Origin of the sequence: Shewanella sp. SM29 (genome assembly GCF_025654245.1) — a bacterium.
Taxonomy (GTDB): Bacteria; Pseudomonadota; Gammaproteobacteria; order Enterobacterales; family Shewanellaceae; genus Shewanella; species Shewanella oncorhynchi.
In genome coordinates this window covers 1-57,671 of record NZ_JAKKRN010000021.1, presented here as the reverse complement: position 1 = coordinate 57,671, position 57,671 = coordinate 1, and the positions used below count along the sequence as shown (strand labels likewise).

51 protein-coding genes and 3 pseudogenes are annotated in these 57,671 nt (G+C 45.0%); 25 read left to right on the top strand and 29 right to left on the bottom strand.

Annotated features, from left to right (window positions below):
* Positions 1-179: 179 nt before the first annotated feature.
* From rlmC to ohrR, 3 genes are all read right to left on the bottom strand, one after another.
* On the bottom strand, positions 180-1,352 hold the full coding sequence (rlmC, locus tag L5L77_RS14905; RefSeq protein WP_263143381.1) for a 23S rRNA (uracil(747)-C(5))-methyltransferase RlmC: 1,173 nt from the start codon (positions 1,350-1,352) through the stop codon (positions 180-182).
* A 109-nt stretch (positions 1,353-1,461) separates the two neighbouring features.
* The gene (locus tag L5L77_RS14900) at positions 1,462-2,637 is read right to left on the bottom strand and encodes a glycerol-3-phosphate dehydrogenase/oxidase (RefSeq protein WP_263143379.1); all 1,176 of its coding nucleotides are present in this window, start codon (positions 2,635-2,637) and stop codon (positions 1,462-1,464) included.
* Between the two features lie 136 nt (positions 2,638-2,773).
* Positions 2,774-3,271 carry a hydroperoxide resistance transcriptional regulator OhrR gene (ohrR, locus tag L5L77_RS14895; RefSeq protein ID WP_263143377.1) on the bottom strand — a complete coding sequence of 166 codons (498 nt, stop codon included), beginning with the start codon at positions 3,269-3,271 and terminating at the stop codon, positions 2,774-2,776.
* 139 nt (positions 3,272-3,410) lie between these two features.
* Between ohrR and L5L77_RS14890 the strand changes: the two genes are divergently transcribed.
* From L5L77_RS14890 to L5L77_RS14880, 3 genes are all read left to right on the top strand, one after another.
* Complete coding sequence (locus L5L77_RS14890; protein ID WP_263143375.1) at positions 3,411-3,836, top strand: organic hydroperoxide resistance protein; 426 nt, start codon at positions 3,411-3,413, stop codon at positions 3,834-3,836.
* Between the two features lie 275 nt (positions 3,837-4,111).
* Positions 4,112-5,545 carry a cytochrome C biosynthesis protein gene (locus L5L77_RS14885; RefSeq protein ID WP_263223021.1) on the top strand — a complete coding sequence of 478 codons (1,434 nt, stop codon included), beginning with the start codon at positions 4,112-4,114 and terminating at the stop codon, positions 5,543-5,545.
* Positions 5,546-5,631: 86 nt separating this feature from the next.
* Complete coding sequence (locus tag L5L77_RS14880) at positions 5,632-5,817, top strand: cytoplasmic protein (protein ID WP_106651481.1); 186 nt, start codon at positions 5,632-5,634, stop codon at positions 5,815-5,817.
* Between the two features lie 83 nt (positions 5,818-5,900).
* Here the strand turns inward: L5L77_RS14880 and L5L77_RS14875 are convergent, their stop codons facing one another.
* The 3 genes from L5L77_RS14875 to L5L77_RS14865 are packed head-to-tail and all read right to left on the bottom strand — an operon-like array spanning position 5,901 to position 7,207.
* Positions 5,901-6,191, bottom strand: a complete 291-nt coding sequence (locus L5L77_RS14875; protein ID WP_131524699.1) for a hypothetical protein — start codon at positions 6,189-6,191, stop codon at positions 5,901-5,903.
* A gap of 30 nt (positions 6,192-6,221) precedes the next feature.
* Complete coding sequence (locus tag L5L77_RS14870; RefSeq protein WP_263193024.1) at positions 6,222-6,791, bottom strand: class I SAM-dependent methyltransferase; 570 nt, start codon at positions 6,789-6,791, stop codon at positions 6,222-6,224.
* A gap of 5 nt (positions 6,792-6,796) precedes the next feature.
* Positions 6,797-7,207: a hypothetical protein gene (locus L5L77_RS14865; protein WP_105250071.1), complete on the bottom strand. Its 411-nt coding sequence runs from the start codon at positions 7,205-7,207 to the stop codon at positions 6,797-6,799.
* Between the two features lie 498 nt (positions 7,208-7,705).
* Between L5L77_RS14865 and fccA the strand changes: the two genes are divergently transcribed.
* The 4 genes from fccA (at position 7,706) to L5L77_RS14845 (ending at position 11,891) form a co-directional block, all read left to right on the top strand.
* Positions 7,706-9,499, top strand: coding sequence for a fumarate reductase flavoprotein subunit FccA (gene fccA, locus L5L77_RS14860; protein WP_263193023.1), 1,794 nt, complete (start codon positions 7,706-7,708; stop codon positions 9,497-9,499).
* 258 nt (positions 9,500-9,757) lie between these two features.
* Positions 9,758-10,747, top strand: coding sequence for a 2-hydroxyacid dehydrogenase (locus tag L5L77_RS14855; RefSeq protein WP_263143368.1), 990 nt, complete (start codon positions 9,758-9,760; stop codon positions 10,745-10,747).
* Between the two features lie 68 nt (positions 10,748-10,815).
* A complete protein-coding gene (locus L5L77_RS14850; protein ID WP_263193022.1) occupies positions 10,816-11,553 on the top strand; it encodes a dienelactone hydrolase family protein in 738 nt (245 codons plus the stop codon).
* Between the two features lie 50 nt (positions 11,554-11,603).
* Positions 11,604-11,891 (top strand): hypothetical protein, encoded by a 288-nt coding sequence (locus tag L5L77_RS14845; protein ID WP_173246570.1) that lies wholly within the window; start codon positions 11,604-11,606, stop codon positions 11,889-11,891.
* Between the two features lie 137 nt (positions 11,892-12,028).
* Here L5L77_RS14845 and L5L77_RS14840 read toward each other — a convergent pair whose 3' ends face one another.
* The 3 genes from L5L77_RS14840 to L5L77_RS14830 form a co-directional block, all read right to left on the bottom strand.
* Positions 12,029-12,490, bottom strand: a complete 462-nt coding sequence (locus tag L5L77_RS14840; protein ID WP_263223020.1) for a hypothetical protein — start codon at positions 12,488-12,490, stop codon at positions 12,029-12,031.
* A 91-nt stretch (positions 12,491-12,581) separates the two neighbouring features.
* Positions 12,582-13,025 carry a hypothetical protein gene (locus tag L5L77_RS14835; protein WP_131525118.1) on the bottom strand — a complete coding sequence of 148 codons (444 nt, stop codon included), beginning with the start codon at positions 13,023-13,025 and terminating at the stop codon, positions 12,582-12,584.
* 16 nt (positions 13,026-13,041) lie between these two features.
* Positions 13,042-13,587 (bottom strand): mechanosensitive ion channel family protein, encoded by a 546-nt coding sequence (locus L5L77_RS14830; protein WP_106651494.1) that lies wholly within the window; start codon positions 13,585-13,587, stop codon positions 13,042-13,044.
* Between the two features lie 106 nt (positions 13,588-13,693).
* Here L5L77_RS14830 and L5L77_RS14825 point away from each other — a divergent pair, with 106 nt between their 5' ends.
* From L5L77_RS14825 to ahpF, 4 genes are all read left to right on the top strand, one after another.
* Positions 13,694-14,437 carry a spermidine synthase gene (locus tag L5L77_RS14825; protein ID WP_113939824.1) on the top strand — a complete coding sequence of 248 codons (744 nt, stop codon included), beginning with the start codon at positions 13,694-13,696 and terminating at the stop codon, positions 14,435-14,437.
* A gap of 89 nt (positions 14,438-14,526) precedes the next feature.
* The gene (locus L5L77_RS14820; RefSeq protein WP_263172488.1) at positions 14,527-16,062 is read left to right on the top strand and encodes a leucyl aminopeptidase; all 1,536 of its coding nucleotides are present in this window, start codon (positions 14,527-14,529) and stop codon (positions 16,060-16,062) included.
* A gap of 342 nt (positions 16,063-16,404) precedes the next feature.
* Positions 16,405-16,974 (top strand): alkyl hydroperoxide reductase subunit C, encoded by a 570-nt coding sequence (gene ahpC / locus L5L77_RS14815; protein WP_105250080.1) that lies wholly within the window; start codon positions 16,405-16,407, stop codon positions 16,972-16,974.
* A 163-nt stretch (positions 16,975-17,137) separates the two neighbouring features.
* The gene (ahpF, locus tag L5L77_RS14810; RefSeq protein ID WP_173497329.1) at positions 17,138-18,709 is read left to right on the top strand and encodes an alkyl hydroperoxide reductase subunit F; all 1,572 of its coding nucleotides are present in this window, start codon (positions 17,138-17,140) and stop codon (positions 18,707-18,709) included.
* A 66-nt stretch (positions 18,710-18,775) separates the two neighbouring features.
* On the opposite strand, the gene L5L77_RS14805 is transcribed toward ahpF, so the two are convergent.
* The 6 genes from L5L77_RS14805 to brnQ all read right to left on the bottom strand — a co-directional run bounded on the left by L5L77_RS14805 (position 18,776) and on the right by brnQ (position 24,718).
* Positions 18,776-19,216: a GNAT family N-acetyltransferase gene (locus L5L77_RS14805; RefSeq protein WP_173497328.1), complete on the bottom strand. Its 441-nt coding sequence runs from the start codon at positions 19,214-19,216 to the stop codon at positions 18,776-18,778.
* Between the two features lie 34 nt (positions 19,217-19,250).
* A complete protein-coding gene (locus L5L77_RS14800) occupies positions 19,251-19,580 on the bottom strand; it encodes a hypothetical protein (protein WP_105250083.1) in 330 nt (109 codons plus the stop codon).
* 17 nt (positions 19,581-19,597) lie between these two features.
* A complete protein-coding gene (recJ, locus tag L5L77_RS14795) occupies positions 19,598-21,322 on the bottom strand; it encodes a single-stranded-DNA-specific exonuclease RecJ (protein WP_263193013.1) in 1,725 nt (574 codons plus the stop codon).
* A 94-nt stretch (positions 21,323-21,416) separates the two neighbouring features.
* Positions 21,417-22,142, bottom strand: a complete 726-nt coding sequence (dsbC, locus tag L5L77_RS14790) for a bifunctional protein-disulfide isomerase/oxidoreductase DsbC (RefSeq protein ID WP_105250085.1) — start codon at positions 22,140-22,142, stop codon at positions 21,417-21,419.
* A 140-nt stretch (positions 22,143-22,282) separates the two neighbouring features.
* Positions 22,283-23,185: a site-specific tyrosine recombinase XerD gene (gene xerD / locus L5L77_RS14785; RefSeq protein ID WP_173497326.1), complete on the bottom strand. Its 903-nt coding sequence runs from the start codon at positions 23,183-23,185 to the stop codon at positions 22,283-22,285.
* A gap of 120 nt (positions 23,186-23,305) precedes the next feature.
* Entirely contained in the window at positions 23,306-24,718 is a 1,413-nt protein-coding gene (gene brnQ, locus L5L77_RS14780; RefSeq protein WP_263193012.1) for a branched-chain amino acid transport system II carrier protein, read from the bottom strand.
* Between the two features lie 528 nt (positions 24,719-25,246).
* Between brnQ and L5L77_RS14775 the strand changes: the two genes are divergently transcribed.
* The 6 genes from L5L77_RS14775 to L5L77_RS14750 all read left to right on the top strand — a co-directional run bounded on the left by L5L77_RS14775 (position 25,247) and on the right by L5L77_RS14750 (position 35,588).
* Complete coding sequence (locus L5L77_RS14775; protein WP_263185910.1) at positions 25,247-25,963, top strand: tRNA1(Val) (adenine(37)-N6)-methyltransferase; 717 nt, start codon at positions 25,247-25,249, stop codon at positions 25,961-25,963.
* A gap of 236 nt (positions 25,964-26,199) precedes the next feature.
* Complete coding sequence (gene srmB, locus L5L77_RS14770; RefSeq protein ID WP_105250089.1) at positions 26,200-27,459, top strand: ATP-dependent RNA helicase SrmB; 1,260 nt, start codon at positions 26,200-26,202, stop codon at positions 27,457-27,459.
* Between the two features lie 362 nt (positions 27,460-27,821).
* Positions 27,822-29,033, top strand: coding sequence for an efflux RND transporter periplasmic adaptor subunit (locus tag L5L77_RS14765; protein WP_263181973.1), 1,212 nt, complete (start codon positions 27,822-27,824; stop codon positions 29,031-29,033).
* Positions 29,033-32,224 (top strand): efflux RND transporter permease subunit, encoded by a 3,192-nt coding sequence (locus tag L5L77_RS14760; RefSeq protein ID WP_263185908.1) that lies wholly within the window; start codon positions 29,033-29,035, stop codon positions 32,222-32,224. Before L5L77_RS14765 ends, L5L77_RS14760 begins: the two co-directional genes overlap by 1 nt.
* Before the next feature lie 228 nt (positions 32,225-32,452).
* A complete protein-coding gene (locus L5L77_RS14755) occupies positions 32,453-33,160 on the top strand; it encodes a TatD family nuclease-associated radical SAM protein (RefSeq protein ID WP_263167470.1) in 708 nt (235 codons plus the stop codon).
* A 190-nt stretch (positions 33,161-33,350) separates the two neighbouring features.
* Positions 33,351-35,588 (top strand): PAS domain-containing protein, encoded by a 2,238-nt coding sequence (locus L5L77_RS14750; protein ID WP_173246598.1) that lies wholly within the window; start codon positions 33,351-33,353, stop codon positions 35,586-35,588.
* Here L5L77_RS14750 and L5L77_RS14745 read toward each other — a convergent pair.
* The 3 genes from L5L77_RS14745 to L5L77_RS14735 form a co-directional block, all read right to left on the bottom strand.
* Positions 35,569-36,972 carry a hypothetical protein gene (locus L5L77_RS14745; protein ID WP_028761621.1) on the bottom strand — a complete coding sequence of 468 codons (1,404 nt, stop codon included), beginning with the start codon at positions 36,970-36,972 and terminating at the stop codon, positions 35,569-35,571. The genes L5L77_RS14750 and L5L77_RS14745 overlap by 20 nt on opposite strands.
* Before the next feature lie 95 nt (positions 36,973-37,067).
* A complete protein-coding gene (locus L5L77_RS14740; protein ID WP_113939813.1) occupies positions 37,068-37,622 on the bottom strand; it encodes a hypothetical protein in 555 nt (184 codons plus the stop codon).
* Positions 37,615-38,364, bottom strand: coding sequence for a transcriptional regulator (locus L5L77_RS14735; RefSeq protein WP_105250092.1), 750 nt, complete (start codon positions 38,362-38,364; stop codon positions 37,615-37,617). The genes L5L77_RS14740 and L5L77_RS14735 overlap by 8 nt, the downstream gene beginning before the upstream one ends.
* Before the next feature lie 429 nt (positions 38,365-38,793).
* Between L5L77_RS14735 and L5L77_RS14730 the strand changes: the two genes are divergently transcribed.
* Positions 38,794-39,615 (top strand): cytochrome c3 family protein, encoded by an 822-nt coding sequence (locus L5L77_RS14730; RefSeq protein ID WP_263185905.1) that lies wholly within the window; start codon positions 38,794-38,796, stop codon positions 39,613-39,615.
* A gap of 10 nt (positions 39,616-39,625) precedes the next feature.
* Positions 39,626-40,144, top strand: coding sequence for a hypothetical protein (locus tag L5L77_RS14725; protein ID WP_173497322.1), 519 nt, complete (start codon positions 39,626-39,628; stop codon positions 40,142-40,144).
* 193 nt (positions 40,145-40,337) lie between these two features.
* Here L5L77_RS14725 and nhaD read toward each other — a convergent pair whose 3' ends face one another.
* The 6 genes from nhaD to tkt all read right to left on the bottom strand — a co-directional run bounded on the left by nhaD (position 40,338) and on the right by tkt (position 48,711).
* Positions 40,338-41,807: a sodium:proton antiporter NhaD gene (gene nhaD / locus L5L77_RS14720; protein WP_173246601.1), complete on the bottom strand. Its 1,470-nt coding sequence runs from the start codon at positions 41,805-41,807 to the stop codon at positions 40,338-40,340.
* A gap of 232 nt (positions 41,808-42,039) precedes the next feature.
* Positions 42,040-42,777 (bottom strand): YdiY family protein, encoded by a 738-nt coding sequence (locus L5L77_RS14715; protein WP_028761626.1) that lies wholly within the window; start codon positions 42,775-42,777, stop codon positions 42,040-42,042.
* 204 nt (positions 42,778-42,981) lie between these two features.
* A complete protein-coding gene (gene fba / locus L5L77_RS14710) occupies positions 42,982-44,049 on the bottom strand; it encodes a class II fructose-bisphosphate aldolase (protein WP_028761627.1) in 1,068 nt (355 codons plus the stop codon).
* A gap of 223 nt (positions 44,050-44,272) precedes the next feature.
* Complete coding sequence (locus tag L5L77_RS14705; protein ID WP_263185904.1) at positions 44,273-45,448, bottom strand: phosphoglycerate kinase; 1,176 nt, start codon at positions 45,446-45,448, stop codon at positions 44,273-44,275.
* A 135-nt stretch (positions 45,449-45,583) separates the two neighbouring features.
* Complete coding sequence (gene epd / locus L5L77_RS14700; protein WP_105250098.1) at positions 45,584-46,600, bottom strand: erythrose-4-phosphate dehydrogenase; 1,017 nt, start codon at positions 46,598-46,600, stop codon at positions 45,584-45,586.
* Positions 46,601-46,716: 116 nt separating this feature from the next.
* Complete coding sequence (gene tkt, locus L5L77_RS14695; RefSeq protein WP_028761630.1) at positions 46,717-48,711, bottom strand: transketolase; 1,995 nt, start codon at positions 48,709-48,711, stop codon at positions 46,717-46,719.
* 445 nt (positions 48,712-49,156) lie between these two features.
* On the opposite strand from tkt, the gene metK reads away from it, so the two are divergent.
* From metK to L5L77_RS14680, 3 genes and pseudogenes are all read left to right on the top strand, one after another.
* Positions 49,157-50,308 (top strand): methionine adenosyltransferase, encoded by a 1,152-nt coding sequence (metK, locus tag L5L77_RS14690; RefSeq protein ID WP_028761631.1) that lies wholly within the window; start codon positions 49,157-49,159, stop codon positions 50,306-50,308.
* Positions 50,309-50,448: 140 nt separating this feature from the next.
* Entirely contained in the window at positions 50,449-50,934 is a 486-nt protein-coding gene (locus L5L77_RS14685) for a hypothetical protein (RefSeq protein WP_263223018.1), read from the top strand.
* 77 nt (positions 50,935-51,011) lie between these two features.
* Positions 51,012-51,340: pseudogene (locus L5L77_RS14680) on the top strand (IS5/IS1182 family transposase); the annotation flags it as partial.
* A 106-nt stretch (positions 51,341-51,446) separates the two neighbouring features.
* Here the strand turns inward: L5L77_RS14680 and L5L77_RS14675 are convergent.
* On the bottom strand, positions 51,447-53,861 hold the full coding sequence (locus tag L5L77_RS14675) for a TonB-dependent receptor domain-containing protein (protein ID WP_212599759.1): 2,415 nt from the start codon (positions 53,859-53,861) through the stop codon (positions 51,447-51,449).
* 158 nt (positions 53,862-54,019) lie between these two features.
* Between L5L77_RS14675 and L5L77_RS22720 the strand changes: the two are divergent.
* Positions 54,020-54,433 (top strand): annotated as a pseudogene (locus tag L5L77_RS22720) (GNAT family N-acetyltransferase).
* A 38-nt stretch (positions 54,434-54,471) separates the two neighbouring features.
* On the opposite strand, the gene L5L77_RS14665 reads toward L5L77_RS22720, so the two are convergent.
* Together L5L77_RS14665 and L5L77_RS14660 are read right to left on the bottom strand one after the other, a co-directional pair.
* Entirely contained in the window at positions 54,472-54,822 is a 351-nt protein-coding gene (locus L5L77_RS14665; RefSeq protein WP_263185901.1) for a hypothetical protein, read from the bottom strand.
* An 80-nt stretch (positions 54,823-54,902) separates the two neighbouring features.
* Complete coding sequence (locus L5L77_RS14660; RefSeq protein ID WP_263185900.1) at positions 54,903-55,445, bottom strand: GNAT family N-acetyltransferase; 543 nt, start codon at positions 55,443-55,445, stop codon at positions 54,903-54,905.
* 168 nt (positions 55,446-55,613) lie between these two features.
* Between L5L77_RS14660 and L5L77_RS14655 the strand changes: the two genes are divergently transcribed.
* Positions 55,614-56,630, top strand: coding sequence for a GGDEF domain-containing protein (locus tag L5L77_RS14655; protein ID WP_263223016.1), 1,017 nt, complete (start codon positions 55,614-55,616; stop codon positions 56,628-56,630).
* Positions 56,631-56,666: 36 nt separating this feature from the next.
* On the opposite strand, the gene L5L77_RS14650 is transcribed toward L5L77_RS14655, so the two are convergent.
* Positions 56,667-56,897, bottom strand: coding sequence for a hypothetical protein (locus tag L5L77_RS14650; protein ID WP_028759411.1), 231 nt, complete (start codon positions 56,895-56,897; stop codon positions 56,667-56,669).
* 71 nt (positions 56,898-56,968) lie between these two features.
* On the opposite strand from L5L77_RS14650, the gene L5L77_RS14645 reads away from it, so the two are divergent.
* Complete coding sequence (locus tag L5L77_RS14645) at positions 56,969-57,385, top strand: META domain-containing protein (protein ID WP_113939802.1); 417 nt, start codon at positions 56,969-56,971, stop codon at positions 57,383-57,385.
* A 50-nt stretch (positions 57,386-57,435) separates the two neighbouring features.
* Here L5L77_RS14645 and L5L77_RS14640 read toward each other — a convergent pair.
* Positions 57,436-57,671: pseudogene (locus L5L77_RS14640) on the bottom strand (IS4 family transposase); the annotation flags it as partial.

The window sequence follows — 57,671 nt, the reverse complement described above, 5'->3', positions numbered from 1 at the left end:
ATAAAGTGCTGAAGATTATGCCACTAAAAAGACACTTTGATGAAGTTTCACGCGAGCAGCGCAGATAAAAGTATTGCAAAGACTCCACATGGTAGAGTCCTTAAGATAGTTTGAGCGGATTTCAAGAATCGTAAAACGAATAAGTACAAATGCTTAGTGATAAATTGATGAGCTAAAAATTAATCCTTCACCAACATGACTAGTACTTCGAAGTGATCCGTGTGGGGGAATAAATCAAATAGCTGCACTTTGGTTAAGTGATAGCCTTGAATATGTTCGAGATCTTTCGCTAAGGTTTGCGGATTACAGCTTGAATAGAGAATGGCCTTAGGGGCAAACTCGCTTAAAGACTGGCATAGCGCCTCGCCAATACCGCGCCTCGGCGGATTAACTATGATCAAATCCGGCTTATCGGCAGCGCTTTTACCCTTAGCAAAGTCGGTGGAATCGAGCGCCATAAATTGCACGTTTTCGAGCCCCATCATTTGCGCTGACATTTGCGCGCAGGCAATCGCTTCAGCTTCAATTTCAATCCCTGTGAGGGTAATGTCTTTGGATGCACAGTGCAGTCCGAAACCGCCTACACCACAGAAAAGATCCCATAACGAATGAGGTGAAAACTCGGCAACCCATTCACGGGCCGTTTGATATAACTGCGCCGCAACGTGTGGATTGGTTTGGAAAAAGCTCTTAGGCCGAATGAACAAAGGCACATGATTAAAACGTTCTTCAAGCCTAGTATTCTCAGTTAAGAAAATCTCTTCATCACCCTCAAGTATTGCCATATGAACCGGTTGGATATTGACTGACACCACTTTAATTTGCGGATATTCAGCTAATAATGCAGGTAATTCACGTTCGATACGTTCGATACTATTGGTGGACCGCAGTACAAACCGCAGTAGATATTCACCACGCACTTGACTGCGGGTCAGCAGAATAAATTTAAGTTCACCCTTGGCTCTATCTACCCGATAAGGAGGAAGTCCAGCCTGCTGCACAAAGCGTGTTAAGCGATGTAATAAATCTTGCATATCAGATGGATATAAAAGGCAGTCGCAAAGATCTACCGCCTCGCCACTTGGGCTCACAATCCCCAACACAGGCGCATGGGCGGCGCCTAAGGCCACCATTTTAGCTTTATTACGAAAGCCGCTGTCCTCGCCAATTACCGGCGGCTGAAAAATATCGGGCAAATTAGCTGGGATAAAAGGCGCGAGTAGTTGCTGTAAAATTTGAGTCTTAACCGCCACTTGCTGCACCATAGGCTGTTGTATATGCCGGCAAGAAAGGCACTGACCTTGGTTAAAATAACCACATTGCTTGGCGGTATTTACAATAGCAGCATTCACGGCAGATCCTAGATATCAGTAAAAAAGCGCCACACTGTAGCGGTTTTACAGGTAAAAATCACCTTGAAGCATATTCAAATCAGCATCAAGTGCATAATTCACGGCGCACTCAAGATAGGGTGAGTTTATCAACATCAGCAATAGACTGCCGCTTACCTATGGCCTTTTCAATCCATTCAAGCACTTCGGCTGAGGTACTGCGAAACGTCGTTAACTTACCGCCATATAAACTGAGTATTCGCGGATGGGAAATCGATGTTTGCATTAAGGTATCTCGCGGTCGCTCAAAGGCTTGGCTATTTTGCTTAGGCAAGACCCGAATACCACAGAAAGTTTTGGTTATTAGCGCCTTGAGCTCATCAATATCCGGCGTTAGTGGGAAATAATGTTTGTAGATCCCCAGCAGATAATTAATTTCAGATTCGGTCGCCTCAGGCGGCTTATCTAAAGAGGTTAATTCAGTTTCTGTGGTGCCGACTAAGGTTTGACCATACCAAGGCATCACAAATATTACCCGTTTATCGAAGCATGACTCTAAGTACAAGATGCCATCGGGCGCAGGAATATCCAGTAACACATGGGCGCCTTGCACCCAATCGAGTTCAACACCCGCAAGTGGGGGCAACACTTTACTCAACACCTCATTCACCCAAGGACCAGCGGCATTGATAACTAGACGCGCCTCGGCACTATGGGCCTCGCCCCTGTGGCTAAAACTCAGCTCACAGGTCTCGCGCTTGTGTTCCAACTCAAGAAATTCAGCCTCGGCATAGACTTCAGCACCCAGTGCCTGTGCGCTACGCGCCACCGCTTGAGTTAATAGTTTATCGTCGGTCTGCGCATCCCAATACTGAAATACGGCTTTTAATCCAGAGAGTTTTAATCCCTTGAAACGATGCCAATGCACAGCGGGTACTGACACAAATTGGCCTAAAGGATCAAATTCACTCAGCAGTGCATACATACTCAGTCCTGCGCGAATGGTCCAAGGACTGCGCTGACTGTTGTCGTACACGGGAATATAAAATGGCACAGCTTTAACAAGTGATGGCGCAAGATTGAGTAAATGTCGCCTTTCAAGCAATGATTTGCGGACTAAATTAATTTGTCCGGTTTCTAAATAGCGTAAACCACCGTGGATAAGCTTGCTGGAATTCGCTGAGGTTTGGCCGCCAATTTCGCCCTTTTCAATCAGCAAGGTGGAATAGCCCGCTGCTGCTGCATATTGGGCAATGCCGACACCGCTGATCCCACCGCCAATAATGGCTACATCGAAACAGGCCATAACTTACTCTCGCTACCTTCAATAGACGACTGACCCGCTGAGCCTCAAGCATACAACCCATTACACTCAGTCGAACCGCTAATAAGCGTTAATATGTCAATAAGTTAATCTTAGATCAAATCTCGACGATAAGAGTTTAATCAATACTGGCATGTAATTGCTTAAGTGCTTGATCGCACATAGTCTTTAAGGCTTTTAGTTCGCTCGCCTCGCCGCCGACTTTACAGCGCATCAAATGGGGAATTTCACTTGCCTGTGTTTTGAGGGAAAGTCCTGCAGGCGTTAAGGCCAGCACTCTCACGCGTTCATCCTGTTCACTACGACCGCGAGTCACTAATCCTTTAGATTCTAGTCGCTTCAGCAATGGCGTTAACGTGCCTGAATCGAGGAAAAGTTTATCGCCTAAGGTTTTGACACTAATCCCCTGCTCTTCCCATAGCACTAGCATGACTAAGTACTGCGGATAAGTTAGATCTAATTTGTCCAACAAAGGCCGATAGGCACGCACCATAGCATTTGCAGCACTATAAAGTGAGAAGCACACTTGATTCTCAAGACATAAGGCATTCTCTGTGCTGGTATTTTCGGCCATATCGACAGTATTAACACGGGTGTTGGGTTGAGTTGTTGCCATAGGAAGATCCAACAAATTAAATATATTGCGCACAATATACTTGCATTCACACCAAAGATCGAATTATAGTTTATCACAATTGAATTGCGCGCAATTTAAATCAATTTACTTAATCCTTAATCTTAAAAGGTCTAATACTATGAAAACACTTTATGAAACACGTGCCACAGCAAAAGCGGGGCGTCAAGGTCAAGTCAGCACTGATGATGGTTTACTGGATGTCGCTTTAGCCTATCCAAAAGCCATGGGCGGTAGCGGTCTTGCCACGAATCCTGAACAACTGTTTGCCGCAGGTTATGCCGCCTGTTTCTCAAACGCCATTCTGCACGTCGCAAAAATCGGCAAAGTGGATATTACCGAAGCGCCAGTCAGTGCAGTTGTTGGGATTGGTGCCAATGACGTCGGTGGTTTTGCATTAGCGGTTGCCTTAGAAGTCAGCTTAGATTTACCGCAAGAAGCCGCAGAAGCCCTAGTGCGTCACGCACATCAAGTTTGTCCGTACTCGAACGCCACGCGCAATAATATCGACGTGAAACTTAGCGTAAATGGCGTAACGTTAGGCTAACCATAACCCATCATCGACACCTGTTGATAACGTCAGAAATAGAGCACCCTCGGGTGCTTTATTCTTTATTAGCCAATAACAGCTCAAGCTGAGAATGAGTGTGCATCACACCATTTCACAGGGAGATAAACTGGTTTCAGTTCCCAAAAAATTATTATTCGCGAGTTAACTAACACTTCTTAATATCTAATTTAATCAAAATGATTGATTTAAGTAGAGTAAGAGATAATCGAACCGTTTGACGATACTTAAACCCACTCTCTGTGGGAGGCGCTATGACAAAATATCTATCGAAATTATCTCTCTTTTGCTCGCTATTATTCCTCTTTGCCTTTTCTATCCCGAGCTGGGCCGAGACAACACCCTCAAGCTCAGCGGATCGAACGTGGCATTATGTGAATGCTCAGGGTGAACTCAAAATTAAGCTGTATTTCTTTTGGTCAAAAACCTGTCCGCACTGTGCAGAGGCCCATCCCTTCATTGATTCATTACCGCAAAAATACCCTTGGATAGAACTCGAATCCCATAGGGTGTCAGATCCCGGCGTACAGGATATTTGGCAAAATATCGCCTCCAAAACCAGTACTGAAGCACGCTCAGTACCCTATATGGCAAGTTGTGAAAAGGCCATTGTGGGATATTCAAGTGAAGCGGTAACGGGTGAATTTTTAGTCAATCGACTGAAGAATTGTTATTTATCCCTTGGCGGTAAACTGAGCGACGCTGACCTCCCCACCAAAGGAGCCACCAGCACAACCACAAGCGCTCAAACAGATGCACCGCTCTTTGGCACTTGTGGCACAGATACTGGCGAAGGCACCTGTGATGCCACCAGCTTAAGCGAGCCCGTTGCAGAGCCAGAAGTTCAACCCGTTGAATTACCTTTAGTGGGAGTAGTGACACCTGAGACTATGTCTCTGCCGTTACTCACCTTAGTGCTCGCAGGTGTCGATGCTTTTAACCCTTGTGCCTTCTTTGTATTGCTATTTTTACTATCGATAATGGTTAATGCCAAGAGTCGCAGCCGCATGTTACTCGTCGGCGGGATTTTCGTATTCTTCTCCGGCTTTATCTATTTCCTGTTTATGACGGCATGGCTAAACATCTTCCAACTGCTGGGGGCAGGCAGTGATGGCGGTATGATCATTTTAGCGGCGGGTTGTTTAGCTTTGATCGCTGGAGTTATCAATATCAAAGATTACTTCTTTACTAAGGGAGAAGTAACACTATCAATGTCGGCAGAAAATCGTACGAGTCTAATAAAACGCATGGGGAAACTATCCAATTCCAGTAACTTAGGCGCGTTACTCATAGGTTCTACCGTATTAGCTATCCTCGCCAATGCCTATGAGTTACTTTGCACCGCAGGCTTCCCAATGATCTACACCAGTGTGCTATCTATGCACAATCTGCCTGACATTGAACGCTATATGTATTTGGTTTTATACAATATTGTATATGTGATCCCGCTGGCTATTATTGTTATCGTTTTCAGTGCGACCTTAGGCAAACGTAAGTTGACCGAAAAAGAAGGCCAAACCCTGAAACTTATGTCAGGCGTGATGATGTTGGGTATGGGTATCGCACTGGTTATTGACCCAACAGCACTGCAAAATGTGAGCCTGGCACTCGGATTGATTTTAGGCTCGCTAGGCGTTACAGCAATAATTGTTATCGGCCGCAAACTGCTCACGGCCAAGGCAAAATAATTGCAAATTGGCAAATTCATGTGTAACGACTAAAGTTAACCGTGGGTTTGCCGATAAAGGGATCCAGCTTACAATTGAGGTTAGTTATGTCAATTTCACTGAATACACAAGCTATCGCACCGAATCTAGAAAATGGTGCAATTGGCGTTAAGGTTGCTCAGTTAGCCAAAGAGCAGCAAAAAGCCGAAGGTCAAATCGCGGTAGATTTAATTGCAGCTGCGGCGCCAAAACCCGTAGGCAATGCAGGCCACAACATCAACACCACGGCCTAATTGTTAGCAATACAAAATCAAAAAAAGCGCTCTGATTATCAGGGCGCTTTTTTTTGTTATTTTCTCTAAAACGTCAGGCTAATTTAAGAAAAAGCGTTACCATTCACGTGCATAATAGTGAATGTCCACACCACAAATGCCAGTGGGATATGCACTAAGGCATAGAAACACTGATCGAGTCGCCCCATTCCTTTTGCAAACAAAATCAAATATAAGTGTAATCCAATCACCAAGGGAAATAGCGCTAACAGCGGATAGAGTGCGACAGGATTTGCATCGGAAAATAAGCTGTGACTGAATAAAGCCCACGCCACCATAAAGGCGGTCGTCAACGGCGGCGTTGCAATGCGATATTGCTCTGGATAGGGAAACATCCTACGACCTCTGAGTCTCAATCAATAAATTTACGTTGTAGGTTTTCGCGCAATCAACTGGGCTTTATAACTGCTTTGAGTGGACTGCGGATCACATAATCGACCTTCAAAGTAATGTAAAGATTGCCAGTTAGCAAACACTGATTTGAGTTCATTTTCAGTAAGTAAGAAATCTGGGTTGCGTGGCCTACCTATCTGCGCCTGTTGCGTTGTAAAGGTTTCATAGACGATAAGGCCTGTGCTCTTAACCGCCTTAGCAATTTGTGGCAGTAATGGGCGATGCAGATAATTAAATACTAAGACAATATCGTACTCTTCAACCGGCAATAATGGTCCTGCCTCAGCTTCTAAATCCCTTTGTAATTTGTAAGCATTAGCCTGATCAATGTGTGACATGGCTGACAAATCTCGATCGATAAAAGTCACCTCAGCCCCCTGCGCTAAAAACCACAAACCATTACGCCCAGAACCGCAAGCGAGATCGAGTACCTTAAGTCCATCAAAACAACTCAAGTCTAAGTTATACACAGATGGATTAGGCCAAGCGAACTCTGTGATTAACGCGGCAGGCGTTAAAGTTGACGTATGGGTTACAGACATATCAATTAGCCCTTAATTTCTTTTTTCGAGTCAATTTGCCGACGATGCACAATAGAATAATGCCTGAGCCCTGCAGGACCATGGGACACGATAACTGACAAAAAAAGTATCACGATTAACAGCTCAGGCTTGTAATGAGCCAGCGGCACAAACAGGCCAAGCAAGCCTATTTTTACTAAAGTTAACACTCCCTTAAGCTGGATCAGCCAGCGCCAATCCCGTGCGATTTCCCACAACATTAATATGCTGCCCGTCGTCATCGCGAGATACCAATAACTCAACCATTGCACTTTATTTACATCTAATAAAATGCCACCACCAACACCAACGATCCCTAAAATATGTAATGCCCTTAAACTGGTTTTACTCAAACGTTGAAACCAAAAACGTTTTTCAGATATGCCTTGTTTGTGCATTACAACCCCTTAAGAATCAATTGCGTAACATTTAATTAAAATGATAATATAATTTTATACAATAAAGGCTTTTGAAATAACATTATTTATAGAATACATAAAAATAAATAAGCCATCACCTCAATATACAAGATTAAATTATAATATCTATAAAATACAAATAGATAAAACACGCTACCAAAACCATAATTCATACCATTTTTATTTTATAAAGTTAAAATCAATCCATTCAATATGTTAACTAACGCATATTATACCGTATTGAAGCAGTGATTAGTCTCAACTTCATTAATATTTCCCATCCGATTGCACATTTTAAATATGTTATTTTCGCTGTAACAAAGGTTATGTGATCTGAACACACATATACCTCTTTAGATAGTGCTAAATTTGCAAATGGAGAATGCTCTAACAGTGCGTGAGCTGCGTAAAAAATAAATATCACGCCACGATGAATAACCCTTATTAAGTAGATGAATGTACGGCGGAGGAACTATCATGTTCACAAGAAAGATTCAAAAAACAGCACTAGCCATGCTGATCTCTGGCGCTATGGCAGGTACTGCCTATGCAGCACCAGAAGTGCTAGCCGATTTTCACGGTGAAATGGGTAGCTGCGACAGCTGCCACGTATCAGACAAAGGTGGCGTCACCAACGACAACCTTACCCATGAAAATGCTCAGTGTGTTAGCTGCCACGGTGATTTAAAAGAACTGGCCGCCGCTGCACCTAAAGATAAAGTATCACCCCATAAATCTCACCTAATTGGCGAAATTGCTTGTACTAGCTGCCATAAAGGTCATGAAAAATCAGTCACCTATTGCGATGCTTGTCACAGCTTCGGCTTCGATATGCCTTACGGTGGTAAGTGGGAACGTAAGTTTGTGCCTGTTGATGCAGACAAAGCTGCTCAAGATAAAGCCATTGCCGCTGGCGCAAAAGAAACCACTGATGTCGTGATCATAGGTTCAGGTGGTGCAGGTCTTGCTGCAGCCGTTTCAGCCCGTGATGCAGGCGCTAAAGTTATCCTGCTTGAAAAAGAACCTATCCCAGGCGGAAACACTAAACTTGCTGCTGGCGGTATGAACGCTGCAGAAACTAAGCCACAGGCTAAACTAGGTATCGCAGACAAGAAACAAATCATGATCGACGACACCATGAAAGGTGGTCGCAATATTAACGATCCTGAATTAGTCAAAACCTTAGCCAACAACTCATCAGACTCTATCGATTGGTTAACCTCTATGGGTGCCGATATGACTGACGTAGGTCGAATGGGTGGCGCAAGTGTTAACCGTAGTCACCGTCCAACAGGCGGCGCTGGCGTGGGTGCACACGTAGCACAAGTTCTATGGGACAATGCAGTGAAACGTGGTACTGACATCCGCTTAAACAGCCGTGTAGTACGTATTCTTGAAGATGCGAGCGGTAAAATTATCGGCGTATTGGTGAAGGGTGAATACACAGGTTATTACGTTGTCAAAGCTGACGCTGTCGTTATCGCAGCGGGTGGTTTTGCGAAAAATAACGATCGTGTAGCTAAGTACGATCCTAAGTTAAAAGGCTTTAAAGCGACTAACCACCCAGGTGCTACAGGTGATGGCTTAGACGTGGCATTACAAGCGGGTGCAGCAACTCGCGACTTAGAGTTTATTCAAGCTCACCCAACTTATTCACCTGCTGGTGGTGTAATGATCACCGAAGCGGTACGTGGTAACGGTGCGATCGTGGTTAACCGTGAAGGTAACCGCTTTATGAACGAAATCACCACCCGTGACAAAGCGTCTGCCGCGATTCTGCAACAAAAAGGCGAAAGTGCTTATTTGGTATTCGATGACTCTATCCGTAAGAGCTTAAAAGCCATCGAAGGCTATGTGCACCTGAACATTGTTAAAGAAGGCAAAACAATTGAAGATCTGGCTAAACAGTTAGATATTCCAGCAGCCGAACTCGCTAAAACAGTGAAAGCTTATAATGGCTTTGTTAAATCAGGTAAAGATGCTCAATTTGAACGTCCTGATTTACCACGTGAATTAGTTGTTGCACCTTTCTACGCTCTCGAAATCGCGCCAGCAGTTCACCACACTATGGGTGGTGTTGTGATCGATACTAAAGCCGAAGTGAAGAGTGAAAAAACGGGCAAGCCTATTGATGGTTTATATGCAGCAGGTGAAGTCACAGGTGGCGTTCACGGTGCTAACCGCTTAGGTGGTAATGCTATTTCCGATATCGTTACTTATGGCCGTATCGCGGGTGCATCTGCAGCTAAATACGCTAAAGACAAAAAGTAAAATGCAATAACGGAGGGTTAAAGGACTAACCCTCAGCTCATATAGTACGACTTTCAATATGAGAGCCCTAGCTTGAACACTTCAAGTAAAAGCAGTCAATCAATAAGCGAGCCGTCAGGGGCTCGCTTTTTTTATTCCCAATTGATGATAAAGCTCACTCTTTTAACGGGGAATTTTCTAAGGCTAAGGACAAAAAGCCCTAACTCACTTACACTCTTTGCCAGATAATTACATCAGCAAACCCGTTAGGTGACTGAAATGAGAATTGGATTTTTTAGCGCAAAACATTACGACATGCAGCACTTTAACCGCACAAATGCTGCGTTTGGTGCACAAATTGAGTACTTCGATTATCGCCTCTGCATGCAAACAGTGAAGCTTGCCGAAGGTTTTGAAATTGTCTGTGCCTTCGTCAACGATTCACTCTGTGAAGAAGTTCTGGTCGAACTCGCTAAGGGTGGCACAAAAATTATCGCCATGCGCTGCGCTGGCTTTAACAACGTCGATTTAGTTGCCGCTAAACGCTTAGGCATGCAAGTCGTTAACGTACCAGCTTATTCTCCTGAATCCGTGGCCGAACATACAGTCGCACTGATGTTGACACTGAATCGAAAAATCCACAAAGCTTACCAACGCACCCGCGATGCCAACTTCTCCCTCGAAGGCTTAGTCGGCTTTAACATGTTCGGCAAAACCGTCGGCGTGATTGGTACAGGTAAAATCGGCGTAGCAACCATCAAGGTATTGCTCGGTTTTGGCTGTAAAGTCATTGCCTTCGATCCCTTTATCAATCCAGCGGTTGTCGCGCTGAATGTGGAATATCAAGATCTCGACTCTATTTATGCCAACAGCGATATCATCAGCTTGCATTGCCCGTTGACCGCGGATAACCGTCACTTACTAAACCAAGCCAGCTTCGCCAAGATGAAACCCGGTGTCATGGTGATCAACACCAGTCGCGGTGGTTTACTCAATGCTTTCGACGCAATGGAAGCATTAAAACTGGGGCAAATCGGCTCGCTTGGGCTCGATGTATATGAAAACGAAAAGGGCCTGTTCTTCGAAGACAAATCGAATGAAATTATTCAAGACGATGTATTCCGTCGTTTATCAGCCTGCCATAACGTGATTTTCACGGGTCACCAAGCCTTCCTCACCGAAGAAGCCCTAGGCGCCATTGCCAAAACGACCTTAAGCAATATAAAAGCACTATGTGCCGGTGAACTCTCAGGTAACGAATTGTTTTAACTGACAGATAAAATCCTGACTGCTAAAGTGAGGCTTCAACGTTTGAAGCCTCATAGAGGAATATAAATATGTTAGTGACTCAGGAAATTCAGGATATCTCCACACCTTCAGGGCTAATGCGCACCTATATCTATCGCCCAGATGCACAGGGAATATTCCCAAGTATCATCTTTTATTCCGAGATATTTCAGCAAACTGCGCCCATCGCCCGCACCGCCACTATTCTTGCTGGCCACGGTTTTGTGGTGTTAGTACCCGAAGTGTTCCATGAACTGAATCCTTTAGGCACTGTGCTGGCCTATGATGAATCGGGTAAAGATAAAGGTAACGCCGATAAATTTGCCAAACCCCTAGAACACCACGATAGCGATACCCAAGCACTGATCGATTTTGCCACTCAACAAACTTACTGCAATGGCAAAGTTGGCTCTATGGGCGTGTGTATCGGCGGCCACTTAGCCTACCGTGCCGCACTCAATCCCGCTATTTTAGGTGCATTTTGCCTCTATCCAACCGACATTCATTCCAACACCCTACCCTGCGCTTACGGTAATGACTCACTGAGCCGCAGCGGTGATATTCAAGGGGAATTAGTGTTAGTGTTCGGCAAGCAAGATCCCCACGTATCAGCAGAAGGCCGTGTTCTAATCCACCAGCAATTAATGGCGCTGAACCGTAACTTCACTTGGCTTGAAGTCAACGCCCAACACGCCTTTATGCGTGATGAAGGCGAACGCTATGATCCCGCACTCGCACTGCAAATGTACCTGCAAGCGGTAGCTTTTTTTCAAAGAGTGCTTCACTAGTTTATAAATTAAACATACAAAAATATTAAATACTTAAGGAAAGAGTAAAAATGAAACCCTATAAAAATTTATCCTCAAAAAACTTAGCATTACTATTAATGATTACCCGAGTAACAACCGTTGTTTCGTTATTAGCCGTCGTGCTTTCATTAATTGGCCTAGCGAGTCAGTTTTGGATGACACGTGGATTTAGCCTTAACTTTTGGTCGACAGTGGGCATAGCTACTCTTATCCCCTCTCTACAAGTGCTTTTGGGCTCTGGTATCATAGCTGCTATCATTGCATTTGAAGAATCCTACCGCCAAAAGTCTGAAGCCTTTATCGCCTCGTTAAAATAGCGTTCAGTAATTATCTAAAATACACCTAACGATCTAACTTTTTAAAATCAAATGAATCACTAAAACCTTAACTAATATTATGGTTTTAGTGATTCATCCTTTCATATATTAAACTACTAGTAAAAAGCAGATAATCACTATTCAGAATATATTTCATCGATAAAGCCATCTAAAACACCTATCTGCAAAAGGGGAAAACCTTCACACCAAGAAATATCATATCCAATGGAAATGGCATTTGAACCTAGCTTACCAACACCAAGGCTGTATTCATTATTTGCATTAACTTCGATCAAGCATGGCAACAAAAATGTCCAAACATTGGATGAGGTGAGTTGGATTTCTGCAGGAACAATGTCTGAAGAGGTAAGAAAGTGAATAATCCTAGTGGTTGCATCTTTTCTAATCTGCTCGGCATTATTGATGAGTTTATCGAATGCCTCACATTGGGATACTGTTGGTCCCTCTTTTGTCCCCCAAATACGTATGAGAAAGCCATCCCCTAAATAAGGTATATCTAACTTCCTTTCCCAGATTTTTGATTGACCTTTTCCTGAAATATCACCAAAAGGAAAAATGGTTATTGACTTTGCAAACATGCGAACTCCAAATAACTAAGGTTGCCAACCATGGTCAGATCTATCAAGTTTTTTCAAAATTATATACACGTATTACTCTGACTGTTCTCAATTACAAAGCAGTCATTATCTCCTTTAATTTTCGTGAATATTTTTTGCTGCCTGGTACTCTTATTTTTTTAAGATAACGTTCTAGTTCATCTTGCTTTTCAATTAAGAGGCAGAACTCAATAATGTATATCACCAAGAAATTTTTATAAAAAGGCAGTGTTGCGATAACATCATCATTGCTCTCTTGCTCATCTGGTGCATCAATAAAAGTATCTATTTTTTTATCGAAGAAACGAGTAAATAGTGGCATGTTCGATGACACTATCTTCTCCATCTCTAAAATAGAAAACTCGGCGGCGTTTATTTTTTGTGCATCATAGGCTAATAACACTTTAGGTAGATCACATTCATTCACATTTACTTTGCTATTCTTTTTTGCATAGACGAGTAATGAACTATAAAGTTCAGTATCAATCAATTTGCCAACATCTTCTTCAATGACCATGTATCTATATCCTTTGTTACTCAGGATCAAACTTCTTTTTGCCTTCGAGTAACGCCTGACGTTCGGCTAAGGGGGTCTGATCAGCCAGCTTTAACACTGCCTTTTGCAGCATGAGGTTATTAGGATAAGTAATGGTATCGCCGTTATCGCGATGAATAAGCACATGGAATAAAGCGATTTCGATGATCACGCCGCTAATATCTTCATCCTTATCGACCACCCGAATGCGCTCGCCAATACGGTAAGGAAACACGAAAAAGATCAGCACGCCAGCGGTTAAATTACTCAATATCGACCATTGAGCAACCAATGCTACGCCCATTACTGCAAAGGCGGATGACACAAATAGCGACACATCCTGATAGCCCAGTCCGAGCGAGACCGCCATCAATGACAGAGTAATAAAAAACATCACATAGGAAATAAAACGGGTCACTAAACTGGTCCGTGCAACACTCACTTGCTTCATTTGCGCGAGTTTTCTAACCCAATGGGTTAAGGCGCGCTGTAAAAAGATAAACACTGCAAGATAAATACAGGCAAGCAGGATTTGATTTGTCATAATAGCGGCTCAATTAACTAAAACGGTCTGAATTCTAACTTTTTTGCGCGAGCAGTTATAGCCCGTGCAAACAAGCCAAACAGCTAAACCGAGTAATTAATCCAATATGGCCGATTCGACCCTCTTACATGAAACCCAAGACGCACTAGGCCCGATTCGTGTAATCGATTACGACGACTCACGGATCCTGTCCTTTGGAGATAACGATGAGCAGAGTAAGATCCTCAAGGCGGCGCCCCATATTCCCCAGCACACTTATGTGCAAGCCATGTTGTTGGTTTTACTATTTTGTAAGCCCAAGAGCGCTATTGTTTTAGGTTTAGGCGGCGGCTCGATTATTCACTCACTGCGTAATTTCGACGCGGCAATAAAGTTAACAGCGGTGGAACTACGCCCCGCGGTGATTGAGTTAGCTAAGCGCTATTTTCAGCTGCCGATAGGTAAAAAGCTCAATCTTATCAATGATGATGCTATTGCTTTTTTAGCTGCTGGCGATCATAAAAAAGTGGATGTAATTTTTGCCGATATTTATACAGCCAAAGGCGTTGAAACAGGGCAGCTTTCGCCAATATTCCTTGAGCAGTGCACTAACCTCATCAAACCCAATGGGTATTTAGTGCTGAACTGCTGGAAAGAGCATAGCCAAAATCGCGAGTTGTTAGCCGACTTACAACAACACTTTGCCCATGTGAACGCTTGTCTCACAGGCGGCGGTAATTGGGTGATTTTTGCGAGCCAATCGCCGCAGCTTTTAGGCACCTCGGCCCTTAAAAGTAGCGCTCAATCTTTATCGCAACAATTGGGTTTTGCCCTTGATCGATCATTGACACGCTTTGGGCCTTGGATTTAATACTAATATCAGCAAAATAGCGTAAATTAGTTAACCCTAAGGCTGAGCTTTGATATTCTTCTCACACTTCCATGATATGAGCTGTCACCATGAAAAATAAGCACAAATTTATGTTAAGCGTTATGGCTCTGGCGTGCCTTAACTCTCTCAATGCTAACGCCGAAAGTTTTAGTTTTGACACTCGTAGCTCACTGAATTCAGATACATTAGTGCTATTCCAAAGCGCTGATTCTACTACCTATGGGATCGACTTTTTACCTCAGTCGACCCAAGACCAATTAAACCTAGCAACGGCGGATAATATTTTTTCCGGCAAACGGGGGGAAATCCTCGAGATTTTGGTACCCAGCGAAATTGATGCTAAACGGGTCTTACTGGTCGGCATTGGCGATGCAAAAAACTTAACGCCCGATGACATTAATACCATTGGTGGCAATGTTGCGGCCAAACTCGATACGGTTCCCCAAGCTACAGTGCGTGTACTCACCCAAGGCTTAACTGCCGCGCCGCTATTTGCCTCTGAGCTTGCACACGGAATTGAACTACGCAGTTATCGCTACACTCAGTTCAAAGCGAGCCCCCGTGCCGAGAAGAATTACCAAATCGCTGTCGATGATTTAAGTCGCAACCAAAAACACCATAAAAATCTGCAAGCGGTTGAAGCGGGTGTGTTTTTAGCGCGCGATCTGACAAACGCACCTGCAGACATTATGTATCCCGACAGCTTTGCTAACGAAGCCAGAAAACTCAAATCCCTCGGCGTTAAAGTCACGGTATTAGAAGCCAAAGATATCGAACGTCTACAACTGGGCGCCTTAGCTGCTGTAGGTAAAGGCAGCGAGCGCCCACCTAAGTTAGTGGTCGCCCATTGGCCTGGTAGCAAAGACGCGCCAATCGCACTGGTCGGTAAAGGCATCACCTTCGACTCGGGTGGTTACAATATTAAGGCGACAGGTACTTCAATCGCGCGGATGAAGTCAGATATGGCAGGTGCAGCCACAGTGCTTGGCACTATAAAAGCTATGGCGATTCAAAAAGCGCCTGTCAACGTAGTGGCGATTATGCCCATGGCGGAGAACATGGTATCGGGTCATGCAATGATCCCAGGTGATGTGATTAAAACCGCCCAAGGTCTCACCGTTGAAGTGCTCAACACCGATGCCGAAGGTCGCCTAGTGCTGGCCGATGGCCTCTGGTATGCCAGAGAAAATTATAAGCCATCTGTGATTATCGATGTTGCAACACTGACAGGCTCAAAAGTGAGTGCATTAGGCAATGTTTATGCTGGCTTGTTTACCGATTCTGAGCCTTTAGTGCAGCAGCTAACTTATGCAGGTCAACAGGTTGGCGAAAAAGTCTGGCGCTTACCGTTAGATCAAGCCTATGCGGATGAGCTTAAATCCACTATCGCGGATCTCACAAACACAGGTAAAGAAGGCAGCGCGGGTGCTTCCTCTGCGGCCATGTTCTTAAAACGCTTTGCGGGCGAACAGCCTTGGGCACATTTGGATATCGCGGGCAATGCCTTAACCGCCACTGATACCGCTGTTGTGCCTGCGGGTGCAACAGGTTACGGCGTGCGCTTACTCAGCACTTGGTTAACTCAACCCAAAGCACAGAACTAGAACCTAGAACCTAGAACCTCAGTATCTTGTTTTAATTGTATTTACACTTTAAGGGATATCATTGATATCCTTTTTTATGCTCGAAATTTATCTTATCTCAATCACCAAAGACCAGCAGGCTAAACCTAAACTACACCCAGTCACGCCAAAACCGCAGCAGTCGCAGAAAAACCGATTGAATCCGACCTAATCGCATCATCATTCGGCCAAACCGATTAGAATGATAGCTTTTATCCGTTATCTTAATTTTAATCGAGTCGGTAATATGCTTCACATCGACAGGACGCAAGCAAATGTCCTCGTTATGAACTTAAGCCATCATCAACTAAATGGAAGCATAAAATGACTCAATCAATTATCAACAGCACAATCAAACCATTCAAAGCCACTGCATTCCACAATGGTGAGTTCGTTCCAGTAACTGAACAAGACCTGTTAGGTAAGTGGTCAGTCGTATTCTTCTACCCAGCAGATTTTACCTTTGTTTGCCCAACTGAATTAGGCGACATGGCGGATCACTACGAAAAACTGCAAGGTATGGGCGTTGAAGTTTACTCAGTATCAACTGACACTCACTTCACTCACAAAGCATGGCATGACACGTCAGACACCATCAAGAAGATCAACTTCCCAATGCTGGCTGACCCAACAGGCACTATCAGCCGTAACTTCGGCGTGATGATTGAAGAAGACGGTTTAGCACTGCGTGGTACTTTCGTGATTAACCCTGAAGGCCAAATCAAGGTCAGCGAAGTTCACGATTTAGGCATCGGCCGTAGCGCTCAAGAGCTAGTTCGTAAAATTCAAGCAGCTCAATATGTTGCTACTCACGATGGCGAAGTTTGCCCAGCTAAATGGCAACCAGGTGACGAAACATTAGCACCGTCTTTAGACCTCGTTGGCAAAATCTAATTTAGCCTGCAAAGCGTCAACCCCGCCAGTCTAGCGTCCCAAGCTGATTGGCGTTACAGCCAACACAGTTGTAGCGCCACGCAGCAAAGGATTAAGCCCGCCCCTGCAAGGGCCTAGACTGGCCCCCTTATTTCTCCCTTTTAAGCGATTTTGGAGTCATCACATGTTAGATGCGAATTTAAAAAATCAACTGCAAACCTATCTGCAAAACCTCAAAAGACCAGTTGAACTTGTCGTGTCTGCAGATGAGAGTAGAAAGTCTCAAGAATTAAAAAGCTTAGCGCAAGACATTGTCAGCCTATCTTCTCTGGTGAGCCTGAAAGAAGTTCAGGGCGAACGCATCCCAGCGATGACAGTGATTAACCCAGAGCTTAATACGCAAATCAGCTTTGCTGGTCTGCCTATGGGTCACGAATTTACCTCACTCGTGCTGGCATTACTGCACACGGGTGGACACCCAATCAAACTCAGCGATGATATTATTGAGCAGATCCGCAATCTGCCAGGCAAATATGCCTTTGAAACTTACGTCTCACTGACCTGCCAAAACTGCCCAGACGTAGTACAGGCACTGAACATGATGGCGGCTATTAACCCGAATATCACCAACGTGATGATCGACGGTGCCCTGTTCCAAGAAGAAGTAACCAGCAAAAACATTATGGCTGTGCCTTCTGTCTACTTAAATGGCGAAGTGTTTGCAGCCGGCCGTATCAGCATTGGCGAGATCCTCAATAAACTGGATACCAATGCCGCAAGCCGTAAGGCCGATAAAATTAATGAAAAAGCGCCATTCGAAGTCTTAGTCGTTGGCGGCGGCCCAGCCGGCGCAGCGGCAGCTATTTATGCAGCACGTAAAGGACTTCGCACCGGTATTGTTGCCGACAAGTTTGGCGGACAAGTGGCTGAAACCGTCGGTATCGAGAACTTTATTTCGGTCAAAGCGACCGAAGGTCCAAAACTAGTGGCAAACCTTGAAGCCCATGTACGAGACTACGAAGTCGACATCATGGACAACCAAAAGGCAGTGTCGTTATCAACAGATGGCTTGTTCGAGCTTGAACTGGCAAGCGGCGCTAAATTACGTAGCCGTACCGTATTGTTAGCCACAGGTGCCCGCTGGCGTGAGATGAACGTCCCCGGCGAGAAAGAATACCGTGGCAAAGGCGTCGCATACTGCCCACATTGTGATGGCCCGTTATTTAAGGGCAAGCGTGTGGCGGTGATCGGCGGCGGTAACTCAGGTATCGAAGCGGCTATCGATCTTGCGAACATAGTAGAACATGTGACTGTGCTGGAATTTGATAAAACCCTGCGCGCCGACGATGTACTGCAACGTAAAGCGGCTTCTATGGGTAACATTAAAATCATTACCCAAGCCATGACCACTGAAGTGACTGGCGATGGTACTCGGGTTAATGGCCTGAACTACACAGACAGAGCCACTGGCGAGAGTCACCATGTCGCACTTGCAGGTATCTTCGTGCAGATTGGGCTAGTACCGAATGCGGAATGGTTGAAGGGCACGATCGATTTAACCCCAAGGGGCGAGATCATAGTCGATGAGCGCGGGCAAACCTCAGTCCCAGGTATTTTTGCCGCAGGTGATGTCACTAACTCACCTTTCAAGCAAATTATCATTGCCATGGGCAGCGGCGCGACCGCATCACTGGGCGCATTTGATTACTTAATTCGCCACAGCGATGAAGAAACCGCCGCGACCAAAGCCGCTTAAGGCTTCGTCAACAGACATCAAAGCTAACGCAAAAATAGCCAGCAAATGCTGGCTATTTTTTTGATGTTAACTAAGGTATTGATAAGGCTTAGCAGGCCTAATTTGCATGAGCATTTCAGGGGGATCGACCGCGTTGAAACCAAACTGGGCGTAGAGTCCATGGGCATCGCGGGTGGCTAACATTATCCGTCTTAAACCTTGTAATTCAGGATGTTCCATAATTGATGTCATCATCAACTTACTTAAGCCTAAGCCACGGTGCGACTCAAGTACAAACACATCGGCAAGATAGGCAAAAGTGGCTTTATCTGTGATTAAGCGGCCAAAAGCCACTTGTTGATTGTCCTTATCAAATACCCCAAAACACAGGCTATTGGCTAACGCTTTTTGTAGCAGCGCCTTTGGCATGCCCTGCGCCCAATAGCTATTACTAATAAAGCCATGGATAACCTCAAGATTCATTTCAGCTTGATCTGTACTGACTCTGTATCCTGTTTCCTGCAGCATTTTCCTTTCTCCGAAATTTTCCGTTAACGTCAGTTCAGGTGTTATTGGCACTCATAAATATCATAAATGCCATCGCTAATAACACCACTTTAGCTAACGAATACAAAGCCCCCGCTAAAGTGCCACCGCCATGATAACTAAAGGCTAAGTGGCGATTGATTTCATACTTAAAGGATTTAGCTAAATAACGGTAAGCGAGAAAGTAAAACAAGGAGGCTGCGGGCCAAATCCCCATAAGCAGCATTTGCCCCTGAGCCTTAGTAGTGAGTAAGGTTGAGATAAACGGTACACTTAAGCAGATAACATATATCCAAGCAAAACGCTTAAGTAGCTGGCGAATTTTTTTATCGGATAATGATTTCAACTTAACTCCTTGTCATCTTACATAGCTTCGATTTGCTCAACCATAAGTTGCAGCGAAAAATTGCCGCGATACTCATTCACATCGAGTTTATACACAACACGGGCATGATTAATCGTCGCATCTGGCCAAGTGTACAAATCCACATTAAAAGCAATCGCATCGAGCATCACAGTGCCGCATTGGGTTTCAAGTACGAGCTTAAGGTGGCGCTCACCGACAAGACGTTGTTGCACTATCGTAAAGTAACCATCGAATAACGGCTCTTCGAAAGCTTGTCCCCAAGGCCCCGCATTGCGCAGTAACTGAGCCATTTCAAGATTCAACTCTGCGGGAGTGAGCTCGCCATCGGACCAAAGCTCACCCGTTAACAACTCAGGTTTAAGCTGCTCACGCACCGCATCATCATAGGCTTTGGCAAAAGTAGCAAAACTGCCCGCTTTGAGCGATAAACCCGCCGCCATTGCATGACCACCAAATTTGATAATCAGTCCCGGATGGCGAGTGTTCACTAACTCCAATAAGTCGCGCATATGCAAGCCTTTGATCGAACGCGCCGAGCCTTTAATTTCACCATTGCCCGCATCGGCAAAGGCAATCACGGGTCTATGGTATTTGTCTTTAATGCGCGAGGCCAAAATCCCGATCACGCCTTGATGCCAATCCTCTTGAAATAAGGCAATCCCCCAAGGCAACTCGGCTTCGTTAAGCTTTAAGTGCTCTAGGCTTTTTAAGGCTTCCTGCTGCATGCCGACTTCCAGCTCACGACGTTCTTGATTCAATCCGTCAAGCTCTGCCGCCATGCGCCGTGCATACATCATGTCTTCGCAGAGTAAGGTTTCAACCCCAAGTGCCATTTCATCTAGTCGCCCTGCGGCATTCAGTCTAGGGCCTACGGCAAAACCAAAGTCAGATGCGACAATGCGCGCCGGATTTCGCTTCGCCACTTCAAGCAACGCAGTAATCCCCACACGGCAACGCCCGGCTCGCACGCGCTGCAAACCTGCTTCAACCAAAATACGATTATTGGCATCGAGTGACACCACATCGGCAACGGTGCCAAGGGCAACGATATCGAGTAATGTGCCTAAATTAGGCTCAGAAATACCATGGGTTTGATACCAGTTTCGCGTCCGTAATTCAGCCCTTAATGCCGTCATCAAATAAAAGGCCACGCCGACACCCGCTATCGATTTACTGGCAAATGGACAGCCCGGTTGGTTAGGGTTCACTATCGCATCGGCAGCGGGTAACTCATGGCCGGGTAAATGATGGTCGGTAATCACCACTTGCATACCAAAGGCTTTGGCCGCCGCAACACCGTCAATTGATGAAATACCATTATCAACTGTGATGAGTAGCTCAGCCTGTTTGGAAGCCGCAACTGCAACAATTTCAGGGCTTAAGCCGTAGCCGTAATCGAAGCGATTGGGGATCAAATAATCCACTCTCACCGCGCCCATCATCCGCAGCGCCAACATACACACACTGGTCGATGTGGCGCCGTCTGCGTCAAAGTCACCCACGATCAGAATCGACTTATTCGCCTGCATGGCATCGGCAATAAGCGCCGCAGCTTCAGGCAGGCCCTTCATGGTTTCAGGTCTTAATAGACCCTTAAGGACAAGTTCGCATTCGTGGGTGAGCGCACCACGGCGAGCGTAAAGCTGCTTCAATAGCGGCGAAAGATGAGCAGGTAAATGGCTATCATCAACGGTTGGGCGACGGACTATCTTATGGATCAAGGGACTCAAACTCTCATGAAATCGTGGCAATAAGATAACAAAAAGGTGAGCCTTAAGCTCACCTTTCGTGGGATAAATTTTACATTTTAGACTGTTACTGACGTGCCTCTAAGGTGCGCAATAAGTCTTCAGGCGGTTGATAACCAGGGATCATATTGCCATCTTCTAATACGATTGCAGGTGTACCATTGACACCAAAGGTTGTGCCTAAAGCATATTGCTCGGCAATTTTAGCATCACATGTTGCCGCGGCAACTTTGCTGCCCGCTTTAGCATCAGTCATGGCTTTTAATGGATCTTTAGCACACCAGATAGCTTGCATCTCGTCGGCATTAGCTGACGGCACACCCGCGCGCGGGAAGGCTAAGTAACGCACTGTAATACCAAGTTTATTGTAGTCAGACATTTGGCTATGCAATTTACGGCAATAACCACAGCTAACATCGGTAAATACAGTGACCACGTGTTTTTCGTTTTTCGCTTTATAGACAAGCATATTCTCTTCAAGCGGCTTCATCATTTCTAAACGCGGACCCGCTAATGCGGCTTCGGTTAAGTTTTTCATGCCCTTATCGATATCATACACACTACCGTGGAATAGTTTTGAACCATCACGGCTAATATAGAGCACGCCGCGGTTGGTCATGGCTTGATACAAGCCCTCAATTGGTGAGTCCTGCATAGAAATGACTTCAACATCTAACATCTCACCGAGTTTTTGCTTAATCGCAGCGGTATCGGGAGACGTCGCAGTGGCAGCGCTGGCAAGTGGTGCAACTAGGAGGGCAAAAACTAAGGATAATGCTGGGGTCAACTTCATGGGACATCCTATAAATTGTGTCGCTACAACGAGATATTGGGGCCGTTCTAACTCGAGATATTCAATAGACCCTGTATAGGGGCAAAAAGTTACAGACAAGCCGCGCGGAAAGCAAATTTATGCTGTAACTAAATCCTTTTTTAGCCTCTAGGATGATGCTGTTGATGCAATTCCTGCAATCTTGCCCGTGCTACATGGGTATAAATCTGTGTCGTCGATAAGTCGCTGTGACCTAATAACAGTTGGACAACCCGCAGATCGGCACCGTGATTGAGCAAATGAGTGGCAAAAGCATGGCGTAAAGTGTGCGGTGATAATGCAGTTTCAATCCCCGCACGCAGAGCATAAAGTTTAATCCGATGCCAAAAAGTTTGCCGCGTCATCATCTGCCCGCGTTTCGACGGAAATACCACATCAGATTGTTTATTACCGAGCAACTCTTGGCGAGCAAATTTCATGTAGCCCTCCACTTCGGTAATAGCCAATTCCCCCAGCGGCACAAGACGCTCTTTGCCACCCTTGCCCACAATACGTACTAAGCCTTGGCGCAAACTCATTTGCTCCATGGTCAAGCCGACAAGTTCACTCACCCTGAGGCCAGTTGCATACAAAAGCTCTAGCATTGCCTTGTCACGGCATTCGACGGCATCATCCACATTGGGCTCAGACAGTAAACGGTCAACCTGCGACTCACTCAGAGAATCCGGCAAATGGCGCGTTAACTTAGGTGACTCTACTAAGGCCATAGGATCAGCTGAAATCTGCTTGGTCTGCACCAGATAAGTATAGAAACGCCGTAAGCTGCTGAGCAGCCGAGCGCTACTGGTACGCGCAAAATTCTGCTCAACTCTAAAGGCCAGATATGCCCTAACATCGGTCTGAGAAACCGCGAGTAACGTCACTCCTTGCTGACCTTGATAACGATCAAAATGGCGTAAATCGGTACGATAGGCCGATAGCGTGTTATCACTCAATCCCTTGCTTGACCAAAGATCATCAAGAAAAGCATCGATAAGTGGATCTGGCATATAAGTTTTAGGCACAAATACTCCATAAAAAAACGGCGTAATCAAATGATACGCCGTTGATATTAATTTAAATATGTCTAAGCCTGCATAAGCTTAACTGAGTTAAGCATAAAGACGAGAACTCAAATGCAAAGCCTAGGCTGCAGCCGTTTGACCACGGCCACGGCCGAATACTAAACACAGTGCAATCGTCGCAATGGTCGGCAATAACCAAGCCATACCTTCTTCATAGAGTGGCAGCTTAGATAACACTGGAGACATAACATTCACTATATGGATAAAAACCTGTGCTAAGCCATTCATGGCTTGACCATCAGCGTCAGTCAAACTTTTCGCTGCCACTTTAAGACCATCGAAGATGCCGAAAAACAGTGCCACGCTCAGTACTGCACGATGTGCAAACTGTGGATTCGCAAAATAAGCGGTCAGGAAAGTCACAACCACAAGAGCAATAGCCACAGGATAAATCGTCATTAATACGGGAATACTAATAGCAATCAACTGACTTAGGCCCACGTTCGCAATCACAGCGCATATCAAGCTTAAAAAGATCACGAGGAAACGGTAAGACAGTTTAGGCATCAGCTCATTAAAGAACTCAGAACACGCACTCACCAGCCCAACCGCAGTGGTTAAACAAGCTAAAGTCACGACTGATGACAACAAGACTGAGCCTAGTTCACCAAACTCACGGGTCACGTAATTTGTTAATATTTCGCCGCCATTTTTAGCACCGATGGCGATATCGCCGGCGGTTGCACCTAAAAAGAACAAGGACACATACACAAAAGTTAAACCAGCGGCGGCGATAAAGGCTGCACGAATGAGATACTTAGTTTGATCACTCGGTTGGTCAATGCCCTTTTTACGCAGGATATCAATAATCAACATACCAAACATCAAGGATGCTAACGTATCCATAGTGTTATAGCCTTCCAAAATACCTTTGGTCAGCGGATGCTGTTGGTAATCCCCCACAGCTTGGCCCACTTCGGATGCAGGTAAAAACAGCACTGAAACGGCTAATCCGACCAACAAAATCAATAAAATAGGCGTTAATACTTTACCTACGCTATCGAGCAACTTACCAGGGAAAAGCGCCAGCAACATAGTGACAGCGAAGAAACCTAATGTGTATAGCAGTTGCGTCAGGTTTAATTCCAAACTGCCCAGCAAAAACGTTGCCGTGGTGTCATCGATAAATGGCTTAGCGCCAATCTCGTAAGCCACTAATCCCGTACGCGGCGCAGCAAAAGCAGGGCCGATAATAATGTAAATCGCGACGGCCAATGTCGTTGCTGCAAATACTGGCAGCATAGCCATAACCTTACCTTGAGCCTTAGCGACAGCAATCAGTCCAACTAAAGGTAAACCTACGGCGGTAATCAAAAAACCCAACATGGCGAGGGGCATATTTTCGCCCGCTAACATACCCGCGAATGGTGGAAAAATTAGGTTTCCCGCACCTAAAAAGAACGCAAAGGTCATAAAACCTAAGCCTAATGTATCTCCGATACTCATCTGATTGTCTTGCACTGGAAGCCCCATCTTGTCTTATTGTTTTTTTACAAACTTAAGTGATTATGTGTCGATTAGCCATAGCTAAAACAAAGCCCATCCGGAGTGCAAATCTATGTTTACACAATTCCGTGGTAAATATGTTCGATATCTGCCGAGTTTATAAACGATGGCGAACGTTTATGTAGCCTAACTGACGACTAATTCACCAACAAACTCGTTTACCTATCCGTTAATCTTAAAAGTGATTAAAAATGGGGGCGAAACTAATACCAGACTTAAAGCATCAATACAAGACAACAAGTCCGTTCAGGCAAAAAAAGCGAAATAATGCTAATTAACTGCTAATAAAAGGTTTCTAAGGCAATAAATTAAAGCGTTAATTAAGTGAAATCTGTATTGCCACGTAAAATAGTAAATGATTTGGTGACACACATTCATACAGCTAGGATAGATGCGACTGTTTAAAAACATTAGCTAAAAACGAGGGCTAGAATTAGAATATTGCGCACCCAATATTGGGCCTAAATCACTTCAGAACGGCAAAATTAACTCCCCATGGCATTCACTTTTAAACAATTTCATATCGATGACATGAATTGCGGCATGGCCGTAGGCACAGACAGCGTCGTCCTTGGGGCATGGGCACAACTGACCACCGCGAAATCAATCTTAGATATAGGCGCAGGCAGCGGCTTACTCAGTTTAATGGCCGCTCAGCGCAGTCAAGCACATATCACCAGTGTCGAATTAGACACCAATGCCGCCCATGCTTGCCAACATAACTTCCACAATAGTCCTTGGGCTAATCGACTGACCTTAGTTAATTGCAGCATTCAAGACTTTTGCCAACAAACTGAGTATCAAGGGTATTTTGATCACATAATTTGTAATCCCCCCTATTTTGAGCAAGGCACGCAAGCGATACAATCCCAGCGCGCTATGGCCCGCCACACAGATAGCTTAAGCTTTACCGCACTACTCGATGCCATTCATGTGTGCCTAGCACCGCAAGGAAAGGCAAGTCTCATATTACCAATGCAGAGTATGGCCCGTTTCGACGAAATATTAACGCACTCTCAGCTCAATTTGATTGAAATAACCAACCTTATCAGCATTGTAGGGAAAAACGCTAATCGAGTACTCTGCGTACTCGCCCACAAGACTCATCCACAAATGGCTCCAAAGCTCAGTGATATCACTATTCGTGAACGTTCAGGCCAATACACACAAACCATGGTGCAATTGGTTCGAGATTTTTACCTTAAATACTGATATCGAGTCCAATCCTGACACGTTAAGTAAAGCTAGCTAAGTTTGGCAAATTTAACGAAAGGTCCAATTCCTCACAAATTAAATACTAATACATTGACCTAAAAGTAATTAACTTATGCCGATTACCATAAAACTTTACTGACACAGAAGATAAACACAGGAGATCTAGATAAGTTATTTAAGTTAACCGCCATAACCTTTATAATGCTTCGCTATTATCCGTCGAGACGCTGCGCATGCAATTTGAAGATTTCCAGCTTGACCCTAGCTTATTAGAGTCGCTTAATGCCATGGGGCATCATTCACCCACTACGATTCAGCAAGAAACGATTCCTTACGCCCTAGAGCAAAGAGATATTCTTGCGCGCGCCCCGACAGGAACAGGTAAAACAGCGAGCTTTTTACTGCCATCGCTACAACATTTGATCGACTTCCCCCGTCGTTTTGCGGGACAAGCAAGGGTGCTAATCCTCACGCCAACCCGTGAGTTAGCTAGCCAAATCCACCGTTATGCGAGTCACCTAGCCACGGGCCAAGGTTTAGATATTGCTATCGTTACTGGTGGCGTTCCTTATGGACCACAGGAAGAGGCTTTAGCAGGCAACGTCGATATTCTGGTCGCGACCCCAGGCCGCCTGATGGAATATTTAGACAAAGGCAATTTCAACGCCCAAGAAGTCGATATCTTAATTATCGACGAAGCCGATCGCATGTTAGACATGGGCTTCTCTTCTGTGGTGCAAGCCATTGCTATTGAGGCCCAAGGCCGCAAACAGAACATGCTGTTTTCTGCCACCTTAGAAGGCGGCGGTGTACAACGTTTTGCCCGTGAAGTGTTAAACGACCCGATTGAAATCGATGTTGAAGCCCCTCGCAGTGAAAAAGCCAAGATCCACCAATGGATCCACTTAGCCGATGATAAAGAGCATAAATTTGCGCTGTTGTGTCATCTGCTACGCCAAGAGGATGTCAAACGGACTATCGTATTTGTGAAAACCCGCGACATCGTTTCTAGCCTAGAAGGCCAGTTACTTAAAGTCGGTATTCCCTGCGCCTTTATGCGTGGCGATATGGAACAGAAGAAACGCTTCCAAGCCTTGAGTCGCTTTACTAAAGGTGAAGTCAATGTCTTGTTGGCGACCGATGTGGCTGCACGCGGTATCGATATCGACGATATCACCCATGTGATCAACTTCGATATGCCACGTTCTGCCGACACTTATATCCACCGCATTGGCCGTACTGGCCGCGCTGGCGCAAAAGGTACCGCGATTTCGCTTGCCGAAGCCCACGACATGCGTATCGTCGGTAAAATCGAACGTTATATCGAGCAACCGTTGAAACGCCGCGTGATCGAAGAGCTGCGTCCAAAGAATAAAGAAGCGCGCACACCGGGTAAGAAAAAAGCCAAAGTGAAAGCGAAAGAAGCTGCGAAGAAAACGAGCAAGAAAGAAGCGGCAAAGAAAGCGAGTAAAATCGCCCGTAAGAAAAAATAACACCCGCTTAAATTCACCAAACTAAAGCCGCTATATGCGGCTTTTTTATTACCAAAATATAACTTACGTGGGTGATTTTACTAAAAATATCCTGCTATGTTTAATTATATAGAATGAAATGCGGCGGATTTAGAGCGGTTAACCCCAATGCGTATTCATTCTTATTTCAATATATTCCAATCACCTAACTGAACCTTTCATCACCTTTCTGCTCTAATTTTCGCCCAAATATCGATGCATGATGCGCATATCTGTCGCGGCATCACTTTTAGAAACATTTAATTTACAAAAATAAATTTATTGGCGTGGCCGACTCTGCTACTTTAACCCCATTACGCGATTAGCATGGATTTAACCATTATATGATGAAGACCCTACTGAGGAGACTGTCTCCTTTTCTTATTCTGCTGCTGTTTGTCTTTGGCGCAGCCTTATTAATGCAAACGAAGGAGGCGCCAGAACAAAAACCTGAAGAGATGCCCATTCCTATCGTTGATGTCACGCAAGTGACTCAGCAAACAGTATCGCTAAACTTACCTTCCTACGGCGTGGTTACCCCAAAGTATAAAACCCAACTCGTAACCGAAGTTCAAGGCAGAATGCTCACTATCTCCCCTCATTTTGTTGCAGGTGGCATAGTCAAGAAAGGCGACCAATTAGCGCAAATCGAGCCCTCTGATTACGAGGCTGACTTAATGCAAGCCGAAGCGACGCTGGCCCAAGCCACCGCCGCACTGAACGAAGAAATAGCCCGTGGTGAAGTCGCTAAAATCGAATTCAAAGGCTACGACAAGGGCTTGCCCCCAGAGTTAGGTCTACGTATCCCGCAACTCAAAAAAGAACAAGCTAACGTAAAATATGCACAAGCAGCACTGGCGCGCGCCCAACGTAACCTTGAGCGCACAGTTATTCGCGCGCCCTTTGATGGCATAATCAAAGTTAGAAATGTCGATTTAGGTCAATACGTTAGCTTAGGCACTAATCTAGGTGAGCTCTACGATACTAGCGTTGCCGAAATCCGCTTACCCATTTCTAATGATGATTTAGCCTATTTAGAGTCTGTCGACAATCCCGATACCCAAGTCACGCTTAGCGCCTCTTTGGCGGGCAAAGAAAATACTTGGGAAGGTAATATTATCCGCAGTGAAGGTGTTATCGATGCCGAAAATCGCATGGTGTATTTAGTCGCAGAAATCAAAGATCCCTATCTGCGCGCGAATAAAGTGCCAGGTAGCTTACCACTTAAATACGGCAGCTTCGTCAATGCAGTCATCAAAGGTCGCACTGTCGATGGCATAGTCAAATTGCCCCGCCATGTGGTTCGTAACGACCAAGTCGCGCTAGTCAACGACAAAAATATCATTGAAATGCGCCAAGTAAATGTAGTTCGTAGTGATTTAGAAAATGTGTTCATCAAAGACAGTCTAAAAACGGGCGAACGCGTCGCTACGACCCACTTCAACAGTATGGCAAATGGGCAAATGGTCAAAATCTTAGGTGAAGCGGCCTTGCCCACTGAGACACCAAAAGAAAATACTCCTGAATCGAGTCTTGCGGCCGCTGGAGTCAAATAATGGACACTCAAAAAGGGATCTTAGCTTGGTTCGCCCGCAACAGTGTAGCCGCGAACTTATTAATGTGTGTTCTGCTCATCGGCGGCCTGTTCAGCAGTATTTTGATTAATAAAGAGGTTTTTCCTTCTTTCGAACTCAATTTATTAAATATTTCCGTCGCCTATCCAGGTGCGGCGCCACAGGAAATCGAAGAAGGCATCAACATCAAGATTGAAGAAGCCATCCAAGATATCAACGGCATCAAGAAAGTGACTTCTGTGGCTAGCGAAGGCGTTGGCTCGATTACCGTTGAAGTTGAAGACGGTTACGAAGTGCAGACCATTCTCGATGAAGCCAAACTGCGGTTAGATGCAATTTCAACCTTCCCAGTGAACATCGAAAAACCGAATATCTCTCAAATCAAACCTGAGAATAACGTCATTTGGGTTTCTGTTTATGGCGATATGACACTCCACGATATGAAAGAATTGGCTAAATCGGTTCGTGACGATTTAACCCAACTCCCCGCTGTAACCCGTGCGAAAGTCACAGGGGTGCGCGATTATGAAATCGGTATTGAAGTTTCTGAGAATAAGTTACGAGAGTACGGCTTGACCTTCTCACAAGTCGCATTAGCAGTGCAAAACTCCTCCTTAGACTTACCAGGTGGCTCTATTCGTGCTCAAGATGGCGATATTCTATTGCGCACCAAAGGCCAAGCCTACACGGGCGATGACTTTGCCAATATAGTAGTCACAACTCGCGCAGACGGTAGCCGTGTGATGCTGCCACAAGTGGCGACCATCAAAGATGATTTTGAAGAACGTTTGGAATATACCCGCTTTAACGGCAAGCCCGCTGCGATTATTGAAGTCACCAGCATTGATGATCAAAACGCCTTAGACATTGCAGACCAAGTCAAACAGTACGTCGAGCAGCGCCGCGCCACACTGCCAGCTAACGCTCAACTCGATACTTGGGGTGATATGACCCACTATCTACAGGGCCGCTTAGACATGATGATGTCGAACATGTTTTACGGTGCCTTGTTGGTGTTTATCATCTTAGCCATGTTCCTCGATCTGAAGTTAGCATTTTGGGTCATGATGGGGATACCCGTGTGTTTCCTCGGCACTATGTTGGTCATGCCACTCGAACCTTTCTCCATGACGATCAACATGTTGACCCTATTCGCTTTTATCTTGGTGCTCGGAATAGTGGTGGATGATGCCATTGTCATCGGCGAGAGTGCCTACACAGAGGTCGAACGCCACGGTCACTCGGTTGAGAACGTGATCCGCGGCGCGCAAAAAGTGGCGATGCCCGCGACCTTCGGGGTCTTAACTACAATTGCGGCATTTATTCCCATGTTAATGGTTTCTGGCCCTATGGGGATTATCTGGAAATCCATCGGTATGGTGGTCATCCTCTGTTTAGCCTTCTCACTGGTAGAGTCTAAATTCATTCTGCCAGCGCATTTAGCGCACATGAAGTTTAAAAAACCTGGCGCACCAAAGGGATTCTTTGGCCACCTAAAAGCCAATTTTAATGACAGAGTGCAATACTTTATTCACCACAGCTATCGCAACTTCCTCGAGCGCTGTATTAAACACAGATACAACGTGGTCGCGGCCTTTATCGGTGTATTAATTCTGTCGATTGCCTTAGTCGCCAGTGGCAAAGTGCGCTGGGTATTTTTCCCAGACATTCCCTCAGACTTTATTCAAGTTGAACTTGAAATGGATGAAGGCAGCTCCGAAGGTAACACCTTAAAAGTGGTGCAGAGCATAGAAGAAGCCCTGTACAAGATGAACGAAAAAATGGAGAAAGATAACGGTTATCAAGTGATGAAGCACAGCTTTATCAATATGAGCTCCCGTACCTCTGCCTTTATTTTTGCCGAACTGACGAAAGGGGAAGACCGTGAAGTCGATGGCGTGACGATTGCTGCCGCATGGCGTGAACAATTGCCCGAGCTTTTGTCGGTCAAAAAACTCAGCTTTAACGCGAGCACCAACGATGCCGGCGGCGATATTTCCTTCAGATTGACCTCGAGTGACCTCGATGAGCTGTCCGCAGCCTCTAAAGAGTTGAAGCAAAAACTCGCCAGCTATGAAGGCGTGTACGATATTGCCGACAACTTTTCATCGGGCAGCCATGAAATTCGCCTGAAGATACGTCCAGAGGCAGAAGCTCTTGGCCTGACGCTTTCCGATTTAGCTCGCCAAGTACGCTATGGTTTCTACGGTTACGAAGCCCAACGGATTTTACGTAATAAAGAAGAAATCAAGGTGATGGTGCGCTACCCATTAGAGCAACGTCGTACTGTGGGTTATCTTGAAAATATGCTGATCCGCACGCCAACGGGCACTTCGGTTCCCTTCTCGACCGTGGCACAAATTGAGAAAGGCGAATCCTACGCCTCAATTACCCGTGTTGACGGCAAGCGAGCGATTACCATCACGGCAAATGCCAACAAAAACATCGTTGAACCTTCAAAAGTAGTGCAAGAAATCCAAAAAGATTACCTTCCACAATTGCAGGCTAAGTATCCTAAAATCCAAACTGCGCTGGACGGTGGCAGTTTGGATGAACAGAATGCCATGGTCGGTTTGATGCAAGGCTTCTTCTTTGCACTGTTCACCATTTATGCTTTGATGGCCGTGCCACTTAAATCCTACAGTCAGCCGTTAATCATCATGTCTGTGATCCCCTTCGGGATTATCGGCGCCCTGTTTGGTCACTTGATTCAGGGACTCGCGATGAGCGTGTTAAGTCTCTGCGGCATAGTGGCATTAGCGGGTGTGGTAGTGAACGACTCCTTGATTTTGGTGGACTTTGTGAACCGTGCGCGGGAGCAAGGGCAATCGGTCAGGCAGGCGGCGGTCGATTCAGGCTGTTATCGTTTTAGGGCGATCATCCTAACGTCACTCACCACCTTCGTCGGCTTAGTGCCTATTATTCTCGAACGTAGTTTGCAGGCGCAAATAGTGATCCCTATGGCGACATCCCTCGCCTTCGGTATCCTGTTCTCGACCCTTGTGACGCTAATTTTAGTGCCCTTGTTGTACATCATACTCGACGACGTTAAGCGCACTAGCAGCCGCTTCTTCCATTGGTGGTGGCAGCCTAAAAAAGACCATGAAGTGGACTTTACACCTGAGCATTTAGAGCCGCCGGTCCCCACTGACTATAAAAAAGACTATCTATAGGAAGTTAACTAGAAGCAGTTAATCAATGTCTTGAACCTTAAAAAGAGAGCTTAGGCTCTCTTTTTAATCCTCAGTGCGAGTCAATAACCTCTCAATCATCTATGTCATTTTGAGTCTGCCGCGAGTGGCTTGAGCTTTCAAGTTGCGATCTAGTTGACAGTTATCGCATCAGGCTTTCGCTACACTGTGTTTAAGTCGTCAGCTATCGTTAGAATGAAACCCATCATTATGTCTGAGCATCTGCACAAGCAAAATATTGATAAACCACAAGTTGTCACCACAGAAACCCTAGCGAACGGTCACATAACAGATGAAGTTTGCACAAATGAAACCTGTGCGACTGAAACGCTTGTCTATGATATTCGTCGCAGTCGCTACCTTAATATTACGGGTCGCTGCACCCTGCGCTGCGCGTTTTGTCCGAAACATAATGGCAGTAAACAGATCCACGAATATCAACTGGCACTGTGTCACCAACCTAAGCCCGAAGAAATTATTCCACTGCTTGGCGATGTTAAAGACTTCGAAGAATATGTGTTTTGTGGCTATGGCGAACCGACCTTAAATCTTCCAACTTTGCTGGCGGTGGCGAAAGAAATTAAACAAAGAGGCGGGCGAATACGCATTAATACCGATGGTTTAGGTAATTTAGTCCATAGGCGCAATATTTTGCCAGAACTGGCTAACTGCGTTGATAGTTTATCCATTTCCCTTAATGCGGATAATGAAGCCGCCTATATGGAACATTGTCGCCCCAAACTCGCCGGTTCTTATGCCGCCGTACATGCTTTCATCGCATTAGCGCCACACTATATTGAAACGGTACAAGTTTCAGCCATCGAAGGATTAGCGGGGGTTGATATCGACATCTGTCGTGAACAAGTTGAGTCCTACGGCTGCGAATTCAAGCATCGCATATTAGGCGCCTTAGGCTAAACGGCATTCTAATACAGCCAAAATCGACTCAAACACCCAAGCAGATAACACTGTCGATTACGTGAGTGGTACATGTGTGAATCGTCTTAACTTTTACTCAAGGAATCTTGCTGAGTAACTTGGCACTGTCGTAACAATTCTTTCGTGTTAACATAGCGAAATTAACAGTTCACCCACTCATAATCGGTTCATGCTGAAGAATAACCCAAGCACGTATCCCGCTGCGCCACTGCTCTCTTTAACTCAAGGGATCTATTGGTCGCATCAACGCTTACTCGCTATTGCAAGCCAGCTTTCTATGCTGGTGATTGGCATGATTATTTTAACTCACTTAATCATTACGTTAGGTGAACGACGCCTGCAAGAAGAGTGGGCAACGCAAAGATACAGTGAACTGCAAACCATAGGCTCATTGATCGCAGATAAAGTGTCTTTTCAGCAATTTCGAACCCAAATTTTCGCCAATGGGGAACTGCTAAAACAATACTTAAGCAATCCTACCGCCAAGCAACAACTTAAATTGCAGGAAAACTGGCAAGATCTAGTAAAACATATTCCTGAGTTACTCGGCATTGCACTGTACGATCCCCAAGGTAACTATAAATTCTCAACTCCCCCTAATTTCAATAAAGATGCCTTACCACCGACCTTACTTGGAGCGAGTCGGAGCATGGGTGGCAAAGAAGTTTATACCTCACCGCTGGAATTTGTTCCGATAGACGGCATGCTTGAACCTTATATGTATCAAATGGCGTGGCTCGAGAAGCCCGATCAGAGTTCTATCGGTTATCTGGTGACGTACAACTCTATGGTAAAAATGCTGGAGGCCATAAAACCAGCCTTTTCGAGCAATAAGTCCCCTATGTTAGTGCTTGATACTCAAGGATTACTCTATGCTGGCGCGAGCGATCTCGCCCCTCTAAGCAATATGCCAGAGACCTTAGGAGCGAGTTTAAGACAGAGCTATCCGGCCCTGTGGCGCGATATGTCCATGAGCAACTTTGGACAATTCCACGGTGAAGAAGCCACTTATGTTTACCTTAAAATCGAACTAACTGCCCAACCTGAGACTCACAGAGAATATTTTTTACTCTCCTATGTGCGCAACTCAGACATAGCTGCTCGTTTCTCACAATGGCAAAACATTGTCATTGTGGCATCGTTAATATTAACGGTTTTAGCCGCTTGGGTTGTACTACTCAGCCACATGTATCGCTTACAACAGCGTTCACGCCAATACAGTATTGATGTTGCTAATGGCTTATTTAATAGTGACATCGGCTTTATGATGGTAAACGAAAATGCCAGAGTCATCAGTGCCAATACTAAAGCGGCACAAGCGACCTTAGTACCATTAGATGAACTGACAGACCGAAGCCTACAGCGTACCTTATGCCTCGATGATAAAACCTACACGGAGTTAATGGAGCAGGTACATAAAACCGGTCAATGGTCTGGTGAAATCAGTCTAGAGAGTATTGATGGCCCTACTTTACGCGTTCATATCCGCCAAGCACCAAGGGCGAGCCGAGGCTCACCACATCTATTAATCACCCTTGAGGACATCAGTGAGTTAATCAGCAGCAAACAAAATGCTTTTCTCAGTGAGCTTTTATGCGATAACACAGTCGCGACAGCCCTCACAGATGCTAACGGTAAACTGATTAAAATCAATCCTGTATTCGATGCGTTAATGCAACTCAATGGCGATTTAAATCAAGATTTAGCGTCATTACTCGCGAATGATTTAGGCAATCAATGGCAGAGGATCAGCGCTCAGATAGCCATGCAAGGTCAGTGGCAAGGGCAAATTCTATGCTCACCTAAACAGGCGCATTCCAATTGTTTGCAAGCCACATTGAAGGGCCATGTGGCCGCCGATGGTGAGATTGATTATATCGTCTGCACTTTAGAGCAAGCCGCCGAGCGTGGTCGAGGCACAGAGAAGCGTAACCTTGTACCCCATCGCAGTACTATTCTGCTGAATTTGGCAGATTTAGAACGTTACTTTAACTCTCTGCCGCCACCAAGCCGTCTCAGTTCAAGCTTACTGTTAATGGATATCAATCCAGAGGGCATGCTAAGCCACATGAGTGATATCGACCAACTGGCAAATCGTCAGCAAGAAATAGAAGTGCAATTATTGCTTGAAATTCCAGCTAATTATCAAATTCTGCATTGGCAGCTAGGGAAGCTCATTGTGATGTTACCTGACACAGACGCCACCCATGCGCACAACTTTGCCCTCAATATGATGGAAAAGCTCAATGGTAATGGCTTAGGGGAAGGTATTAGTATTGGTATTGCGGGTTATCAAGAAGGCCAGACATTAGAGCAATATTTGAATAATGCCGAAATCGCCCTAAAACGGGCGAAGCAAAATAACGATCAAAATATCGGTCAAGCCTTTACTCGTCATCAATCGTAGATTCGGGTGCATTAACTGAGTCAGGCAACTGACTCTGGGTAATTTCTATGATTGCCGAGCGGTTCATGGTGATTTTATAGCGGATATACTGCGGGGCTTCGCGCCCATCACGCAACACTAAAATCAGGTTGACTTGATAGCGCCGCTCAACCGATTCATAACTAATTTTGCCCTCAACTTCCTTATAAATCTTCGCTTTACCCCGTTCTAAATAACGGGCAAAAGGCACTAAGCTAAAGCTCACTTGCTCTTGAATAGTCGAATATCCCGCTTGGAATTCACTCTGATTCACCTTAGTGGCGATTTTATAGTGCAGAATTTCCGCATCGACCTTATTTTGACTATGTCTGTGCTTTAGAATGTCACTGACTTTTTCAGGTAGATCTTGCTGACGCATAAACTCAAGCCATACCAACTGCTTAGCGATAACCGCCTGACTCGTAGTATCCCGTAAAATGCGGCTCCAACGTGGTCGACCCCGCTGAATAAATCGCCACATGGCATTGCGCACATCGTCCTTAAAGATTTCCCTAAAACCGTAGATCACGGCCAAGGTCAGCACTAGCGCAATAGTAAAACCACTAAAGGCGCCCTGCGCTTGAATTATCAACGCAGACACCACCAACATCACTAACGCGGTTGCCAGTCCTGTCGTAAACTTTTTAAGGCCAATCCCTAAAGGCTTTAACTCTTCTTTGAGTACCACACCTTGTTGGATTAAACGGCGCAACAACAACATCTTGTTAGAGATACGGTTAGGATCTTGCTTAGTTTGCGCAGAGTTGTACTTATGCTCATCACGATAGGCACATTCATTACGACATAGCGTGAGTACCCGCTCTAAAATATCGTTGAAATCACTGGTACGAGTGGCATAAGCGAGCACTTTGAGTAACTGCTGCTCACAAAACCAAGACAAGTAGTTATCAGCATTTTCAAAGTAAGATTTCCATTTGGGATCACCTGGTTCGTTACGACGAAACTTTTTCAGCAACTGGGCAATTTGTTCGCGTAATTCGTCGAGGGCAAAATAAAAATGGGTTACATCTGTGATTTGATTGAGTTCTTTAACATCGTTTTCAACCGCAACCGCAAACTGATAGGCGAAGAGATTTAGGTACAACCTGAACTCTTCAACAGTACGTCGATTTAAACTGGCAAAACGCCCCTGCACCAGAGGTAAGTGCAAGCCTTCTGAATAGTATGAGCGACGTCCAACTATTGAGCTGTAGTAGTATTCTTCTTCATTGAGCGTGCGCGAGCCTATGCCCATTTCCTTAGGTAAAAAGAAATAGAGATCAAGCTGACGATTATCGCCCTTTTCCATCTGATGGCTGAACTTAATCGACAGGGATTCTTCTTGCTTTACACGTATCTTAGACACAACACCCTTTTCATGAATCCCTCACTGGAGACTCACCACAGTAATCACAAATCAATGAGCACTAATCTTAACTGAAATAAACTCAAATTCACTGATTAAATTCGACTATTTACGATTCTGCATCCACAAATGGTATTGCTAGGCTGAAAAAGGACCACGGCATAATCTTTGGTGTCATCCATATCTAACACCTCGATACTGAGATTGTGCATTTCTGAGTCATTAAAATGTAAGCTGCTGATATAGGATAGATATTTCATATGTTCTGGCCAATTTTTTTGCTTTTCAATTTCAGATTCCGTTTTCGTTTTAACGGTAACTTTATAGGTCATGCTATTGGCCTCAATACTGTCGACTTTGCCTTGCATTAAAATATTGCCCGCACTCGTACCGTCAATATTAAAGTAACGATAATTGATCTGCGTATTGTCAGCGGCAATCAAAACATCCACGAGTAGGTAAAATTTACCGTCACTGCTAACACTCGAGCTGCCGCTAGGATTGGCACTAGAATGGCGGTCGAATAATTCAGAGCTGCAATTTAAAATCATCGTCTGATTGGTAGCCGACTGTTTGTATATCACACCGCAGGCCATAATCAATGCCGACAAGATAACAATATTAATCGTCCACTTTAGCCATTTAGCCACAGATGTTAACCTCCTGCAGCCAAGCAGCATCGATGAAGGTTTTCGGTCGAGTGAAATCACTGATTTTAATATTACGGATCACTGACTGACCGAGTTTTTCGCCTCGAAAAGTAATATTAAGCACTTGTTTATCATGGGACAAAGAAGCATAAACATCAGCCCAATCACTTTGACCGCAGGCGATTAATCCTGCACTTAAGCGCTCACCTAATTCGAAGAGTAAGGTGTTATTAGTATTGGAATCAGCAAATAAGTGTAATCGTACTTGCTGGCCTGAAGCCAAAGGTAATATTGAGGTCATAAGTGCTTGGGTTGGCTTGCTGTGATCCGTATGATTCAAATAAAACACCGAAAACGCTAACATAAACCCGAATAACACTAAGGCACTCCACAAAGGCACTGTGTGCAATCTGAGGTAATTAACACCTCTAAACTCAGTCCCATTAGATGGTTGGAGTAAATAACCTTGGCCTTTCACGGTTTCAATCAAGCCCTCATATTGAGGTCCAAGAAAGCTGCGAAGCATAAAAACAGCACGGGCCACAGAGGTATCAGTTAGCGGCGGATGCTTTCCATCCCCCGTCTTCAGCATGTGCTTAGAAACCAACTTACCTTGATGCTCAACAAGCAAATTAAGTACTTGTAACTCGGCTCGAGGAAGATGCCAAGATTCATCGCGAGACAACTCAATCAGTATGCCTCGTTCCCGATCAAACCTGCAGTCTCCCAATTGCATCAACATCCACTCAACTCCATAAAAACACAAAGTTAAGTCTATGCAAACTAACTAATGATTAATGTGATCTTGCTAACCCAAGTCAGCAAATAGTTAATTTTCGTGAGACGACCCCCAAGTTCAGCGCTATTAGGCAAAAACATGCGTTAACTCACAGGAATAAATGCCATTTAGCACATGGTAAATTCGGCATAAATTTACATAAATATAACAAAAATCGGGACGATGAGCACTTTGCAATCTGTTTAGTTAATTAAAATACATAATTTAAGTCGGTTAATTCTATTGTAGTGACGCTATTTACCGCTCATGTAAAAGGCAAATATCCTCCGGCGTAAATCACAATATTTATCTCAAGCATGCTTAGAATTTACGCCATCAATTTATCTTTAGCATTTGATAAATAGAAGTAATCCTACATAGAGGAAATACATAATGAGCATAAATAGACGTCAAGCATTAACCCGTATTATTGGTATTAGCACCGCTGCGGCAGGTGCAACACTCATGGGAACATCGGTTCTCGCGGCAACGAATGCCGATGGTCAATATCAATTAGCGATAGGTGAGAAACTTAAATACGTTCCACTTGATGCAATGGCAACAGCAAAACTGGCCTATGAAACGGGTGGTGGTTGTATGCACCAAGTTTTTCATGCCGTTGTGACTATGCTAGCCCAATCTAATAGTGCCGATGCAGACAAGTTCAAAACAATTCCAACGGCATTAGCCGCCTATGGTTTTGCAGGGGTAACGGGTCAAGGCACGCTCTGCGGTAATCTTAATGCGATAGGCATGTTAGTGAATATTTTAGATGACATTAATGGTCACAATAACGCCGTGATAGCTAATACCTTCCGCTACTACGAAAATACAACGCTCCCTTTATCTTCACCTGAATTTGTTACTGGTATTGGCTCGACAGCAGAAAAAACGGCTCTTGTGGGCAGTTCATCAAAAGCCAAGAGCGTGTTATGTCACTCATCTATCAGTAACTGGTCAAAGGCTTCTGGCTTACCATTCGCGAAAAAAGGTGAACGCTGCTACCGCTTATCCGCGTCTATGGCTTATTACCTAGTAGATGTATTGAATCGTGCCTATCAAGGGGAGAATATCGGCACCCTTGTTGGTAGTAAGCCAACACCAGATGCGCAAGATTGCCAAACTTGTCATGGTAGCACTAGCACACTAGGCTCAGCGGCAAGTGTAAAGACAGACATGGAATGCACCACTTGCCATACAGGGCATTTCAATTAAGGAGACTGTGATGAAATACCCATTACTCACATTGACCCTCGCGACATTAATGCTCGTAGGATGTGGCAGTGACAGCAATAACACTGAGCCTGAAACGCCGCAGCCACCTCCCGTCGAAAATGCAGTAAACATTGATGAAGCAACGCAAATAAATCTCAAGCTTGAGCAATTTGACTCGAGTACAGGGACAATTCAATTTTCACTGACGAATGCGCAACAAGAAGCGATCACTGCAGCAAAAACCTATGATATTTACTATTTTGGGTTCCCCGACAAAGCCAAGGAATCCTCGAATCCGAAGGCATGGAAACACTGGCATGTTACCCAAAATTATCGTTGCCAAAGTCTTGGAGAATGCAGCGGTAAATTAACCGAAGTCACAAGCGGTCAATATCAATTTGAGATAGCTGGCTTAGATTGGGCTCAGCAGGATCCAAGTGGTTCAGTGGCACAAATTAAAGTCGCGATTCAGATCTACGGTGCAAAAGCCAATAACGAGCTGGATTTAATCCAAGTTCTACCGCAATAATCCTTCCCATGACATATCCAAACAAATAGAGGCATCCATCGGATGCCTCTATTTTATTCATTGATATCTAGACGTTATGCGATTGAATTTTGTTAGCTCGATGTTGTTCGCTAAATAATTCGCGATATTATCCGCTACAAAACGACTCACAAACACCAATACAGCCCAAAAGGTGAATGAGCAGTACTTTTATTTAGAACATCGCAGCATTGAGCCACATATGTACTAAAATGCTCGCGATATAACCCAGCGCAATGACAGGTGTCCAACGCAAATGGGCACCAAAGGTGTAAATCCCCCTAGCTTGTCCCATTAACGCGACCCCTGCAGCACTGCCAATTGACAATAAACTGCCCCCAACTCCTGCGGTTAACGTTACCAGTAACCATTGGCCTAAGGCCATCTCAGGGTTCATCGTCAACACAGCAAACATCACCGGAATATTATCAACAACAGAAGACAACAGACCGATAGCCACGTTGGCATAAGTCGTATCCCAATTGGAATACAAAGCCTCAGATACTAAGCTCAAGTACCCCATAAAGCCAAGGCCACCCACACATAGCACTACACCATAAAAGAACAACAGGGTATCCCATTCAGCACGGGAGATCCTGCTAAACACATCGAAGGGCACCACACTACCAAGCTGCTGAAGACGCTGCTCGTCCTGACGCAATTCAGCCTTTGCACGTTCGCGGGCAACGGAACGATTGAAGGTTTTACGCAGATAAAAACCAAAGAATTGTAAGAAACCTAATCCCGTCATCATACCCAATACAGGCGGCATACCTAAGAAGGAATGAGCACACACTGCCGTAGCGATTGTGAGTAAAAACAACGCAACAATTCGCTTAGCACCCGGCTTAGTATAAACATGCTCTTTTTCTGGCTCTGGCACGAAATGTGGAATAAACACACTCATAATGGCAGCGGGTAATGCAAAGTTCACTAAAGCAGGAATAAACAGATGGAAGAAATCGCTAAAGTGCACTAATCCTTTTTGCCACACCATTAAGGTCGTGATATCACCAAACGGGCTAAACGCGCCACCCGCATTAGCCGCAACAACAATGTTGATACAGGCTAGGGTGATAAACTTGCGTTGCCCTGCCCCCACTTTCATCACCACGGCACACATCAATAGTGCAGTCGTTAAATTATCTGCCACGGGTGAGATAAAGAACGCCATAAACCCCGTCAACCAAAATACGGTTCTTAGACTAAACCCACGGCCAACAAGCCAACCACGAATGGCATCAAATAAATTTCGCTCTTCCATAGCATTGATATAAGTCATCGCCACGAGTAAGAAGAGTAGAAGCTCAGCATATTCAAGCAAGTTATGTTTGAATGCTGCTTCCGACACTTCAGACATACCATTTTGTACATACACAAAACCTATCATGCCCCAGATAATCCCTGCTGCGACCAGCACAGGTTTCGACTTGCGTAAATGTAACGACTCCTCAGCCATCACCATTATGTATGCAAGTACAAACACAAAGACGGCAACATAACCCACACTCGATGCGGTTAAATTAAGCCGTTCTATCCCTTCTGTCATAGCCCATGCTGCAGGTGAGAATCCGCTCAATATTGCAACGCAGAATAGACTCCATAACGCCATTCCACTGCCTTTAAACAACCGCTGTAATTTCATTAAAGTTCATCTCTACGTAGGAAATTAGTCGAAAATTACCATAGCTTCGGCATAGTAAATGTTGATAAAACGCAACTTTCTATGCATTACCCTATAACCAAAGGCGTTTAAAACATTAATTTTTGTATAACTACAGCGATAACTAATAAAGAAACATTTAACTTAGTCTAAAAAGAGCCAATAAAAAAGCACCTCAAAGGTGCTTTTTAGTTTCTAAATCAGTGTCACAGCATTAGAAGGAATATAACAAGGTCATATTGGTTTCTGTATCTGTACTTTTCTTATTATCCAACGGCTCGCTGTTGTAGCGCACAATAATGGCAAACTTCATTGCTAATGCGCCGATAATATTCGCCGTTAACGAAGTTTCAGAGCGGGCATCGAGCTTATCACCGTAATCTGCAACGAAACGTTGTTGGAATTTAGAGGTGTCAGTGATTTCGGTTTCAAAGTTGATCACACCGTGAGCAACGACGCTGTCATTGGTGTCATGGCCTTCGATAAGTGCTTGCTCTGTATCAAGACGCTGATAGATATAACCTGGACCGACTTCGACATCTAAAAAGGTCTTACTAGTATCATAGAATCTATAACCATAACCCGCTGCGCCAGATAGCGTGTAATCATAACCTGTGAACGGATCAACTTCATAATTACCGTTAGCAAACAAGTAGCTACGATCTGTCATCTTGTAGTTACCTTGTGCGCCCGCTAAATAGCGTTTCGCGGTAACAGAACCTGTATCCTCTTTATATAAACCTTCGAGTAAGTACTGATTCTCCCAATCGCCAAGCTCATGCTTAAGATTTAAACGTCCTTTGAATGATGAGGTTTCAGTGTTACCTGTGGTTAAGGTTGCACCAAGTTCAGCTTCACCTGCGAATGTCTCATCGCCTTTTACAAAATCGGCCCCAGCTGTCGCCATAAAAGGTGCAGTCATTAATAGTGCTGCGGTCAGTACTTTCTTCATGTTTATCCGTTCCTGTTCCGTTAAATCCAATCCCTATAAATATCTGTTCGTCCCAGCGATGCTGAATAAGCACATATTAATAAGGGTTAGTATTTTCCCCTGAAAATCTGCGCGATATTAACATTTACGATTAAAAAATGAAAATTGCAGCTATTTTAAGTATAAAAAACCCGCTTTAGCGGGTTTTTATCTCAGCGATAACGCTTACATATTGATCTTAGGATCTAACGCGCCAGACTGATACGCTTTATACATTGCTTGTAAAGACAATGGCTTAATCTTAGATGCTTGACCTGCACAGCCGAAAGCTTCATAGCGAACCGTACAGATATCGGCCATGGCTTCCATTGATGCTTTCAGGAATTTACGTGGATCAAATTCACTTGGGTGTTCAGCTAGGAATTTACGAACGGCACCCGTTGATGCTAAACGTAAGTCGGTATCAATGTTGACTTTACGTACACCGTGTTTGATACCTTCTACGATTTCTTCTAATGGCACACCGTAGGTTTCTGGGATCTGACCACCATATTGGTTGATGATCTTTAGCCACTCTTGTGGCACAGAAGATGACCCGTGCATCACTAAGTGAGTGTTAGGAATACGCGCATGAATTTCTTTGATGCGGTCGATACGCAGTACATCGCCTGTCGGTTTACGACTGAACTTATATGCACCATGGCTAGTACCGATAGCAATAGCGAGTGCATCAACATGGGTATCGGCAACGAAACGCGCCGCTTCTTCAGGGCTAGTCAGCATTTGATCGTGACTTAAAATACCTGATGCACCAACACCATCTTCTTCGCCAGCTTGGCCAGTTTCTAAGCTGCCTAAACAGCCAATTTCACCTTCAACTGACACACCACACGCATGGGCAAATGCCACTGTACGACGGGTAACATCAACGTTGTACTCGTACGATGCAGGCGTTTTGCCGTCAGCCATCAAAGAGCCGTCCATCATGACTGATGACATGCCTAATTGGATAGAACGCTGACAAATATCAGGATCGGTACCGTGGTCTTGGTGAATACACACAGGGATATCTGGGTACTGCTCAAGAGCCGCTGCCATCAAATATTTTAAGAACTGTGGGCGAGCGTATTTACGCGCGCCAGCAGAAGCTTGCACTATCACAGGGCTGTCTGTTGCTTCAGCGGCCTGCATGATGGCACGCATCTGCTCTAAGTTGTTAACGTTAAACGCAGGCACACCGTATCCATGTTCTGCTGCGTGATCAAGTAGTTGTCGTAGGGAAATTAACGCCATTTTTTAACTCCAATAATAGGGTGATATCTATCACCGAGGTCGCTATCGTTTGGATGGATTTTTATACCCGCATTCAACTCTGTACCTTAAATAAACAACTTAAATTAAGCACCTTAGATGAATACGGGCGGTTTTTTTATAATTTTTTACTTTTTATCAAAGCTTTGATGTTATCAGAGCTTATCGCGGCGTCTTATGCGCCGCGTTTTTTAAAACTTAATGATTAAGCGCCGCGTTTTTCTAACATAGCAACAGCCGGTAATTCTTTACCTTCGAGGAACTCGAGGAAAGCACCGCCGCCAGTCGAAATGTAAGACACTTTATCGGCAATACCGTACTTATCAACCGCAGCCAAAGTGTCACCACCGCCTGCGATAGAGAACGCTTTTGAATCAGCAATCGCTTGGGCGATACGCTTAGTACCTTCACCGAATTGGTCGAATTCGAACACGCCCACAGGGCCGTTCCACACGATAGTACCAGCAGATTCGATGATTTTAGCCAGTGCTTCAGCGCTATCTGGACCAATATCGAAAATCATTTCGCCATCAGCGACTTCGCTAACCGATTTTAACGTCGCTGTCGCAGTTGGGCTAAACTCGCCCGCAACGACCACATCAGTCGGCACAGGAATATCGGCGCCACGGCTCTTAGCATTAGCCACTAAACGCTTAGCTTCGTCGATCAAATCCGCTTCATACAGCGATTTACCGACATTGTAGCCCGCCGCCGCAATGAAAGTATTGGCAATACCGCCGCCAACCACTAACTGATCGACTATGCCTGAAAGACTTTCTAGCACGGTCAGCTTAGTCGACACTTTAGAGCCACCGACAATCGCCACCATTGGACGCGCAGGATTATCTAATGCCTTGCCTAAGGCATCTAATTCTTGCGCCAGTAATGGACCGGCACAGGCGATTGGGGCAAACATGCCCACGCCATGGGTCGATGCTTGGGCACGATGTGCAGTACCGAAGGCGTCCATCACATAGACATCACACAGCGCCGCCATTTTTTTCGATAAGGCTTCGTTGTTCTTACCTTCACCCACGTTGAAACGCACGTTTTCGAACACAACCACTTCACCCATGGCAACGTCAACGCCATCTAAATAGTCGGTCGCTAAACGCACAGGACAAGACAGGGCTTTTGCCAAATAATCGACCACAGGTTGCATAGAATATTCAGCATTGTATTCGCCTTCGGTCGGACGACCTAAATGCGACATCACCATCACAGCCGCACCTTTTTCAAGGGCCAACTCGATAGTCGGTAGAGAGGCGCGCAGACGTGCATCACTGGTGACGACGCCATTGCTGACAGGGACATTGAGATCTTCGCGGATAAGCACGCGCTTACCTTGTAGATCCAGATCTGACATATTGATAATTGCCATGGTAACGCTTCCTTTTATAATCAAAAAACAAACTGTTTCACACTATAGCCGGTATGAATTGACTGCCGCTCGGCGCTCGACATCCCGTCGAATTGGCATAAATTCAGTGACCCACAAGTGAATAATCTACTTTTATCAGCCTCGCTTGGCCGCGATCATCGCCAAACTCGTATCTAACATACGATTGGCAAAACCCCACTCGTTATCGCACCACAGGAGTAACTTCACCAACTGACCGGCGCTCACGCGGGTCTGGGTACCATCGACAATACTGGAGCGCGGATCATGGTTGAAATCACATGAGACTAAGGGCTCATCAGTATAGCCTAAGATGCCGTTAAATCGCCCATTGGCGGCTGATTCAAGCACCTGATTGACTGTGGCAATATCGACGGTTTTTTCTAAGGTCACGGACAAATCGATGGCGGTCACGTTGATGGTGGGCACGCGCACCGAAATCGCTTCAAACTTATTTTTCATGTGCGGCAAGATCCGCTCTATGCCGCGGGCAAGTTTAGTGTCGACAGGGATAATCGATTGGCCAGCGGCGCGGGTACGACGCAAATCATCATGGTAAGCATCAATCACTTGCTGATCGTTCATCGCCGAATGGATAGTGGTAATGGCACCGCTTTTAACGCCAAAGTGGCGATCGAGCACATCGATCACTGGCACGATACAGTTTGTGGTGCAAGAAGCGTTGGACACCACAGTGTGTTCGGCGCGGAGTAAATCGTGGTTTACACCATAGACAATCGTGCCATCGACATCAGCAGAGGATGGATGACTTATCAGCACTTGTTTAGCGCCGGCGTGAATATGGGCTTCGCAGCTTTGACGATCGACTAATACGCCTGTGGCTTCATAGACAATATCTATGTCCATCTCGTGCCAAGGGAGTTTTGCCGGATCGGGCTCGTGGAGGATTTTTATCGCATCGTCGCCAATCAGCATATGATCATCAACAAGCTTCACTTTATGCGCAAACCGACCGTGGGTGGTGTCGTACTGGGTCAGATGAATAATGGCTTCAGGTTTAGCTAATTCATTAATCGCGACAATCTGCATTTGCTGCCGTTTTCCAGACTCATATAAAGCTCGGAGAATAGAGCGGCCGATACGGCCATAACCATTGATAGCGACTCGGATCATTGAGGTCTCAATTTCCTCTTAATACAAAAACGGCCTGCAAACGATTGCAGGCCGCATTATACAGATTAACACTTAAAAAGTTTAACCTTTTGTATTGAATCTAATCCCTTGAGCGATTAGCCCAATGATTTTGCAGCATTCAGCACATTTTCAACGGTGAAACCGAAGTGATTCAATAGCACGTTACCCGGCGCAGACTCACCAAATGTGGTCATGCCCACAACTGTGCCTTCAAACCCGACGTACTTGTACCAGAAATCGGTATGCGCCGCTTCAATAGCCACACGTTTAGTCACTGCACGTGGTAATACAGATTCTTTATACGCGGCATCTTGCTTATCGAACTCAGTTGTCGATGGCATAGAAACTACGCGAACGTGTTTACCTTGCTCAGTTAGTGCAGCGGCTGCATCCATTGCCAATTGTACTTCGCTACCAGTTGCGATCAGGATCAGCTCTGGTGTACCCGCACAGTCTTGCAGTACATAAGCACCTTTAGCCACATTAGCTAATTGCTCAGCGGTACGCGCTTGCGCTTTCAGGTTTTGACGGCTGAAGATCAGTGACGTAGGTGCATTACGGCGCTCAATCGCAGCTTTCCAAGAAACTGCCGTTTCTGCCGCATCACATGGACGCCATACGGCCATATTTGGCGTCATACGCAGGTTAGCTAATTGCTCAACTGGCTGATGCGTTGGGCCATCTTCACCTTGACCGATAGAGTCATGGGTATAAACGAAGATGTTTTGAATGCCCATCAGCGCCGACATACGAACTGCGTTACGAGCATATTCCATGAACATCATGAAAGTTGCGCCGTAATTGATGAAACCACCATGCAGCGAAGCACCGTTCATAATGCCGCTCATGCCGAATTCACGCACGCCGTAGTAAATGTAGTTACCAGCTGGATCGTCTTGAATACCTTTAGAACCTGACCACAGTGTCAAGTTAGAACCCGCTAAGTCAGCAGAGCCGCCTAACAGTTCAGGCAACATAGCGCCAAATGCACCGATAGCATTTTGTGAGGCTTTACGGCTCGCAATGCCTTCGGCTTTGTCCTGTGATGCTTGTACGAATGCCTGCGCTTTTTCTTCGAAATCAGCCGGTAATTCACCTTTCAGAACGCGACGCTCATATTCAGCAGCCAGTTCTGGGTGAGCAGCGCGATATGCTGCAAACTTCTCGTTCCACGCTGCTTCACGGGCCGCACCGGCTTCTTTGGCATCCCAACCGGCATAAACGTCAGCAGGGATTTCAAATGGTGCATGTGGCCAGCCAAGGAATTCACGGGCGGCTGCGATTTCTGCATCGCCTAGTGGCGCGCCGTGACAATCGTGGCTGCCAGATTTGTTGGGTGAACCAAAACCGATAATGGTTTTGCAGCAAATCATGGTTGGTTTATCGGTAACGGCTTTAGCCGCTTCGATAGCAGCACGGATTGCCGCGCTATCGTGACCGTCAACACCGGCAATCACATGCCAGCCGTAAGCTTCAAAACGTTTTGGCGTATCATCGGTGAACCAGCCTTCAACATGGCCATCGATAGAAATACCGTTGTCATCCCAAAATGCGACCAGTTTACCTAAACCTAAAGTACCGGCTAATGAACAGGCTTCGTGGGAAATGCCTTCCATCAAACAGCCATCGCCGAGGAAGCAGTAAGTGTAGTGATCAACGATATCGTGACCATCACGGTTAAACTGTGCCGCTAAGGTTTTCTCAGCAATCGCCATACCGACAGCGTTGCTGATGCCCGCACCGAGTGGACCCGTTGTGGTTTCAACACCTGGGGTGTAACCGTATTCTGGGTGACCCGGGGTTTTAGAATGCAATTGACGGAACTGTTTTAGCTCTTCAATTGGTAATTCATAACCAGTCAGGTGAAGTAAAGAGTAAATCAGCATTGAACCGTGACCGTTAGAGAGGATAAAACGATCTCTATCTACCCATTTCGGATTGTTCGGGTTGTGCTTAAGGAAATCATTCCACAGCACTTCAGCAATATCTGCCATACCCATTGGGGCGCCGGGATGGCCTGAATTTGCTTTTTGAACTGCATCCATACTTAACGCACGGATTGCGTTTGCGAGTACTTTACGGGAAGACATGCTCTCTCCTGCTTGTTTGTGGGGTCTAGCGGGCAATTTGGATGCATATTTTCCCCTACATGCCAGTGTGACGCAAACTAAAATTACCATTCACTCAGCAAAAGATGGCCGAATATATACCCAAACAACCTGAAGATGCAGGATTCAGGTCGCTTGGGTATACAAGTCGCAGAAACAAGCCAGTCACTTTGCTCGCGTTTACTTGAGAGGGCATAGCAAGGATCACTTGTAATGGAGAAATAAATTTCTCAAAAACATAGCAAACTTAATACTATGAAATATAAGAAAAATAACCTATTTATGACTGAGCGTAGTCGTTTTCAGGTCACAATCTGAGAGGATTTTTTATTATCGGGGGTGATCGGCAATCGGATTTAAACTAAAATAGCCGTCTAGATGTAGATGCTTCTACACGTTTGAATGCTAACGACGAGATTTTCCTACTATGGCAAAGCACTTGTTTACTTCTGAGTCGGTCTCAGAAGGTCATCCCGATAAGATTGCAGATCAGATTTCTGATGCTGTGCTAGATGCAATTCTGGCTCAAGATCCAAAAGCACGCGTAGCGTGTGAAACTTATGTCAAAACCGGCATGGTATTAGTAGGTGGTGAAGTAACTACCTCTGCCTGGGTTGATATTGAAGAAATCACCCGTAAAACGGTGCGTGAAATTGGTTATACCCATTCAGATATGGGGTTTGATGCAGACTCGTGCGCAGTATTAAACGCCATTGGTAAGCAATCACCCGACATTAATCAAGGTGTAGACCGCGCAGACCCTGCAGAGCAAGGTGCTGGCGATCAAGGGTTAATGTTTGGCTATGCTAACAACGAAACCGACATTCTGATGCCTGCACCTATCACCTATGCTCACGCATTAGTGAAACGTCAGTCTGAAGTGCGTAAAAATGGCACGCTACCTTGGTTACGCCCAGATGCGAAAAGCCAAGTCACTTTTGCCTATGATGATGGCAAAATTGTCGGTATCGATGCAGTTGTGTTATCGACTCAGCACAGAGATGACGTTTCACAAGCCGACTTAATTGAAGGTGTGATGGAAACCATCATCAAGCCAGTGTTACCGGCTCAATGGTTAAACAAAGATACTAAGTTCTTTATCAACCCAACTGGCCGTTTTGTTATCGGTGGTCCAGTAGGCGATTGCGGCTTAACGGGTCGTAAGATCATCGTTGACACCTACGGCGGCATGGCCCGTCATGGTGGTGGCGCATTCTCTGGTAAAGATCCATCAAAAGTGGACCGTAGCGCAGCATACGCTGCCCGTTATGTGGCAAAAAACATAGTTGCAGCAGGTCTTGCTGATCGCTGTGAAATCCAAGTGTCTTACGCTATTGGTGTGGCAGAGCCGACCTCTATCAGCATCGAGACCTTCGGTACCGGTAAAGTATCTGAAGAAGTGCTGATCAAGTTAGTACGTCAACACTTTGAACTGCGCCCGTACGGTTTAACGGCCATGCTAGATTTAGCACGTCCAATTTATCAAGCGACCGCCGCTTATGGCCACTTTGGTCGCAGTGAATTCCCATGGGAAGCGACTGATAAAGCCGAAATATTGCGCGCTGACGCGGGTCTATAGTCTTAATTCATTTCAATTTTTACACTTAAGACCCATAAAAAACCGCTACCCAGCGGTTTTTTTATGTCTGACATTTAGTTAGATTACAAATATGGCAAAATAAAAGCAGCATATACACAGACCATTAGAGTGCAAAGACCATGACCGATAACGCCATCTTATTACAGCAACTTCAATCTTGTGCATGGGCAGCCAACGTAGGTCAGCCAGAGGAAACAGCAAAGACATACGGTACATTAGAGGAGATCGCCGCTTTTCTTGAATCCGATCCTGAAGCCTTTTTTGAAACACCTTACGAAATCCACTATGAAAGCCTGTGTGTAACTGATCATGACTTGGCTAATTCGTTAAAAACAAAGGCAGTAATAAATGATGTGCATACTTGGATTTCTGACAACGAAGTCGATGAAATTTCTAAGTCAGCTTACCTCTCTACTTGGAAAATTATTCCCGTTGCAGAAATATGCGCGCTGACATCCGATGACGCTAATACGCTCGCAACACTGCTCCTAGCTGACGTTAAACTTTCAGCCTTTACGAGTGAACGCCTATCTTGGTATCTCTGTGGAAGAATACCCTTTGGTTATATTGGTACTTATCCAAACGGACAATGGCTGATTCTGTAGGCTTATACGCTAGCACCTTTAATTTTTCTGACTTCATCTAGGGTCTATTGAGCTTTCGAGAATGATTTTTAGAGAGCATGCCAAGATTGATACTAACCAATGCACGCAGGGAAACGCTATTTCATTTAATGAACAGCACAGGCCGTGTTTATGATAAACCTGAACATAGATAAACATTTGAAGGCATTCTTTACCGCCTTCTAGCAGGCCCCCCTTAGCAAGATTGACCCAAAGAGTTGGGCCATTGGAGTACGGTTTTTAGAGGGTTTCATTTATGATCTAAAAAGACATTCAGGCCTATTTACTCAAAGCTTTAGTGAAAATGGCCGACACGGAATGGGTCTTTATTGATGGCTCGATAGTGCGGACTCACCAGCACAGTGCAGGTGCACTGAGTAATGAGAGTTACCCTATTGTTTAATTGATAGTGGATACCTTTATCAAACGGGTAACTCTCAGTTTTATCTATCGCCCATGAATATCAAATAATGGCTAATGCACAGGGTATTCGTTTAGAAACGTACATTCATACCAACCCAGAAGTTACGGGCCTTATCTTTGTTATTAAAATCATCAACGTAAGATGCTGTGTATCCGTTTTGGCCATTATCGTCAGAGACACAAGTCGTGCTAGTGTCACTACATTCGGTGAAGACAATATCGTATGAAGTAAAATCTTTATCAAACAAGTTATTTACTCGCATGTTGAAGGTGACAAACTCACTCGCCTGATAAGAACCACCAAGATGGAACACGTTATAACCCTTATAGTAAAGTGCAGCATCATTAATGATATCCCAAGAGCGATAACGTTTAGCACGGTATTCTGAGGTCAAGAATACGTTAAATGAGTCGGTCAACTCCCATTTTAATGTCGCGTTTGCCATATGCTTGGCACTGTTGCCGAGTGGACGGCCTTGCTCTGCACCGCTTTTCTGCTCGCTATCTGTGTAGGTATAATTAGCATTTAACGTTAAGGCATCTAGAATTTCCCAACGTCCCGCGAGCTCAGCTCCTTGAATAGTAACTTTATCTATGTTGACTGTTTTGCTACTGACTGCATAACCTAAATCAGCATATTCACCCGCATCGGAACATTCTATGCTCGTACCTTTACCACAGGGTTGTGAAGCAATCTTATCGTCAAAGTCATTTTTAAAGATAGTGACGTTAAAATTATGGCCATCTGGATGAGACCAATACAGGGCGACTTCGCTGGACACACTGGTTTCAGCTTCGAGATCTGGGTTACCAAATTGCGGTGAGGTTCCTTGGCCACCAAAGCCAACGACACCATCATACAATTGTGTGGTTTTAGGTGTTTTAAAACCTGTGCTCACCCCACCCTTTACAGTCCACTCATTATTAATGGTGTAAACGCCGTATAGACGTGGGCTGAGTTGATTGCCAAATATTTCATGATCATCATGACGTAAACCCGCAGTAACAGATAAATCAGAAGTCATGCTCCATGTATCTTCAGCAAAAACAGACCACATATTATGTTCTTGTACTGCGCCCGGCGTACCTTCTTCCATACCAAATACACCGTCTTTCAACTCACCACGAATCACCTGCGCACCCGTCACTGCGACATGATTTCCTGCAGCTTCAAATGGAATATCGAGTTTCATATCAAGCGTATATTGATTACTTGCCATTTCGCGTTTAGGTCTAGGCAGGAAAGTGGATTCAGCAATCGCTTTACGTTCGGCTTCAGTCATGCCGGTGTAATCCCCTTTACCATCAATCATCTGCAGTAGTAATACTCGCTCAGCAGTGGTAAATGGCAGTGTGCGGCCATTATTTTGTGTGTCTACATAGGATAGTGACACAAAGCTTGTACCAAAATCCCAAGCACCTTCATGGGTTAATGCCCAAGCATCACGGGTAAATTTTTGAGTCTCGCTGTAACCCGCTCGCGGATTTGAGCGTCTTGCCCATTCACCACCGCTGGCTAGACAAGCAGCCTCACGGGAACCTACGCCGCCTTTACAGAAGTTACTGGCAATCCAGAGACTATCGATATTATCAACAGTACCAAGCGGATACTCGCGTTCACCGTTATCATTGATCAGTGGTGTATTATCATAATCTTGAGATGAGGAATCTAAATCAAACCAAATTTTGTGATGTTCATTTAACGTCCAACTTAAACTACCACCTAACATATGATTTTCGTTATCGACGGTTTTACCGCCACCACCAAAACCGAGTGAACGAGTGCGTACTTCTCCATTAGGATAATCTACTGGTGCGTACTCTGGTGTAGACCCCATTCGATCATAGATACTGCCATGAATAGATAACCCAAGAACGCCTTTAATGAGGGGACCCATCACGCTGAAATCGGTAGTGATATCTTCACCATAGGCATCATTGGTTTGATGAGTTCGGCTGTGAGTGATAGAGCCAGACCATTCGTCGCCCACTTTTTTAGTGATGATGTTCACCACACCACCTAGAGCATCTGCACCGTATAACGTTGATGCTGGCCCACGAATAACTTCAATTCGATCAATAGCATCAAGTGGTGGTACATGACCAAATTGATTGCCACCAAAACTGTTTGGATAAATATCACCATGGTTATTCTGACGCTTACCATCGACAAGGATTAAGGTATAGTCAGATCCCATACCGCGTAGACTGATGGTACCTTGCCCTGTTTTATCACGGGTTTCACCAATATCAACCCCTTCCAAGTCACGCACTGCATCTAGGAGAGTGGTATAAGGTTTTATCATCAAATCTTCTTGGGTGATAACAGAAATACTGGCTGGTGCATCAACCAATTTCTGTTCATATCCAGAGGCAGTAACAACCATAACTTCCATTTTTCTGTCGGGAGCCTCTTCGGCTTGGACAAAATTACCCGCAAATACAGCGGTAATGGCAACTGCCAAGCAAGTTTGACGAAATAACATAAACCTCTCCTGTTTAGTAAACTTAGTTTACAAATGTAACCTATAAATGATTTCGCGAATGATAATGATTAACATTAGTGAGATCAATCAAAAGTTGAATACAACAGAAATAACATTTACGTTTATAAAGTAATCACATTCCAGAAAGAGTTTTTGACATGAACTTTGAAGTTATGAGTGAAGAAAATACCGCGATTGTGGATGCGCTGATAGACTGCGTTCGGCAATATAATGCTGGGCTGCTGGGCTCTTAGGACCCGAGAAATCAGTGCCTTTGACTGTCATAGCACGCGATGAAACTGGCAAGTTGATTGGTGGTGTGGGTGGACGGACTATCTATAAAAAACTTCTTAATCAATGTTGTCTGGGTTGATGACCAAACCAGAGGTACAGGGCTTGGGTGCAAACTCATGGCGCTTGCCGAAGCTGAGACGAAGCAACGGGGTTGCTTGGTCGCTCAAGTGAATACCTTATCGATTCAAGCCCCTGTATTTTATGAAAAACAAGGGTTTGAGATCATAGGTACAGTCACCACTACCCCTCAGCGCATCTTTCTGATGAAGAAGTATTGATCAAAAAAGCGATTGAGAAACTGGCTGAATAAGCGCACTTAGCAATGGTCGAAATGGGCGTTTTGCATGCACAGTAGACCAATCTGCTCTTGGGATAAAATGGCGCACTCTAGCGCCTTTTTCGTATTCGTGCGGCTGACTTGCGCATCGCTCAGTTGCGTTATCGTCGCAGAATAGGCATTGGTTCGGCCACAATCGAGCCAAATGTTCCCCACTTGTACCCAATAATGCTGCGCTTGCCCTGAATCGGAAACAAACTCGACTTCAAATCCCCTCGCCTCATATTCATGGTGAGCGCACTCAGATAGGACCAATCTCAAGTTGTCCCAAGCCGATAAATTGACTTCGGCATAGGCCGTTAATAGTGACTCAACAAATTGTACTTTCATGTATTTATCTCCGTTATTTAACCTGAACTCAGGTTATTTACACAGTAGAGATTGAATCCTTAATTTCTATCGTCGAACAACTAAGCTTGGGTCTTTGCCGCCATTAAATAATAATCCCTTGCCGAAACGGTGAAAAAATCCACCACCTGCATGTGCGCTTTACCAGAGTGAGCGGCAAAGGAACGTTCATTATCTTCAGCAATAAAGGTCAGCATATAGCTAAAATGCGGAGCAACTTGGCGACGAATTTCACGGACTAATGCCTCGAAAATCCCTTGCCCACGGTAGGCTTGCTGCACCCAAATCGGCCCGTATTGGCAAGAATTGGCCTTAGTTAATTTAGGTCCATCCCAATCGAGTTGCCCCAAACGATTCAACAAAGTGCGGTAAATGGGCCAATGTTCGAAAAATCCCCAACGGCCTGCAATCACATAACCGACGATCTGCTGCTCAACCAGTGCCACTACAATCCAATGGTGCAGCACTAATTCGCTCAGTTCACCGTGGGAAAAAGCTTGCCCTTGTAACCCCATACTGGCGGAAGCTAATTCATCATTAAGATGTTTTTTCTCTAGCATCGCTAAGAAATCAACATCTTGAGGTAAGGCTAGTCTAATTTTCACAGTATTCTCACAGCATTATTTCGGCTTTGGGCCCAATTTCAGCCCGCCAGTATACTCGGTTGGGTTAATAGGCACAGCTAGAACAGGGTATTATTTAGGGCTTTGATTTGCTAAATATCCTTTTATTTCGCAAACTTAATGGATATTTAGCCATAGTTAGGCGTTTGTATGTTGCCCGAAACCATTAATCCCAACTTGAGTTTACTTGATAGCGACAATCAACAAGTGAATCTCACTCGCTGGATGCACCAATGTGAGCTCATCAAAAGCTATTACAACGCTAACACGGTTTTTATATTCCAAAAAATCAGTGCCGGGTTTGAGATCATTGTCAGCGCAATCACTGAAACACCACAATTTACCGCGGGCACTTTATATCCACCAGCACTCGAACTCTTCAAACAGATACAAAACAGCCAACCTGATGGTTTATATCAAAACCTCGGCAGCTTTATGTTAGAAGATTTACCAAGGGATTTTGATGGTATTCAGCATATTCTCTCACGTCCTATCGCTTGGCCGGATGGTAGCCAATTTGGTGCCCTGTGTGTACTCAACCCGCATATAACAGAGCCACTAGTCAATGCCGCTATGCTCGAACCATTTCAGATTTTACTGCAACAGGAATTATCTCTGCTGTGTCAGAACCATAGAATTGAATCCCTTTCGATGCGCGATCAAGAAACCGGTATGCTCAACCATTATGGCTTCTTGATGATGGCGCCAAGACAGCTCAATTTAGGCCGCCGCTTTGGCGCCCATGCAGGTATCATCTTCTTTGAATTACTGAGCACGGATAACACACCAATACCACTCGAAAATAATCACCACAGACTGTTAGGCAAGTTAATCCAAGATACGATAAGAACCGCTGACGTTGCCGCCCATTACAACAGCACTCAATTTGTGGTACTTGCTTTTGTGGATGGTGAACGGGATGTTCTACATATTATGAAGCGAGTAGAAAAGCAGCTAGAACAACAAAACCATCAGCTAAAACTCGATGTGAGTTACAGTTTTTTTACCCCAGAATCCAGCGCCAAACTTGCACCTATGATGGAACTCGCACGGGGTAAACTTGATTCAATGCGCCCACCTGTACCCCAAGCCGCAGACACGCCAGTAGAACCCGCCATTGACTCAAGCTTGTACGATAATCCCGCCGCAGATTCGGCAGAGCTTTGATTTAATGAAATTTAGGCTTAATTAGGCAGTACAAAATTACTTGGAATGCTCATCTTGGCGCTTCGCCCATTGGATAAACAGCACCACAGGATAGGGCGACATTAAGACCAACCCTAAACCAATCAGACTTGAGATCAATAACATGCCGCTTATCTCTAGACTCCATTGCGTCAACATATAAAACCCAAGTCCACAAACTAGCATCAATACACCTAACCAATGTAAAAACTTCAACAAATTCAGAGTACTTTTAAATGAGCCTGTCATATAAACCCCTTTAGATCTTACGAAAAACTTGTCACACTATGGCCATAATCATGGAAAAAGGAACCGCAACGATGTTAAAACAAACATTCATCTTAGGTGCATTACTCTTAGGCATCACCGCCTGCCAAAGTGCCGATATAGCCCCAAATGATACCATTCCATTAGAAGGCCGCTGGCACATTGAAATGGTCCAAGGCCAACCGACTATCGATTACAGCCCAGCGCAAATCACCTTTGAGGCCGAAGGTAAATTACATGGCAACAACAGCTGCAATAACTTTTTCGGTCAATATACTCAGCAAGGCGAAGAGCTTAAGCTATCTCCTGCCGGTAGCACAATGAAAGCCTGTGTGGATGCCCTAATGCAGCAAGAGCACAAAGTGATGCAAGCTATGCCATTAGTTACCAAAGCAAAATTAGTGCAAGGCCGACTTACCTTACTTAACAGCGACGACAAGCCAGTGTTAGTGTTAAGCCAAATGAAGTAACCATAAAACTTGTCAGCATAAAAAAACCGCCAATGGCTAATGCCGTTCACTTAAGAGTGAACGGCATTTTTCTTTGGTCTAACCGGGAACTTGTTTTTGCTCATTTTAAGAACTCGTGGATATGCCCTTTCCCGTTTACCATCCAGCTTAAATTGCCGTGCATTTCGTTCTATATCCAATACGTCTCTCGGGACATTCCCCGGTGTTTGTGATGACAGTTGTGTCAACTTGAAGATGATATAACTCGCCGCATCTCGAAAACTCAGTTGATTGGGGTGGACCGATG

Excerpts from the sequence above, each read along its gene's own strand:
- L5L77_RS14900 (WP_263143379.1), bottom strand. The coding sequence starts at position 2,637 with ATGGCCTGTTTCGATGTAGCCATTATTGGCGGTGGGATCAGCGGTGTC.
- ohrR (WP_263143377.1), bottom strand. The coding sequence starts at position 3,271 with ATGGCAACAACTCAACCCAACACCCGTGTTAATACTGTCGATATGGCC.
- L5L77_RS14890 (WP_263143375.1), top strand. The coding sequence starts at position 3,411 with ATGAAAACACTTTATGAAACACGTGCCACAGCAAAAGCGGGGCGTCAA.
- L5L77_RS14885 (WP_263223021.1), top strand. The coding sequence starts at position 4,112 with ATGACAAAATATCTATCGAAATTATCTCTCTTTTGCTCGCTATTATTC.
- L5L77_RS14880 (WP_106651481.1), top strand. The coding sequence starts at position 5,632 with ATGTCAATTTCACTGAATACACAAGCTATCGCACCGAATCTAGAAAAT.
- L5L77_RS14875 (WP_131524699.1), bottom strand. The coding sequence starts at position 6,191 with ATGTTTCCCTATCCAGAGCAATATCGCATTGCAACGCCGCCGTTGACG.
- L5L77_RS14870 (WP_263193024.1), bottom strand. The coding sequence starts at position 6,791 with ATGTCTGTAACCCATACGTCAACTTTAACGCCTGCCGCGTTAATCACA.
- L5L77_RS14865 (WP_105250071.1), bottom strand. The coding sequence starts at position 7,207 with ATGCACAAACAAGGCATATCTGAAAAACGTTTTTGGTTTCAACGTTTG.
- fccA (WP_263193023.1), top strand. The coding sequence starts at position 7,706 with ATGTTCACAAGAAAGATTCAAAAAACAGCACTAGCCATGCTGATCTCT.
- L5L77_RS14855 (WP_263143368.1), top strand. The coding sequence starts at position 9,758 with ATGAGAATTGGATTTTTTAGCGCAAAACATTACGACATGCAGCACTTT.
- L5L77_RS14850 (WP_263193022.1), top strand. The coding sequence starts at position 10,816 with ATGTTAGTGACTCAGGAAATTCAGGATATCTCCACACCTTCAGGGCTA.
- L5L77_RS14845 (WP_173246570.1), top strand. The coding sequence starts at position 11,604 with ATGAAACCCTATAAAAATTTATCCTCAAAAAACTTAGCATTACTATTA.
- L5L77_RS14840 (WP_263223020.1), bottom strand. The coding sequence starts at position 12,490 with ATGTTTGCAAAGTCAATAACCATTTTTCCTTTTGGTGATATTTCAGGA.
- L5L77_RS14835 (WP_131525118.1), bottom strand. The coding sequence starts at position 13,025 with ATGGTCATTGAAGAAGATGTTGGCAAATTGATTGATACTGAACTTTAT.
- L5L77_RS14830 (WP_106651494.1), bottom strand. The coding sequence starts at position 13,587 with ATGACAAATCAAATCCTGCTTGCCTGTATTTATCTTGCAGTGTTTATC.
- L5L77_RS14825 (WP_113939824.1), top strand. The coding sequence starts at position 13,694 with ATGGCCGATTCGACCCTCTTACATGAAACCCAAGACGCACTAGGCCCG.
- L5L77_RS14820 (WP_263172488.1), top strand. The coding sequence starts at position 14,527 with ATGAAAAATAAGCACAAATTTATGTTAAGCGTTATGGCTCTGGCGTGC.
- ahpC (WP_105250080.1), top strand. The coding sequence starts at position 16,405 with ATGACTCAATCAATTATCAACAGCACAATCAAACCATTCAAAGCCACT.
- ahpF (WP_173497329.1), top strand. The coding sequence starts at position 17,138 with ATGTTAGATGCGAATTTAAAAAATCAACTGCAAACCTATCTGCAAAAC.
- L5L77_RS14805 (WP_173497328.1), bottom strand. The coding sequence starts at position 19,216 with ATGCTGCAGGAAACAGGATACAGAGTCAGTACAGATCAAGCTGAAATG.
- dsbC (WP_105250085.1), bottom strand. The coding sequence starts at position 22,142 with ATGAAGTTGACCCCAGCATTATCCTTAGTTTTTGCCCTCCTAGTTGCA.
- brnQ (WP_263193012.1), bottom strand. The coding sequence starts at position 24,718 with ATGGGGCTTCCAGTGCAAGACAATCAGATGAGTATCGGAGATACATTA.
- L5L77_RS14775 (WP_263185910.1), top strand. The coding sequence starts at position 25,247 with ATGGCATTCACTTTTAAACAATTTCATATCGATGACATGAATTGCGGC.
- srmB (WP_105250089.1), top strand. The coding sequence starts at position 26,200 with ATGCAATTTGAAGATTTCCAGCTTGACCCTAGCTTATTAGAGTCGCTT.
- L5L77_RS14765 (WP_263181973.1), top strand. The coding sequence starts at position 27,822 with ATGATGAAGACCCTACTGAGGAGACTGTCTCCTTTTCTTATTCTGCTG.
- L5L77_RS14760 (WP_263185908.1), top strand. The coding sequence starts at position 29,033 with ATGGACACTCAAAAAGGGATCTTAGCTTGGTTCGCCCGCAACAGTGTA.
- L5L77_RS14755 (WP_263167470.1), top strand. The coding sequence starts at position 32,453 with ATGTCTGAGCATCTGCACAAGCAAAATATTGATAAACCACAAGTTGTC.
- L5L77_RS14750 (WP_173246598.1), top strand. The coding sequence starts at position 33,351 with ATGCTGAAGAATAACCCAAGCACGTATCCCGCTGCGCCACTGCTCTCT.
- L5L77_RS14735 (WP_105250092.1), bottom strand. The coding sequence starts at position 38,364 with ATGTTGATGCAATTGGGAGACTGCAGGTTTGATCGGGAACGAGGCATA.
- L5L77_RS14730 (WP_263185905.1), top strand. The coding sequence starts at position 38,794 with ATGAGCATAAATAGACGTCAAGCATTAACCCGTATTATTGGTATTAGC.
- L5L77_RS14725 (WP_173497322.1), top strand. The coding sequence starts at position 39,626 with ATGAAATACCCATTACTCACATTGACCCTCGCGACATTAATGCTCGTA.
- nhaD (WP_173246601.1), bottom strand. The coding sequence starts at position 41,807 with ATGAAATTACAGCGGTTGTTTAAAGGCAGTGGAATGGCGTTATGGAGT.
- L5L77_RS14715 (WP_028761626.1), bottom strand. The coding sequence starts at position 42,777 with ATGAAGAAAGTACTGACCGCAGCACTATTAATGACTGCACCTTTTATG.
- fba (WP_028761627.1), bottom strand. The coding sequence starts at position 44,049 with ATGGCGTTAATTTCCCTACGACAACTACTTGATCACGCAGCAGAACAT.
- L5L77_RS14705 (WP_263185904.1), bottom strand. The coding sequence starts at position 45,448 with ATGGCAATTATCAATATGTCAGATCTGGATCTACAAGGTAAGCGCGTG.
- epd (WP_105250098.1), bottom strand. The coding sequence starts at position 46,600 with ATGATCCGAGTCGCTATCAATGGTTATGGCCGTATCGGCCGCTCTATT.
- tkt (WP_028761630.1), bottom strand. The coding sequence starts at position 48,711 with ATGTCTTCCCGTAAAGTACTCGCAAACGCAATCCGTGCGTTAAGTATG.
- metK (WP_028761631.1), top strand. The coding sequence starts at position 49,157 with ATGGCAAAGCACTTGTTTACTTCTGAGTCGGTCTCAGAAGGTCATCCC.
- L5L77_RS14685 (WP_263223018.1), top strand. The coding sequence starts at position 50,449 with ATGACCGATAACGCCATCTTATTACAGCAACTTCAATCTTGTGCATGG.
- L5L77_RS14675 (WP_212599759.1), bottom strand. The coding sequence starts at position 53,861 with ATGTTATTTCGTCAAACTTGCTTGGCAGTTGCCATTACCGCTGTATTT.
- L5L77_RS14665 (WP_263185901.1), bottom strand. The coding sequence starts at position 54,822 with ATGAAAGTACAATTTGTTGAGTCACTATTAACGGCCTATGCCGAAGTC.
- L5L77_RS14655 (WP_263223016.1), top strand. The coding sequence starts at position 55,614 with ATGTTGCCCGAAACCATTAATCCCAACTTGAGTTTACTTGATAGCGAC.
- L5L77_RS14650 (WP_028759411.1), bottom strand. The coding sequence starts at position 56,897 with ATGACAGGCTCATTTAAAAGTACTCTGAATTTGTTGAAGTTTTTACAT.
- L5L77_RS14645 (WP_113939802.1), top strand. The coding sequence starts at position 56,969 with ATGTTAAAACAAACATTCATCTTAGGTGCATTACTCTTAGGCATCACC.